The sequence below is a fragment of the Agrobacterium sp. AGB01 genome, from assembly GCF_014851585.1.
GTDB lineage: Bacteria > Pseudomonadota > Alphaproteobacteria > Rhizobiales > Rhizobiaceae > Agrobacterium.
Genome location: NZ_JACVAB010000002.1, coordinates 1034003 through 1091673, shown reverse-complemented (window position 1 = coordinate 1091673; position 57671 = coordinate 1034003). Strand labels below are relative to the sequence as shown.

Sequence of the window (57671 nt, the reverse complement as noted above, 5' to 3'; positions counted from 1 at the left end):
ATACCAGTTTTGGACGGTGGAATATTTGATTTCGGCATCATCAAGAGCCACAAGCTCGACCACGGCAGCATGAAGCTGGTTTTCGTCGCGCTGCGGGGCTGTACAGCCTTCAAGGTAGGACACGTAAGCGCCGTCCTCGGCAATGATCAGCGTGCGTTCGAACTGGCCCGTGTTCTTTTCATTGATACGGAAATAGGTCGAAAGCTCCATCGGGCAGCGAACGCCCTTTGGCACGAACACGAAGGAACCGTCGGTAAACACGGCCGCGTTCAGCGTCGCATAGAAGTTGTCGGTGGTTGGAACAACCGAACCGAGATACTTCTTGATCAAGTCAGGATGTTCGCGGATGGCTTCAGAAATCGACATGAAGATCACGCCGGCTTTCTTCAATTCTTCCTTGAAGGTGGTCACAACAGACACACTGTCGAACACCGCATCAACGGCAACTCTCGAGGTCTGCACGCCAGCCAGAATTTCCTGCTCACGCAGCGGAATACCCAGCTTCTCATAGGTCTTGATCAGTTCCGGGTCGACATCGTCAATCGACATCGGGCCGGTCACGTTCTTTGGTGCGGCATAATAATAGAGATCGTTGAAGTCGATCTTTGGATAGCTCACACGTGCCCAGGTAGGCTCTTCCATCGTCAACCAGCGACGATAGGCGTCAAGACGCCACTCGAGCATCCATTCCGGCTCCTGCTTCTTGGCAGAAATGAAACGGATCACCTCTTCAGAAAGTCCCTTCGGGGCCTTGTCTACTTCGATATGGGTTTCAAACCCGTATTTGTACTGGTCGACATCGATCTGGCGTACCTGATCGATTGTTTCCTGCACCGCAGCCATTGCGTTCTCCAATCTCGCCGGATCCAAGGTCCGGTGGCTTGTCAACGTTAAGACGGATTAGTCCGCCTTGATGTAGTCGTCCGGATGGCGTTTTTCACCAGTTCCGGCAAGCGAAAATTTGACTTTCCGCAAATTCAATTCACTTTAGGCCGCCTGCCCGGCAGGTTTCCTGCGGCTGGCGATCTTTTCAAATGCGGCAAGCGCCTGGTCAATCTCGGCCTCAGATGTCGAAACACCGAGAGAGATGCGCAAGCCACCCAGCTTCGGGTCTTTACCCATCGCCGTCAGCACATGGCTTTCGCCCACCTTGCCAGACGAACACGCCGACCCTGCAGACAGCGCGATGCCTTCAATATCAAAGGCAATCTGCCCTGTCTCCGCCTTGAGACTTGGCAGGGTGAAGAAAGTCGTATTCGCCACCCGTTCAACCTCCGCCCCATGGATAATGACATCCACTGCGGCCTTGCGCATGCCGGTTTCAAGACGCTCACGCAAGGTCGCAATCGCGGCATTGCGTTCGACAAGACCATCAAGCACAAAAGCGGCAGCGGCACCAAAGCCGATGATCGCCGTTGTGTTTTCCGTTCCCGAGCGATGACCCTTTTCCTGTCCGCCGCCATGAATAAGTGCCTTCGGCATCATGGCTTCACCGCGCGTAACCAGAGCGCCAACCCCTTTGGGGCCACCAATCTTGTGCGAGGAGACAAACAGGAAATCGGCATCCAGCGCCTGAATATCAATAGGCAGACGTCCCGCAGCCTGTACGGCGTCGACCACCATCAGGCCACCGGCGGCATGCACCAGTCTTGCGGCTTCTGCCACCGGCTGCACGATACCGGTCTCGTTATTGACCAGCATCACCGCAACCATGGGCAGACCGGTTGTCTTGTCATGGTCCTCCAGCAGCTTCTTCAGCGCATCGAGGTCCAGAACACCGTCTGACGTTACAGGAACTTCCGTAACGTTATCCTTGGAAAACCGTCCACCCTCGCGCACGGCGGGATGTTCGATTGCCGAAACATAAAGCTTTCCGATGCGAAGCGCCGAGCGACCCATCTTGTAATCGGGCGTCAGCACCAGATTGGCAGCCTCGGTGGCGCCGCTGGTAAACACCACATGCGATGCCTGCGCACCGACCAGATTTGCCACATTGCGGCGCGCCGATTCGACTGCCATACGGGCTGCACGCCCTTCCTTGTGGACCGACGACGGATTTCCCGAAAGATCGAAAGCATGCAGCAAGGCATCGCGAACGCACGGCAAAAGTGGTGCCGTTGCATTCCAATCCAGATATATGCGCGATGTATTTGCCATATCTGAGGAACCTGCTTCTCTACTTCCCGTTTACGCCGCAGCGCATTTTCCTTGAAATTTCAGCCACCATTGCCTTATGACACGTTCAAGTGTTCAAAACACGCAATAGTTTCGAATTGTTCTAAACTGGGTTCTAGAAAACCTGACACACCACGTCAAGTCTTGTTGCGCCCTGAAAATCATTTGGAACAGAAAACACGACCGGAGTATCAATGCCCGAAGTCATCTTCAACGGCCCAGCCGGCCGCCTCGAAGGCCGTTACCAGCCATCGAAAGAAAAAAGCGCCCCAATCGCCATTATCCTGCACCCGCATCCGCAGTTTGGCGGAACCATGAACAACCAGATTGTCTATCAGTTGTTCTACATGTTCCAGAAGCGCGGCTTTACCACGCTCCGGTTCAACTTCCGCTCCATCGGCCGCAGCCAGGGCGAATTCGACCACGGCGCTGGCGAATTGTCGGATGCCGCATCGGCACTGGACTGGGTACAGAGCCTGCATCCAGATTCCAAGAGCTGTTGGGTCGCCGGTTATTCCTTCGGCGCGTGGATTGGCATGCAGCTTCTGATGCGCCGTCCGGAAATTGAAGGTTTCATGTCGATTGCTCCGCAGCCGAACACCTACGACTTCTCGTTCCTGGCGCCCTGCCCGTCTTCGGGTCTGATCATCAATGGCGATTCGGACAAGGTTGCGCCTGAAAAGGACGTCAACAATCTGGTTGAGAAGCTGAAGACCCAGAAGGGTATTCTCATCACCCACCGCACAGTGCCGGGTGCCAACCACTTCTTCAACGCCAAGGTCGATACGCTGATGGCCGAGTGCGAGGATTACCTCGACCGCCGCCTGAACGGCGAACTGGTGCCAGAACCGGCTGCCAAGCGTATTCGCTAAGCGAAGCCGAAAGCTGATAAATTGCAGAGAGGCCGTAACATCGTTGCGGCCTTTTTGTTTGGGCGATGACGGGATTGAGAGTGCTGCGATGCCACACCAACATCTCCAACGTCATCCTCGCCCTTGAGGCGAGGATCTAAGCCGGTGCCAAATCCGCAACGTGGATAGATTCCCGTGACAAGCACGGGAATGAGGGTCGCGTGATACGCCCCTTTCAATCACACTGATACGTAATCCGGGCCCTATCAAAACGGCGTGCGGCAATGTCCTCATCGCGCATGATCACGTAATAGGCGCCGGGTGATGGAATACCAGCATGCTTGTCCACGCCAAGCTGCATCATCAACCGCCATTCGCCAGCGGATTTGATCAGCTCCTTTGCCTCATCGGTCTTCCACACCTCGCTTCTGCCGCAGTTCAGGCCATGTGTCACCAACTGGGCAGTGGCCTGCAGACCATTTTGCAAGGTCTGCGGAAAGCCGCCGAACTGATGGTTGTCGCGCCCTTCCATGTCAGGCGTTCCGAACTCGGATAACCACTCCTGATATTCATCGAGTGCCTCGTCATCTTCCAAGGAAAAGGCATCCCAACCCTTATCGTTCGGTGGAATGGGCGTCAGGATGCTACGCGTCGCAATGCGCGCTGCCTTGAACACACAAGACCACTGATCATCGGAAATGCCAGTCAGGGCTGATGGTATGTCTGTCCGCACCAACGCATCCTCAGGCGTTTCATCAAACAGCACCTGCCAGCCGACAGAGGCTTCCGGCGTAAAATCTTCTGGCTGTTCCCAGTAATCGTAAAACAGCAGCAAACGACCCTTGTTCGGAAATATTGGATCAAATCCGCTTTCAACAGACAGTTCGGCAAGATTGACCTGACCTAGAAACGCCAAAGGAAACTCTGTCTCTATCGCATCGGCCTTGGCCTTGTAGTCAGCACAGAAACGTTCGCCCTGCTCCGGCGTCATCCATGAACGTGGTTTTTTGGAATCTGCCAACAGTCGCTCGGCTTCCTTGCGATGGCCGACAGCTCTCGTCGCGGCATCAGGATAGGCTGGCCGTGTTGGCCATGCCATGCCACGTGGCAGGTCCGGCCGGCCGCCGATCTTGGATGCTCCAAGCGCAATGTCATCCTCATCGCTTTCACTCGTGGTCAGCAGAATTGCGGCACGCGCCTGAGCAACCAGATGCGAAATGACATCTGGTTCAAGACCGGTTTCCTCTAGGGAAAGCCGCAAGGCATCAGGATTATCAGGAAAAGCTTCTGTCTGCATGATCACCTTCCTTCAGAGCGTCGCGGTGAACGCTGGATCACCCCAACCGCTGCCGCTCTCAGTTTTTACACATTTCCGGACGCAGCACCGACCGGCACAGCAGCACCGCCGTCCTCAAGGCCGGCATTGCGCTTTTTGTAAAAGGCCATGAATTCATCGAAGGGCAGCGCCTTGGAATATAGCCAGCCCTGCCCGTATTGCACGCCCGACTGAACAAGGATTGCCTCCTGCTCCACGGTCTCAATGCCTTCCGCCACCATCTCCAGTTTCAGGCTGTGGGCCATTTCGATGATATGTGGGGTCACCAGACTGGTGGCGGCATTCTGGCCAATCGCATCGACAAAGGACTTGTCTATTTTCAGCACCGAGACCGGCAGGCTTTCCAGCAACGAAAGGCTGGAATATCCGGTACCGAAATCATCAATCGCAATCACATGACCGGCGTCGCGCGCCTTGGTCAGTGTCGCGCGGGCAATATCGGCGTGAATGAAACCACGTTCCGTTACCTCCAGCCAGATTTGCGAGGTCTCTACGCCGGTGTGCTTCAATGCGTCGGATACCACCGTCAGGAAATGACCGCTTTCCACGTCTTCAGGGGAAAGATTGATGGCAATATGCATGTCGCGATGCTCAACCAGCGCCGTCTTCATGTTGGCAATGACATTGCCGATCACAAGTTCCGTGATCTGGCCAATCATCCCATGATCTTCAGCAAACGGAATGAAATGGTCTGGCCTGACGGTCGAGCCATCGGGTCGTGGCCAGCGGATAAGCGCTTCGGCACCGACGCAACGTCCAGTCGATAATTCGATGATGGGCTGATAGTGAGCGACAAACTCCTTGCGGCGAATGCCCGTCATCAATTCACCGGCCAGTGACAGGCGTTGCCGTGATATCCACACCACCAGCGCAATCAGCGCCAAAGACACGCCAATGCCGATTGGAATCATCTTCCAGAGTTGTCCGTCCGTTCGCCAATCAACAACGCTGCGGCTGGAGATAGCAAAAGCGGCAAAGTCCTTGCCACGGCGCGATGAAAACACTTCACTTTCGTTGAAGCCGCTGACCTGCTGGCTGACCAACCGCGACACAAGCGCAGGGTCAGCGTCACCGGACACCATGATCGGCTGGCCAGACAGTGAGGCAATGCCAAGCAACATCGGTGTGTCATGCAACACATCCACCAACCGTTCACGTTTTAACAGCGCATGAAACTCTCCATGGCTGACCACCAGCATGCCCTGCGAGGGATCCGAAAGACCACCACCGTTCAGACGCAACATATAACCGTCTGAGAGCGGTATCGGCTCACCACTAACATGCTCCTCATCACGCATTGGTCCCCAACTATTGCAAATCACGCGACCACCGTTGGTGATGGCAATTTCCTCAACGGACAGGGTTGCTGTGGTGATTTCCTGAAGACGCGTAATATCGGCGGCCGAACAGGTCTCGCGTTGTTCTGACATCACAGTCTCTAGCGCAGTTCTGGCTCTGGAAATATTCAGATCGGCGCGCTGCAACGTCCACTCGGCATAATCGGCAAGGTGGCGACGTTCCAGCACGAATGCCCGTTCACGCGAAATATAATAGGCGGCGAGAAGCGGCAAAACGCCGGCGCAAATCGCCAGACCGAATGCAACTGCCAGAACACTGTTTCGCCGCATGTCTGTTTCCTTGAAAACATCGGGATCAACGCAACCTTGCTCTATTTATCCATTTCCGGTTGTTATAATCTTACCTTAGCTTCTCAGAATTGAATTTTGTTATTTTTCCTGCGGGTCGACTTTCAGCCCAGAACAGATTATCGCGCTGCCGTCACATAGGCGCGGCAGGCCAAGGGTAGTTCGCGTCGCAGGCGCATCAGGTTTTCTTCCGACGCCGCCGCATCCAGCACCGTGCGCACCGAACCGCCAATCATTGATGCCAGCATGAAGGCAACAGCATCGCAATCTTCAAAATTGGCATCCGGTGCGGCTGCCAGCAATTGAGACATCACCTCAGCCATATGGTTGAGTGCCCGCCCCATGCCTTCCGCCAGATCAAACTCGGCAGCGATGCTGTAGATAGCCCGGAAGGCCTGACTGTCGGAGGTCTTGACGTCAAGCCAGGCGGTGGCCAGACCTTCAGCAACGTCCCCGACATGCCGTCCCCGCAGCCGGTCGGCCGCCGCCAGCATGAAGGCTGTCACCGTTTCCAGCTGCTGTTCGACAATCGCAAACAACAGCGCCTGTTTGTGCGGATAATATTGATACATTGTGCCGATTGAGACACCGGCGCGTTCCGCCACCCGTGTCGTGGTCAGACGCGCCACCCCCTCGGCCAATAAAACCTGAATAGTGGCGGTGTGAATGGCCTCTATCGTGGCGGCAGAGCGCGTCTGTTTAGGCGCTTTTCTGGGCTTTAGCAGCGTTGGACCGAGCCTGTTCATGATGCGAATACCAAACCTGAGGAAACATTCATATATTGAAATGGTCCTTCCAAAGCAAAGGTATTATTTCATGAACACCGTTCTCATAACCGGTTGCTCGACCGGGTTTGGCCGCGAAACCGCACTGCACTTCCTCGACAAGGGCTGGCAGGTTTTTGCCACCATGCGCAACCCGGAGGCCAGCACGCTTCCAGCCTCCGATGCGCTGCATGTCCTGCCACTCGACGTCACCAAGCCAAATAGCATTACAGACGCCGTCGCACAGGCAGGCCAAGTCGACGTCCTCGTCAACAATGCCGGCATCGGCTGGCTGAACGCCATTGAAGGCACTCCGCTCGATACGGCACGAGAGATTTTCGAAGCCAATCTGTTTGGCACCATGGCCATGATGCAGGCAGTGTTGCCAGGCATGCGTGAGCGACGCTCCGGCGTCATCGTCAATGTCAGTTCAAGCACCATATACAAACCGGTGCCGCTTCTGTCCGTCTACCGCGCAAGCAAGGCGGCACTGACCGCCATGACCGAAGCTGCCGTGCCGGAACTTAGCCAATTCGGCATTCAGGCCCGCATTGTTGTTCCGGGTCTCGCTCCATCGACCAGCTTCGCCACGAATGCGCAGGAGATGATCGCAAAACGCGGCTGGTTTCCCCCTGCCTATCAGGACTTTGCGCAGCAGACGCTGGCGCAGATGCAAGCACATGACCCCAATGCCGTGACCACGGCGCAGGACGTGGCAGAAGCGGTTTTCCGTGCTGCAACTGACCCGGCCTGCCCAACTGTCCTGCCAGCCGGCGTGGACGCCCTTGCCTGGTCGAGAGGCGAGTAACCGCGTGGTTCTTTTGTAAACCGTCGGCAACAAAACAAAGGCCGCAACAGCATTGCGGCTTTATCGTTTCGTTGGAAAAACCCTTGTGACAGGAACTGAGTGTGCCCCGGATCCGCCGTCAAGCATGGCGCGTTTTGCACCACCTCATCCGCCTCAGATTATCCTGTGGACTCAGCATAAAGTCACACCCTGTTGATGTCGTTTGCCCAGATTTCGCCATGACGATCCGCCATCTCGGGCGCGACGCGGCAATCGTGTCGACCCCACCCAACCGGTGACATCAGACATTGCAAGACCTTGACCGATCTGGCCTCCACCGATGACACCATCAATGCCGAGAAAGAACAGTGACACTATGACGATGCGTTTTCGGGCTTCGTTTGTCCGTGATTTCCGCGACCCTACCAGCGCCGCTGCGAAAGTTCACTTCGTGAACTCGACGTGAGACATGCTGTGCGGCCGTAACGCCTCAGATCGTTCAGCCTCGCCGCAATGATGATCGCAATGACACATCACCGGTTTACCCGGTGACCTCGCCCGCGGCTGAATGGCCGCCGGCACGCCCGCAAATTCCCGCAAGTGAGAATGCAGTTGTTCAGACTTATCGGTTACTTCTTTTCCATTGCCTGTATGGGCCTGCTGCTTTGCGCCGCTGGCGTTGCCGTGCTGGTTGCCACCGTTCAGCAGGACCTGCCCGATTATACCAGCTTGCAGGATTATACCCCGCCGCTGAAGTCGCGGCTTTACGCATCAAATGGTGATGTGGTCGCCGAGTTCGCTTCTGAGCCACGGCTGTTCCTGCCCATCCAGTCGGTGCCGGACCGCGTCAAGGCGGCCTTCATTTCCGCAGAGGACAAGAATTTTTACCAGCATAACGGCCTGGACTTCATTGGTCTGGCGCGCGCCATCACAGTAAACTTGACGAATATGGGCAGCGACAAACGTATGGTTGGTGCGTCCACCATTACTCAGCAGGTCGCCAAGAACCTGCTGCTGACCTCCGACCAAACCATGACTCGCAAGATCAAGGAAGCCCTGTTGTCGATCCGGATGGAAGGCACCTTTTCCAAGGATCGTATTCTCGAGCTTTACCTGAACCAAATTTTCTTCGGCCAGCGCTCCTATGGCATTGCACAGGCGGCTTTGACCTATTTCGGCAAACCGGTCAGCGAAATCTCCATTGCCGAGGCAGCCTACCTCGCCGCCCTGCCCAAGGGTCCGTCCAACTACAACCCCTTCCTTTACGAGAAGGCGGCGGTGGAACGGCGCAACTGGGTGATCGACCGCATGGTGGAAAACGGTTACGTCGCCGCCGATCTTGCCTTGGCTGAAAAACAGAAACCGCTTGGCGTGGTGCGGCAACCGGCACCGACCAGATTTGCCGAGGCTGGTTATTTCATCGATGACGTCAGAAAAACCATGGTCGACGAACTGGGCGAACAGGCCCTCTATCAGGGCGGATATTCCATCCGCACCACGCTTGACCCGAAATTGCAGCGTGAGGCCCGCTCGGCATTGCAAACTGCCCTGCTCGCTTACGATGAACAGCGCGGTTATCGCGGCCCGCTCGACCATATCGATATCGTCAACAATTGGCAGGAGGCATTTGCCAAGATCAAGACCGATACTGATGTACCGGAATGGTCTGTGGCAATCGTAAATGCCATTGGCCCTGACGACGCTGAACTGACCCTGAAAGACGCCGATAACAGCCGCGTTCGCCTTGCTGCGGCTGGCATGAAATGGGCGCTCGGCAAAAAGAAACCCCGCGACCTGCTGAAAGCCGGTGACGTGGTGCTGGTCGAGAAACAGTCCTCCGGTGACTATCGTTTGCGGCAATTCCCGAAGGTGCAGGGCGCTCTCGTTTCCATGCAGCCACAGACCGGCCGCGTTGTGGCAATGGTCGGTGGCTTTTCCTACACCCAGTCGCAATTCAACCGTGCCACACAGGCACTGCGCCAACCAGGATCGGTGTTCAAGCCGATCGTTTATGCTGCTGCCCTCGACAATGGTTTTTCTCCCGCCACCGTTATCCGTGACGAACCGGTCGAATTCCGCCTCGGTGATCATGTATGGGCACCAAAGAATGACGGCGACAGCTATGCCGGTCCGCAGACACTGCGTTTCGGCATCGAACATTCCCGCAATGTCATGGCCGCAAAGCTTGCCAATGCCGTCGGCATGGACACCGTGATGGAATACGCGGATCGTCTGGGGATCTATGACCACCGCACGCCGGTTCTGTCGATGTCGCTCGGTTCAGGTGAAACCACGTTGATGAAAATGGTCGCCGCCTATTCGGTGATTGCCAATGGCGGTTTGCAGGTTACGCCAAGCCTGATTGACCGCACGCAGGATCGCACCGGCAAGACAGTGTTCCGTCAGGACCAGCGCCAGTGTGACAACTGCAACGTCGAAAAATGGGATGGACAGTCGGAACCGGAACTGACCGATACGCGCGAGCGGGTGCTTGACCCCATGACCGCTTACCAGACCGTATCGATGATGCAGGGCGTGGTTGAACGTGGTACAGCCTCGCGCCACGTCAAGCTTGGTCGCCCTGTCGCTGGCAAGACCGGCACGACAAATGCCAACCATGATGCATGGTTCGTCGGCTTTACGCCGGAACTGGTCACCGGCATCTATATCGGTTTTGACGAACCGAGCAGCCTTGGCCGTGCTGGCAGCGGCGGCGGACTGGCCGCGCCTGTGTTTAATGACTTCATGTCAGCGGCACTGGACAAGGTTCCCGTGTCGAACTTCCACGTTCCCGCTGGCATGACCGCCTATCTCATCAGCCGCACCACAGGCATGGCAACCACGCCGGATGATCCAGACGGCGTGCAGGAAATGTTCAAACCCGGCACCACACCGGCCACATATTTCACCACGCTGGAGGATGATGGTGAATCTTCACCGCTGGTTGCCAGCCCGCAGACTGAGAAAATCCTGCGTGAGGGTGCCGTCGGCTTGTTCTAGAAAAGAGATTGCGACAGGCGCGCAATCTCAACCACAACAGAGACCGGTGTCGAAACAAACATCGAAACCACACTCATAACGGCACTCACAGTGGCGGACGGATGAGGATACCGGCAAATTTGCCATCCGCCGCCAGTGTGAACCGCCATTCCAACTCACCCTCTTCAAACCTGACATCGTAGACATCCCAGCCCTCGGCTGAGACACCCTTGAAGCTGATGTCACGAAGAGGCCCCAGCCGTGCCAGATCAGCCTTTATGACATCGATCTGCTCGCTGGCTGCCTGGGCCAGAAGCGGGCTCATCTGCTCGTAATCCGGCTCACCACGCTGGTGTTGTTCAATCAGTTGGCGCAACAGCACTTCGCTGTTTTCAAATGGCTGGCGGTTTTTCACCCGCTCGGACAGGCCTTTTTCCAACTCGCTGACCACGACCTCCTGCACCCGTGGCGCTGCCTGCTCATAACCGTTCTGGTGCAACACCAGCCCGGTAACGGCACCGGTGTGATCGCGGGTAAAGGTCAATTGCGCCTGAACCGCCTTGTAGAAAAACCGGTCGACATCTTCAGCAAAGATTTCCAGCTCCGGCTGTCCTGTCATACGGGTAAAAAGCCTGCCGTCTTTCTGCGTGATGACATAACCCAGACCGTCCAGCACGTAATTTCCGGCATATTGGCCATAGAGCCACGGATCGATCTTTTTTTCACTGCGCGGCCGCGCCTGTTCGTAACGGCGCCATGCCACGGCATCGGGCGATATGTCAGCCATGTTTGCCTCCTTGGTCAGTTTCAACAGATCTTCAATCGATAGATCGCCACCAGCCGCGATCTTGCCGCGCAGCGTATTGATGGTGGCCAGACTGTTTTGTGTGCGCTCCAGCTGCACCTGCAGCGTCTCGCTTTGCATGCCAAGCAGGCCAGCGAGATCGGTGGTCTTGCCAACCAGAATGCCGCGAATTTCGTGCAAGCTGAGGCCAAGATGTTTCAGCGTCAGGATTTCATAGAGACGTGCGACTTCCCTCGCGCCATAGAGACGCCAGTTCTTATCGGTCCGGCGGGGTTTGATAATTCCGGCCTGTTCATAGTGCCGCAAGGCGCGGACCGAAATGCCGACACGCCGCGCACATTGCGCCGCCGTCAGTTCGAAATTTTCATCGCTTGCTGCCATATGCATGCACTCGTTCCCGCTCAATCATGCCCCTGATGTAAGGTATGACGTTGGGTACGGCGCAAGAGGTTTTTTACGGTTTTTTGCGTGCTGGCGCCAACGCGCCAATGCGTTTCCGTTACACCCGCCGCCGGAGAATATCGCCCAGCACCTCAAACACTCGTGGGTCGAGACTTTGCGACACATTAAAACGCATGAAACTGGTGGCCGACTGGCTAAGGCTGAAGGCGTTACCGGGCGCCATCACCACCTTGCGCTCAAGTGCTGCCCGGGCAACATCTGTTGCATCCGCCCCATCAGGCAGTTGGCACCACAGAAACATGCCAGCCGTCGGTCTGATCCACGGCGTCACGCCAAGCTTTTCCAGCCGGGACGACACATCATTCATCGCCTGGCCCAATCTCAGCCGCGTCGCATCCAGATGTTTGCGGTAGCTGCCGTCACTCAGCGCGTTAAAAACCAGCTCCGCCGTCATGCGGCCACCGCCAAAGGATGTGGCGATCTTCAGATCGGTCAGCCCTTCGATCCATTCCGGTTTTGCCGCAACAAATCCGCAGCGCGCCGAGGCCGAAAGCGTCTTGGAAAAACTGCCTATGTGGATCACCCGGTCCAGACCGTCAAAGGCCGCAAGTCGTGGTGCCGGCACCTGCTCCAGATCGGAGAAGATGTCATCCTCTATGATCGTCAGATCGAACTCATTGGCGATCTTCAGCACCCGGTGTGCGGTGACAGGAGAAAGTGCAGCACCGGTGGGATTATGTATGCCGGAATTGGTGATGTAGAGGCGCGGACGGTGCTCGCTGACCGTACTGGCAAAGGCGTCGATAGATGGCCCGTTCGGCGTATAGGGCACACTGACAATCTTGGCACGGTGCGCACGCAGCAGCGCATGGAAATTGAAATAACAGGGGTCATCCACCAGCACCGTATCCCCCGGCTCCAGCAGGAAACGGCACAAGAGATCAATGGCCTGCGTACCTGACTCCGTCAGCATGATCTGGTCGGGAGATGCCTCCATGCCCTTTTCGGCCATGCGCCGGGCCACCAGTTGGCGCAGGCCCGGAAGCCCAAGCGGCGAACCATAATCGGCAAGTGTTGCGCCGTCCGCCCGCGAAAGTGTACGCAACGCCCGCCGGATACTGTCTTCGGGAAGCCAGGATGGCGGCAGCCAGCCACAACCGGGCTTGAGATTATCATCATTGGCCTCCAGCGACTGGCGCGACACCCAGAACGGGTCAACCGCCCGGTCAACCTTTGGGCCTGCCTGCGTCAGCGTGAACGGCGCCACCTGACTGGCAACATAAAAGCCGGAACCGGGACGCGACAGGATGGCACCTTCCGCCACCAGCCGGTCATAGGCTTCCACCACGGTTGACGTCGAAACATCAAGGCTTGAGGCCAGCCGCCGCACCGAAGGCAGCTTTGCACCCGGCGTCAGTGTTCGCCCGGCAATCCGCTGGCGGATCGTCGACATGACGGTGGCTACCCGTGTCTGGCCCTTGGCATTCTCCACCATCTGTACTGCCTTTGTGTCCATAACAGTTTCGGCAGACTGTATCAGACTGTAACTGGTATCGCCAAGGCTTTGCTGGATAACAGCGAGACAATGAATGGAGTAAATTATGGAACGGACAAGTGCGGGCTGGATCAACGGCTTTATCGGCGTGGTCATTTTCAGCGGGTCGCTTCCGGCCACCCGTGTGGCCGTCATGCAGTTTGACCCGGTGTTTCTGACGGTAGCGCGTGGCGCAATCGCTGGCCTGCTGGCACTCGCCTTTTTGCTGGCGCTGAAACAGAAACCTCCGTCACCCCGCGAACTGGTGTCACTGGCCGTGGTGGCCGGTGGTGTTGTGGTCGGCTTTCCGCTTCTGACGGCGCTGGCGCTGCAACACGTGACCTCGGCACATTCCATCGTGTTCATTGGCCTGCTACCGCTGGCAACCGCGGTCTTTGGCGCAATCCGTGGCGGCGAGCGACCCAAACCAGCCTTCTGGGCCTTTTCCATTCTTGGCAGCGCAATGGTTGCCGGTTTTGCACTGTTTCAGGGCTTGAGTGTGTCGCCATTTGGTGACCTGATGATGGTGGCCGCCGTCATCGTCTGCGGTCTGGGTTATGCCGAAGGCGGCAGACTGTCACGCACGCTGGGCGGCTGGCAGGTGATCTGCTGGGCGCTGGTTCTGTCCCTGCCCTTGATGCTGCCTGCTGCCTTTCTCTACATGCCCACGACATTTTCAGACATTCACATGCCCGCCTTCATCGGACTTGCCTATGTCTCGCTGTTCAGCATGTTGATCGGTTTTGTATTCTGGTATCGCGGTCTGTCGCAGGGAGGCATTGCCGCCGTTGGCCAGTTGCAGTTGCTACAGCCTTTCCTTGGTCTTGCGCTGGCCGCAGCCCTGCTCAACGAACCGGTAACTTGGGGTATGCTTGCCGTAACGGTTGCCGTCATTGCCTGCGTGGCCGGCGCCAAACACTTCGCACGGTAAGTCATCAAGCCAGCCTCCACTCTCTTTTTTTGAATGGGGAGCTGGCGGCGTTCCCATCAGCGCGCCAAGGCGTCCTCGGGAAATTCTGCTGCCAGACTATCGATGAATTTGCGCACCGCCGGCGGCAGGCCACGCCGTGTGGTGAAGACAAGATGCACCAGCCCCTTCACGCCGCGCCACGCCGGAAGGACACGCACCAGCGTACCGTCATCAAGCGCCTGGCGGCAGGTATGGTCCGGCAACAAAGCCACGCCCAACCCGGCAATGGCCGCTGCTCGGACGGCGGTAAAATCAGCGCAACCCATGCGCGGTTCATGCCGCAGCGTGTGGCTACGTCCGTCATCGGTTTCCAGAAACCAGTTGACCTCGCCATGATCGTCGGTGGTCGACAGTGTTGCCTGCGCAGAGAGCTGGTCGATCTCGCCAATGCGCCCAGCCAGTTGTGGGCTCGCCACCAGAATACGCACAGAATTGCCAAGCGAGCGCATGGTCAGCGATGCATCACCGTCCAGTGATGTGCGCACTCGCAGTGCGATGTCGATGCGTTCCTCGATAAGATCAACCGGGCGGTCAATCGCCACCAGTTGCAGCCTTACCTTGGGATATTGCCCGAGAAACCGGGTTATCAGTGCCGAAATCGGTTCCACCAGACCGGTCGGGCAACTCATGCGGATTAGTCCATGGGGTTCGGACTGCGCTTCTGCGACCAGTGCCTCGGCGCGTGCCGCCTCCTCAAGCATCGCCTTGCACCTCTCATAGAAAGCTTGCCCGACATCGGTCACCCGAAAGCGTCGGCTGGATCTTTCGATCAGCCGTACACCGAGACGCGCTTCCAGCCCGGCAACCCGGCGGCTCAGCTTCGACTTCGGTTCCCGCAGTGCCCGGCCCGCTGCGGTAAATCCGCCATGGGTGACCACTTCGGCAAAATAAACGAGATCATTCAGATCAGATCGCATCATCGTTCTCCATATGGAACGATGAGTAACAGTTTTGCTGACTATTTGCATCATCGTTCTGCTGTCATGTTCATTCCAACGACAACGGGTCGTCAACAAGGAGCAAAGACAATGAGCAAGACATTTGAAAACAAGGTCGTAATCGTCACCGGCGGCACCAGCGGCATTGGCCTTGCCACCGCAAAAGCCTTCTCGCAGCAGGGTGCATTCGTGTTCATCACCGGCCGCCGCAAGGATGCACTGGATGCCGCCATCAAGGAAATTGGTGGCCGTGTTACTGGCGTTCAGGCCGACATGAGCAAGCTGGTCGATATCGACCGCCTTTATGATGCCGTACAGCAGAAACATGCCCAGATCGACGTGGTGTTTGCCAATGCTGGCGGCGGTGAGATGGCAGCCCTCGGTGCCATCACCGAAGAGCATTACCAGAAAACCTTCGACACCAACGTAAAGGGCACGCTGTTTACGGTGCAGAAAGCCCTGCCGCTGCTGCGTGACGGTGCCTCGATCATCCTGACATCATCGACAACGAGCATTTCTGGCACACCGGCCTTCAGCGTCTACTCTGCCACCAAGGCGGCAGTGCGCAACTTTGCCCGCAACTGGATCCTTGACCTGAAGGACCGCCACATCCGCGTCAACGCCGTCAGCCCCGGCCTGACCGACACCGCAGGCCTCAATGAACTGTTCGGCAACGGCGAAAATGCCGAAAACACCAAGAACTATCTGTCCAGCCTCATTCCCGCCGGTCGCATCGGCCAGCCGGAAGAAATCGCCAAGGCAGTGCTGTTCCTGGCCTCCGACGAAGCCTCCTTCGTCAACGGCATCGAATTGTTCGTTGATGGTGGTCAGGCGCAGATTTGACCACGCTGTTGGAGAGGGTGGCAACGCTCTCTCCACACGACGTTTCTTTTGTCGATAAAATCGAATTTTGGCGGCTGTGGAGCAACCGCCGTCCATAAAAACTCCCTCATTTCTGTGCTTGTCACAGAAATCCAGGCCAGCCCAAGTCATTGGGCTGAAAGGACTCTTTTATCGCGCCGACGCGCTCCACTGGATCTCTGTGACAAGCACAGAGATGAGGAGAGTATGTTGCGACGAACCACCAAACAAAAACGGCGCGGGTTGAGCACAGGGGTGAGGATCGAGACGACTGCATCTCCTTCGCAACAAATCACGCCTTTGCCAGAACCCCGCCGCTCACCGGTTCCTTGACACCGGTTGTGCCGGGATAGGTCAGAGGCAGACCGCTGAGTGAGCGCACGGCAAGATAGGCCCAGGCCTCAGCCTCCATCGCGCCGCCATCAAAACCGGCAGCCTCGGCCGACACCACCTTGGCACCTTTTTCAGCCGCAAGGGTGGCAAACTCCGCCATGATCACCGGGTTCAGGCGCCCGCCACCGCAAACAATGTAGGTCTTGGCGTGGTCGGGCAGATAGGTCGCGGATTTGAGAATGGCGGCTGCCGTAACATGAGACAACGTGCGCGCGCCATCTTCGAGCGAAACCTCGCCCTTTTGGGGTGGCAGAAAATCACCGCGGTCGAGCGACCGCCGCTGGTTGGCCGAAAAGAACGAGCTTGCCATGTATCGCTCACTCAGCGCTGCATTGACACTGCCCTTGGCCGCAACCTGCCCGCCCTTATCAAAGGTCTGGCCGGTATGCGCCTCCATCCACTGGTCGATCAGCATGTTGCCGGGACCACTGTCAAAGGCGGCAAGTGCGCCACCATTGCCGATAAAGGTCAGGTTGGAAATGCCACCAATATTGACGAATACCGCAGGTGTTTCAAAAGCCTCCGGCAGATTGGCCGAAAGGGCAGCGTGATAGGCCGGGATAAGCGGAGCGCCCTGCCCGCCATGCACCATGTCATTGGCGCGCATGTCATAGACCACATCGATACCGGTTTCACGCGCCAGAAGCGGACCGTCGCCAATCTGCACCGTCAGCGCGTCGTCAGGCCGGTGCAAAACCGTCTGCCCGTGAAAACCGATGACATCGACATGCGAGGGCACCAGACCATTCTGCTTGAGAAAGGATTGCACGACGGCGGCATGGCACAGCGTCAGTGCCGTCTCGGCCTCGGCCAGATCATCCGGCCGTTCGCGACGCTCATTGATCTTTTTCGCAGTGACCAGCGCCTGCTGCCATTTGGCCCGCAAGGTGGCGTCATAGGGGAAGTAACCGCTTGGTCCACGCTCGACAAATGAGTCGCCATCGGTGCGCAGCATGGCAATGTCGATGCCGTCCATCGACGTGCCGCTCATCAGGCCAATTGCCGTTTTTATAGTGCCCACACCGCTACTCCTGCCTGATCAAGGATTCGTTTTTAACATTCATGGCTGAAACTGGTGCACAATTCAAAAAACAATGCTAAAGCCCCGGCGTTTGCTGCTTGCCAGCACTTGAAAACATGACACCAGAGAGAACAAAAGGTTATGTCCAGGTTTAAGTCCGATTTCCTCCGCACGCTCGATGAGCGCGGCTTCATTCACCAGATCTCCGACGAGGCAGGTCTTGACGAATTGTTCGCCAAGGAAACCGTGACCGCCTATATAGGCTTCGACCCGACCGCACCTAGCCTGCACGCTGGCGGCCTGATCCAGATCATGATGCTGCACTGGATGCAGCAGACCGGCCACCAGCCGATCTCGCTGATGGGTGGCGGCACCGGCATGGTTGGCGATCCGTCCTTCAAGGATGATGCCCGCCAGCTGATGACCATCGACACCATTGAGAGCAACATCGCCTCCATCAAGCGCGTGTTTGCCAACTATCTCGATTACGACAAGGCGGGCAAGCCTGCGCTGATGATCAACAACGGCGACTGGCTGCGTGACATTAACTACCTGGAATTCCTGCGCGATGTCGGCCGTCACTTCTCGGTCAACCGCATGTTGTCTTTCGATAGCGTCAAGACACGCCTTGACCGCGAGCAGTCGCTGTCGTTCCTCGAATTCAACTACATGATCCTGCAGGCTTACGACTTCGTGGAGCTGAACAAGCGCTACGGTTGCCGCTTGCAGATGGGCGGTTCCGACCAGTGGGGCAATATCATCAACGGTATCGACCTTGGTCATCGCATGGGTACACCGCAGCTTTACGCGCTGACCTCGCCGCTTCTGACCACCGCCTCCGGTGCCAAGATGGGCAAGTCGCTGAACGGTGCTGTCTGGCTGAACCCGGACATGCTGTCGGCCTATGATTTCTGGCAGTACTGGCGCAACACTGAGGATGCGGATGTTTCCCGCTTCCTCAAGCTCTACACCACGCTGCCGATGGATGAGATTGCTCGCCTCTCGGCGCTGGCTGGTTCCGAGATCAACGAGGTCAAGAAAATCCTCGCGACTGAAATCACTGCCATGCTGCACGGCCGCACAGCTGCCGAAGAAGCCGCCGAAACCGCGCGCAAGACGTTCGAAGAAGGCGCGCTGGCCGACAATCTGCCATCGATCGAGGTTCCTGCTTCCGAGCTGGAAGCCGGTCTTGGCCTGCTGTCGCTGATCGTTCGCGCCGGCCTTGCCACATCGAATGGCGAAGCCCGCCGCCACGTTCAGGGTGGTGCAGTGCGCATCAACGACAACGCCGTGTCTGACGAACGTCAGATCATCGGCACGGGCGACGTGACGGCAGACAATGTCATCAAGCTGTCGCTGGGCAAGAAAAAGCACATTCTGGTTCGCCCGGCCTGATGGTCAGCACCCATGAATGATGGACGGAAAGGCCGCGCAAGCGGCCTTTTTGTTTGGGAAGCACAGTTTGAAAACAGGACCCCTCACCTGAAAAATCTATCACTTAGCAAGCTAAGGTGATGATTTTTCTTCCTCTCCCACAAGGGTAGAGGTAAAGGCGCCCGCGGCACGGTCCCAACCCATGAACGCTATCCTATGTCGTTCAGTGCAACCAACATACTCCCCCCTCCTCCCTGTGCTCGTCACAGGGATCCAGGCCAGCCCAAGTCATTGGGCTGAGTAGACCCTTTCCTCGCGCTGTCGCGAGGATCTAAGCCATCAACTGCAAATGCAACGTGATTAGGTTCCAAGGACAAGCCCTAGAGTGACGGTGGCATAGGGCAACCCTTCACTGAAACTCGAAAATCTGCCGGAAAACGCCAGGTGCAATCAGCGACAGCGGATTGACCGTCAGCCTTGGCGTGTCGGAACGGCCAGACAGTTTGAAGGTAATGCCCAACAGACCACGATCGCGGCCATTGCCCAGGATGACACCGATGAAGGGCAGTTCACCAAACAGCCGGTTGAGACCATAGGCAGGCATGAACGTGCCGGTCATGTCCATATTGCCATTGGCGTCCTTCAGCGTGCCCTGGAAGGTCGCACCCACCTGCTCGCCACGCACAACGCCATTTTCGACATTCAGCGCGCCACCGCCGTAAATGACGCGGGCAAAACCACGCTGGAACTTTTCCGAGCTGACGTCGATGTCCCGACGCACCGCCTTATTGAGACTGCGTCCGTCCTGGCCAACCGGTGTCGCAACAATGTCCTGCAGCTTCTGTTCGTTCGACACAGAGAAGTTGCGCATATCGACAGAGCCGAACCAGTCATCACCATTGACGGTGTTGAACACGATGTTCAGCAGGCCGCCATTGATGCGGGTGTAGATATTGGCGAAACGGATAATGGCACCGGCATCGCTGCTGGTCAGGTTGATGGTCTGGCGTCCGCCGCCGGCACTGGTCTGCGCGACAATCGCCTGACGGCTGTCGGTAACACCGTCCATTTGCAGGGAATTGAGTTTACCGTTGCGCAGGAAGACGTTGGATGTGACGTTGGACAGGGCTTCATTGTTGAACCCGATCACCCGGTCAAACCGCGCATTGATCTTTATGTCGCCAGCACTGTCGTCAGAACCGGATTTTTCCGAACTGCGAATACGAGCAATCAGCGGCCGAATATCAACCGACTTGCCCGATGCCGTCACGACATAATCACGTTTTGCGGCCTTGATCTGCACGGCGTAGTCATCAGACGCCGACAGTTTCATATGCGAGAAGTCAGCCGAAACCAGCCCGCCCTGCGCCAGTTCCAGATTGCCCTTGGCACCAAAACCATCGCCCTTCAGCTCAAAGTCGCGGATCGACACCCGCCCCTGATCCGACAGCATATGGAAGGTCGCATCCGCCTTGACGCCCGGCCCCTTGCTCCAGCCAATACCGGGAACGGTCAGCGACGATTTGGTCAGATCAAGCCGGATAGTCTGGTCAGTTTCACCCTTGCCATCCAATTGCAACGTCATCGGTCCGCTGACGACACTGCCAAGCCCCGGCGCAAATTTGGCAATCTGGTCATTGCCAATCACCGCCTTCAACGAAAATTCACGGGCAATCTTGCTGCTGTCCCTCAGGGGTTCGATCAGGTTGATGTCCATGGCCACATCATCGACCTTGCCGTTGCCCTGCAGGCGCAAAACATTGTTGTCGATATTCAGCGCACCGTTCAGATCGGCCACCTGACGGTTGGCAAACGGTTTTGCCAACGAGACATTGTCCAGCGTCAGGCTGGCCGCCCATGCGGGATGCGGCGGATTCTGGCTGCTAAGCAGACCGAAGGTCGCGTTGACCTGCGCCTTCACATTGCCCCTGAAATCCTCGGGTTTAAAGGTCGTATCCTTCAAGGCATTGATCGGTTTGAAATTGGCCATTTCGGCGATAGTATCGGCACTGCCGGACACGAACAGGTCAAGATCAGCCATCAGCGGTTTGGCATAGGTCGAGGGGATGGTGAAACGGCCACTTTCCACCGCCAGCGAACGGTTGGACGGGAAGTAGGACGTTGCCTTGGCAACCGTTACATCAACCTTCTCGCCCTTGAGGTTGAAATGCGCCACCGCGTCACGCAGCGGCGGAATATCACCTGTTATGTTGAGCCGGGTATTTTCGATATCGAATTGGATCTGGATTTCGTCGTCATGCAGTTCCAGCGGGCAACCGATGCCGCACATTCTGCCCTGCGGGATAAACACCGCAATCGAACCATTGGTAACGGTGCCACCAAAAATATTGCCAACCACCCACGGGCGCACCTTGCGTGCCATCCAGAACGGCCACAGCTGCTTGACTGCGGTTGCCTCCATCTTGGGAATCTGTCCGCCAAAGCTGATTTCCGGCGATCCCTTCTCGGCAAAGCGGATTTTCAGCGATCCGGCCATATCACCCATTGGCCCCGCCACATAAAGCGATGGCACATTCAGCTCTTTGGTCGCTTTGAGATATTGGCCATTTGCAGTCAGCCCGAAGGGCACTGGCGCTTCGCCAGACATAGCGGCCGCCGCAATACCGTCGGTAACGGACAGCGCCAGATCAAAACCCTGCTGCGCCTGATCGTCTGCCGTGTCCTTGATACTGCCTTCAAACGGAACGACGGTACGCTCCAGCTCCAGCCGCGACTTTGCAATTTCGATTTCGCGTTTCTCAAAATCATACTGCGCGGTCATCCGGCCGGTGGAAACCAACTGTTCTTCACCGCCAATATAAAGGCTGCCATTACCGACACCCAGCATCACGCTCAAAAGCGGTGCCACCTCGGGGCTCTGGCGTTTTGCGATAATGCGAACACCGGCCTTGAGGTCGGCCCCCTCATGCATGAAACCTTCCGGATCGCGCCGAATGGTCAGCGGATTGAGGTCAAGCCCGTCTAGGTTGGCTTCAAATGCCGTTATCTTGCCGCCCGCACTCTCAATCGACAAAGAGAAGGCGGCAAGTTCGCCATTGAAGGCCAATTCACCCTCCAGATTGTAGCCGCCCTGCGGATTGCGGGTCATCGCCATCTGTCGAACGTCAAAAAGCAGCGGTTTTCCGCCGTCCTTTTTCGGAATGGTGATCGAGATACCGTCAATGCTGATGCGGTCGGTGCCAGCCCGCTCGAAATTGGACAACATGCCATCCAGCGAGCCGAACGCCGTTTCCAGTACCTCCGGAATGGCATCCACCCGCCAGGTCGAGATATCGATCGGTTTGCCGGCCGGTAGCGACGCGACATCCAGCGAAAGCGAAGAGGCATCGATGCTCTCAAGCGAAATCTGGCCGGTCAGCAACGCCATCGGGTTCAGAGCCATACGAATGACGGCAGCGCGGCTCAGGTGTTTCTGGCCTTGCGTATCGACAATATCGACGTCACGCGCCTCAAGCGCCAACCGGAACCCTTTGACAAAACGAATGGCGGTAGAACCGATGCGCGCTTCGTAACGCGGGTCAATCGCCCGCTTCAGCGCCATTTCAGCCTGCGAGGACAAGATGCCGTCAACCGAGCCGGTTTCAATGGCGGCGACAAAGCCGCCCACCAGCAGAAACACCACAACAAAAATGCCGGTGACAAATTTCAGGCAAACGCGACTGACGGAGCGTGGCGGCGGGCAATGCACGATAAGGGGTTCTTCCGCTTTCGCAGAAGGCAGATCGTGCAGCGGAATAATATCCTGCTTGCGAAATTTTACTTTTTCGCCGCGAATCTCAGCCATTCGTCCGCGCTCGTCTCCTGAAACATCGTGTCCAGGCACTGGACGGTTTTCGTTGCAGTCTATAACGGTTGATAGGAATAATCCTCAACACCAAGGCGAAACATAAGGTTAAGCTCATGGCAGATTTGCTTGTCGGCGACAAGGCACCCGATTTCACGCTTTCTAAAAACGGGGCCGGAACCGTTACTTTATCGGCTCTTTCGGGAAAAAATGTGGCCCTGTACTTTTATCCCAAAGACGACACATCCGGCTGCACGGTCGAAGCGATCGATTTCAGCGCCCTTGCGACGCAGTTTGAGGCCGCCAATACCGTGGTTATCGGCATTTCGCCTGATTCGGTCAAAAGCCACGACAAATTCGCCGCCAAACACGCGCTCACCGTGATGCTGGCCTCCGATGAGGACAAAGCCACGCTTGAAGCCTATGGCGTGTGGAAAGAAAAAAGCATGTACGGCAAAAAGTACATGGGCGTGGAAAGAACCACATTCCTGATCGGGCCTGACGGCAAGATTACCCACGTCTGGAACAAGGTGAAAGTGGCTGGCCACGCCCAGCAAGTGCTTGAAGCAGCACAGGGCCTGAACGCCTAAAAGGTCCTTCAAATAAGCATTTCTGCCGGTGTTTAACCCATAAATACCGGCAGCATCAAAACTTCATTAACCATAACAAAATACCATCCTTCAGCATAACGAAACCGCTGAGGACGTGATTTTGGCTCATCCCGCAGAGCACCGTACATTCGGCAAACAAAAAAAGCAGCATGTGCTGATCCTTGCCAGTGGCGACCAGGTGCGCCACCTGACCATCCGCCCGTGGATGGCAGCAGTGACGCTGTGTTTCGTCTGCGTTCTCGGCATCGGTTATCTTGCTGCAACCGCTTATCTGATTTTCCGCGATGACCTGATTGGCGCAACCATTGCCCATCAGGCCCGTATGCAACACGACTATGAAGACCGCATTTCTGCACTGCGCGCGCAGATCGACCGCGTCACATCACGCCAGTTGCTGGACCAGCAAGTTGTTGAACAGAAAGTGGAAAAGCTTTTCGAGCAGCAGGCCGCCCTCACCTCGCGCCACGGCCGCCTTGGCGGATTGCTGGAACGCGCCGAAGAATCCGGCCTCAGCACGGAAGAACCATCTACAACAGCAACACCGGGCAAACAGGCCAGCCTGTCTGGCGGCGTAAACGCCATTGAAAACCTTCTCGGCACATCGAAAAAGGCAGCAACTCCCGCAGCAGTCACCGCCCTTGGTTATGCCCCGGTTGGCGAAAACTCGTCTGACCGAGCCGACCGGGTATTTTCCAAGGTCACGCTATCGCTCAAGACAATCGAACAGGACCAGCTGCACCGAATCACCCAACTGACCCGTGGCGCCGACAAGAAGACCGAGGAAATGGCGGCGATCATGACGCGCACCGGCATCAAGATCGATGACCTCAAGCCATCCGGCATCGGTGGTCCCTTCGTCGAACCCCAGGACGCCAATGGCAGCATCTTCGAAAACTCGATGAATGATCTTGATGTCGCCCTCAATCGGCTTGAGATCATGCGCAGTACTGCAGGTGAGCTGCCGTTTGGCAACCCTGCCCCCGGCCGCAACATCACCAGCCGCTTTGGCAACCGTATGGACCCGTTTCTTGGTCGCCCGGCCCTGCATGCAGGCATTGATTTTCAGGCAGAGACCGGTGCAAACGTGCGGTCGACCGGCGCTGGCACCGTGACGGTTGCCGCCAATTCCGGCGGTTACGGCAACATGGTCGAGGTCGACCACGGACAGGGCATCACCACCCGCTACGGACATATGTCAGCCATTCTCGTCAAGGTTGGCGATACTATTGAAGCCGGCGACATTGTTGGCCGGGCTGGCAGCACTGGCCGCTCCACCGGCCCGCACGTACATTACGAAGTACGTCGCAACGACAGCCCGGTCGACCCGATGCGTTTCCTGAGCGCGGGCGTGAAGTTGCAGTCCTACCTGAACTAACTATTTCGCCGGCTATGCTGGCGGTTTCCTGGCAAAATCTCTCCGCATGGTGACAGGCTGAAAAACGCCGTCAACGCACCAAAAGCGGTGATTGCAAATTGTTTTTCACAAATACGGTTGCGAAGCGTTAACATATGTGACCTTCAGTCCCGCCAATTGTGGCGAATTCCTTGACTTTCAGCCAATTTCGGCCTATGCCGCGCCCAATCGCCGTTAACGTTCCGGCGATGTGACGCAGCGTTCTGCCAATTCGAATGGAAACAATTTTCCTTTGACAACATTTTCTGATCTGGGCCTGAGCCCGAAAGTCCTCTCCGCCGTTACGGATGCCGGTTACACAATACCGACGCCGATTCAGGCTGGCGCAATTCCTCCGGCGCTTGAGCGCCGCGATATCTGTGGCATTGCGCAGACAGGAACAGGAAAGACAGCGTCTTTCGTGCTACCTATGTTGACACTGCTTGAAAAGGGCCGCGCCCGTGCAAGAATGCCGCGCACGCTCATTCTCGAGCCGACACGCGAACTGGCAGCACAGGTTGCCGAAAACTTCGAAAAATACGGCAAGAATCACAAGCTCAACATTGCGCTTCTGATTGGTGGCGTTTCATTTGAAGAGCAGGACCGCAAGCTGGAGCGCGGCGCAGACGTATTGATCTGCACCCCCGGCCGTCTGCTCGACCATTGTGAGCGCGGCAAGCTGCTGATGACCGGCGTTGAAATTCTGGTTATCGACGAAGCCGACCGCATGCTGGACATGGGCTTTATCCCTGATATCGAACGCATCGCCAAGATGATCCCGTTCACACGCCAGACGCTGTTCTTCTCGGCCACCATGCCGGCAGAAATCCAGAAGCTGGCCGACCGCTTCCTGCAGAACCCAGTCCGCATCGAAGTGGCAAAGCCCTCTTCGACCGCCACGACGGTGACGCAGCGTATCGTTGCGGCCAACGTCAAGGATTACGAGAAGCGCGCTGTGCTGCGCGATCTGATCAAGAGCGAAGAAGACGACCTGAAGAACGCGATCATTTTCTGCAACCGCAAAAAAGACGTTGCAGATCTGTTCCGTTCGCTGGACCGTCATGGTTTCTCCGTTGGTGCCCTGCACGGCGACATGGACCAGCGTTCGCGCACCAATATGCTGGCCAGCTTCAAGGAAGGCAATCTCAAGCTGCTCGTCGCATCCGACGTTGCTGCACGCGGTCTCGACATTCCTGATGTGAGCCACGTTTTCAATTTCGACCTGCCGATCCATTCTGAAGATTACGTACACCGTATCGGCAGAACCGGCCGCGCCGGTCGTTCCGGCAAGGCATTCAGCCTTGTGACAGCAAAAGACACCAAGTTCCTCGATGCAATCGAGAAGATGACCGGTCAAAAACTCGAATGGATGAGCGGTGACCTGACCGCTTTGCCCGAGCCGATGGAAAGCTACGACAACGACCGGCAGAAGCGCGGCCGTGGTGGCAAGGACCGTGATCGCAGCAAGAGCCGCGAGAAACCCCGCCGTCCGAGCGAAGCAGCACCAGCCGAACAACCGGCAGCAGCCGTTGTTACAACACCAGAACCTACGGGAGAGACAAGGGTGAAATCCGAGCAGAGAACTGACAGGGCACCCCGTCATTTTGACCGTCAGAATAATGGCGACAACGCCAATAATGACAACCGCGACCGCCGCCGCCACTATCGTGACAATGATGATGGCCCGACACCTGTCGGTTTCGGCGACGACATTCCTGCCTTCATGCTGATTGTGGCCAACGCCAAGGCCTGATTGGTCGCAATATCCTGTTGGCCTTAAGGCTGATTGGAAAACATGTAAGTGAGAATGGCATGAACGGTCTTCCCGGCATTGATTTTCCCGGCGTCGGCTGTGGGCTTGTTATAAGACGTGACGGCAAGGTTTTACTTTGCCGTCGCATGAAAGCGCCGGAAGCCGGCCACTGGAGTATTCCCGGTGGCAAGGTGGATCACCTCGAACCGGCCTTTGAAGCGGCACGGCGTGAAGCCAACGAAGAAACCGGCCTGCAAATCGGCGAAGTTTCTTTCCTCTGCGTGACCGAACAGATCATTCCCGACGAAAAACAGCACTGGGTCGCGTTTATCTACGTGACCGATGACACCTCTGGTGACGCCGTACTGGCGGAACCGGACAAGCTGTCCGAAATCGGCTGGTTTGATCTCGACAACTTGCCCAAACCCATGTCGGTCTTTGCCGCTCAGGCATTCGCGCATCTGCGTTGAGGTTTATTGCCTTGCAGGCCGTTGTACATCTGCGTTGACGTTTATCGCTTGGCAGGGTCATTTGCCGCGACAGTCACCTCAACCACCCTCTTCCCTGTGCCCGTCACAGGGATCCAGCAGACGCGCGTCTGCGCGTCAAAAGACATCTTTCCAGCCCCAAGACTAGGGCTGACTGGATGCCTGTGACGAGCACGAGGGATGAGGGATGAGGGATGAGGGATGAGAGTGCTGCACGCCACAACAACATCTCCAACGTCATCCTCGCCCTTGTGGCGAGTATCTAACCACGCCAACCGCATTCATTTCGTTTGACGAGATGGGGTTAGATACTTGGGACAAGCCCACGTATGACGGTAGTTTAGGGTGAGGCACAACAGAACCCCTCGCCTGAAAAATCTATGACTTGGCAAGCCCAAGACCATGATTTTTCTTCCTCTCCCACAAGGGTAGAGGTTAGGGGCGCAAGTTCCGCAGTCCCAGTCAGTGACGCTATCGTCTGTCACTCTGTAACTCGTTTGCAACGCCAACCTCCCTCTTCCCTGTGCCTGTCACAGGGATCCAGTCATCCCCAGTCTTGGGGATGGAAGAGACCTTCCCGCCGCGCAGACGCGCGTCGACTGGATGCCTGTGACAAGCACAAGGCATGAGAAAAACTTGTTGGGCCTGCTGGAGCCAAATAATCGGCGTCCATAGCCAGACCGTGAGCGTTGGTAAATAGCGGGTGGGCGCAGCGTAAGCTCAGCAATCCCAAACCGACGCCTCAACCTCTCCCTCGTCCAAAAAATCAGAAAAACAAAAAAACGCCGCCCGGCATATCTGTCGGGCGGCGTTTTAAACGGTGTTGTTATCTGCGAAAATCAGACCAGACGGCTACGCTCCAGCGCCGCTTCAACGAAGCTGGCAAACAGCGGATGCGGATCAAGCGGACGGCTCTTCAGTTCCGGATGGTACTGAACGCCGATGAACCAAGGATGGTCAGGATATTCCACGGTTTCCGGCAGAACACCGTCAGGCGACATGCCCGAGAATACCAGACCGCATTTCTCCAGGCGTTCCTTGTAGTCCACGTTCACTTCGTAACGGTGGCGGTGACGCTCAGAAATATCGGTAGACCCGTAAATATCGGCAATCTTGGTGTCTTTTTTCAGCGCAGCCTTGTATGCGCCAAGGCGCATAGTGCCACCAAGGTCACCCTGGGATGAACGCTTTTCAAGTTCGTTGCCCTTGACCCATTCGGTCATCAGGCCAACAACCGGCTCCTTGGTCGGGCCAAACTCGGTCGAGGATGCGTTCTCGATGCCAGCCAGGTGACGTGCAGCTTCCACAACCGCCATCTGCATGCCAAAGCAGATGCCGAAGTAAGGAACGTTACGCTCACGCGCAAACTGTGCCGCCTTGATCTTGCCTTCCGAACCACGCTCGCCAAAGCCGCCTGGAACCAGGATCGCATTGACCTTTTCCAGATATGGCGCCGGGTCTTCCTTTTCGAAGACTTCGGATTCGATCCATTCCAGCTTGACCTTGACGCGGTTGGCAATGCCACCGTGATGCAGGGCTTCGATCAAGGATTTATAGGCATCCTTGAGGCCGGTATATTTGCCGACGATGGCAATCGTAACTTCGCCTTCCGGCGTCTTGATACGGTTGCAAACCTCTTCCCACTGCTCAAGGCGTGGCTTCGGTGCAGGCTCGATGCCAAAGGCAGCCAGCACTTCATTGTCGAGACCTTCCTTGTGGTAGGCCATCGGCACGTCATAGATGTTTGCCACATCCAGCGCCTGAATGACGGCAGATTCGCGCACGTTGCAGAACAGGGAAAGCTTGCGACGTTCCGCTTCCGGAATTTCGCGGTCTGCACGCACTAGAAGAATGTCAGGATGAATACCGAGCGCCTGCAACTCCTTGACGGAGTGCTGGGTTGGCTTGGTCTTCAACTCGCCTGCTGCCGGAATATACGGCATCAATGTCAGGTGAACGTAAATGGCAGTGCCACGTGGCAAGTCGTTACCAAGCTGACGAATGGCTTCCATAAACGGCATGGCTTCGATGTCGCCCACCGTGCCGCCAATCTCACAGATGACGAAATCATATTCGTCATTGCCTTCGATCACGAAGTTCTTGATTTCATTGGTAACGTGCGGAATGACCTGCACTGTCGCGCCGAGGTAGTCACCACGACGTTCCTTGTCGATGATATTTTTATAAATGCGACCCGTGGTGATGTTGTCGGTCTTGGTGGCAGAACGTCCGGTAAAACGTTCATAGTGACCAAGATCAAGATCGGTCTCTGCGCCGTCGTCCGTCACAAACACTTCGCCGTGCTGTGTCGGGCTCATGGTGCCGGGATCGACATTGAGATAGGGGTCGAGTTTACGAAGCCGCACCCGATATCCACGGGATTGCAACAATGCTCCGAGTGCTGCGGCTGCAATGCCCTTACCAAGGGAAGAGACCACGCCGCCTGTGATGAATACATATCGCGCCATGGGATTCACCGGATACCTTCATTTTATTGATTCCGCCAGCCCAAATTTTTCGAACCCCGAAATCACACGTGGAAAACGAGGCAACCGGCCGGAATATGGACAAAAGAAAACCGGCAGGTTTTGGCCTGCCGGAGTGTTATGCGCTGACCGGGATTATTGACCGGTCGGAACTGCTGTCGGGTCGGCAGGTGCCGCAGGCGCTGGTGTCGATTGCGCCGGAGCTGCTGCCCCTTCAGAGCTGTTAGGAACGCCGTTACCAGCTGGTGCAGGTGCGGCAGGTGTCGTTGCCGGGCCGAGCGTATCGAGAATGCCGTTGCCCTGGCCCTGCGTTGCAGGAATACGATCGAGAATGTCGGTCGGACGCGCTTCATAACGGGTCAACAGGCCAAGGCCCAGAGACGTCAGGAAGAACAACGCGGCAAGAATGCCGGTTGTGCGCGTCAAGGCATTGGCCGTACCGCGGGCCGACATAAAGCCGGAACCGCCGCCAATACCAAGGCCGCCGCCTTCTGAACGCTGAATCAGCACCACGCCAACAAGCGCCAGCACGATCATGAGATGGATGACAATCAAAACGGTCTGCATGGTAATCCAGTCTTGCCCTTAACGGACACAGTCAAAAACATGTTGGCCGCTCTTTACATGAGCTAGGCGCGTATTCCAAGCCCCCAACACACGTTAAAGAACATCAGGCGGTCAATTGCTCATAAGCAGCGTAGATGGAGAGGAAGTCATCGGCTTTCAAGCTTGCACCACCAATCAATGCGCCATCGACGTTTTCAACGCCCATCAGCTGCAATGCATTGGATGGTTTTACCGAACCGCCATAGAGAATACGAACGCGTTTTCCTTCGTCACCAAAGCGCGCCACAAGTTCGTTGCGCATGAAGGCATGGGCATCACGCACATCATCCACAGTTGGCGTCAGGCCGGTACCGATGGCCCAGACAGGCTCATAGGCAATAACCGTGTTTTGTGCATTGGCATCGTCAGGAACAGAGCCCGACAGCTGGCGCTTCAAGATATCGAGCGTCTGGCCGCCCTTGCGCTCATCGGCGGTTTCACCGATGCAGACAATGGCCACCAGCTCGGCTGCATAGGCGGCTTGTGCCTTGGCGCGGACCAGATGGTCGGTTTCCGCGTGGTCGATGCGACGCTCGGAATGGCCAACGATGACATGCGTACCAAAGCAATCAGCAATCATCTCGGCAGAGATATCGCCGGTATGGGCACCCGATTCCTTTTCATGGCAGTCCTGCGCGCCAATCAGCAGCGGGCTGTCGTCGCAAAGAGCTGTCGCAACGTAAAGTAACGTAGAGGGAGGGCAAATCAGTGTTTCCACTTTTTCAGAAAGCGGACCTTTAACGCCCTGCGCCATCGCTTTGATCTGATCCAGCGAAGAACGAGTTCCATTCATTTTCCAGTTTCCCGCAACAAGCGGGCGAACATCAGGGGTCATGAGATTTCCATTCCTGCTCTTGTACGCCCTCAAGCAAAAATAGAGGGCAACCAAACGTCACATACGAACCAATTCAGAGGTGTAAAGCGCATGAAATCCAGTACCGCCTCCCCCTCATCTCTCCCATTAGCTGTATCGGTAAACAATTGGTACAGGAAATAAGGAATTTGGTTCAAAACATTGGTTAAAATTGCCTCTGGCGCGTTCAAATTAATGTCAAAAACGCCCTGCGGCGATTTATTGCACCAAAATCCAGTTTAGAATTGCCCGCCAGTCGCTCATGCGCACCGGTGTTCCGTGCGAACCCGTCTGGAACATGGTGAAACGGACCGGTTGTCCGGCCTTCAGCAATTGCCGGTAGATCGACACCTGGTCGCCGGATTTATAGACACTGTCATTGGCGCCGTGCGTAAACCAGATCGGCAGTTTTGCCTTGGCCGCAGCACTGGTCGGCAGTTCCGGGTCAGGCGCCCCACCCAACAGTGCCATGCCCTGCAGATTGGCCACCGCCTGCGCGTCACGGCTGATGCCGTAACAAATAAAGCTGCCCATCGATGCACAGGCCAGAATGACGGGACGCCCCGCCGATTGCTGGCGCGCATGGGAAATCAGCGCCGCCACATCGGCCACGCCCTGCGCGTCAAAGCTTTTGACACTGGGTGCGTAATAGGTGCCGCCATTGTCCAGCGCCAGGTTCTTCAGCCGGTTGAAGTTGCCGCCAAAACTGTAATCATTCATGCCCAGCCTGCGGTCACCGCCCCGGCCATGAATGAAGATCACCGTAAAGGCCTGTCCCGCCGCCTGCCCCGTGCGTCCCACCTCAATGGTGCGGCCGTCCGCCTTCACCGTTTCCAGCGCCTGCGCCTTGCGGGCAATCGGCGTGACATAGCTGCGCTTGACGCGGCGTTCGGGGATTTCATCGCGCTCGTTGATGTCGCGCAATTCCTGGTAATCGATCGTTTCGTAACGACCGCTATCGGCCTGTTCCAGCACGCTTTGGCGCGAAAACAGGTTGTCCTTATAGGGTTTCAGCGGACCATCAGAGCCTTGCGCCGAGGAGGTTGAAGCCCCAAATACCGTGACAAGAAACACGAAAAATGCGAAATGAACTGTGGACATGCAGCGAAAACCATTTTGATTGACAGCCACTCCCTTGCCATTGACGGTAAGGCAGCGCAATCCTCATCCGGAAAAACCCTGATAAATTGCGCGGAATCGCGCTCGATTGGCATTTGTGGCAAAATCGCGCTGATTCGGATGGCCATAAGATGGCGCACGACAACGATTAGGCAACATGGATAACGGTAACGATCTATTCTCAAGTATCCCGGTGGTGACAGAGCCATCCGATACGGGCACTACAGTCAATGAAACGCCTGCACCTGCTGCTAACACCAACAGCAAGCCAACAGCGGTGTCCGTTGCACCTCCGGCAACGTCCTCCGGCGATGACTATGGTGCGTCGTCGATCCGTGTTTTGGAAGGGCTTGAACCGGTCCGTATGCGTCCGGGCATGTATATTGGCGGCACCGACGAAAAGGCGCTGCATCACCTTTTTGCCGAAGTCATCGACAACTCGATGGACGAAGCGGTTGCAGGACATGCAAACTTCATTGAAGTGCATCTGGATACGCAGGGCAACTTGACTGTCAGCGATAACGGCCGTGGTATCCCGGTGGAAAACCACCCGCAGGTGCCGGGCAAGTCGACGCTTGAAGTCATCATGACCAAGCTGCATGCCGGTGGTAAATTCGACGGCAAGGCTTATGAAACATCGGGCGGTCTGCACGGCGTGGGTGTTTCCGTTGTGAACGCACTGTCCGACCTGCTTGAGGTCGAAGTTGCCCGTAACCGCAAACTGTACCGCCAGCGTTTTTCTCGCGGTGTGCCACAGGGCCCGCTGGAAGAGCTGGGCGATGTGCACAACCGTCGCGGCACACGCGTCAAGTTTCACCCCGACCCGCAGATCTTTGGTGATCACGCCAGGTTTGATCCGGCCCGCATATTCCGCATGGCCCGCTCGAAAGCCTATCTTTTCGGCGGCGTGGAAATTCGGTGGAGCTGCGATCCCGGCGTTGTACAGGCCGGTGGCGAGATCCCGGAAAAGGCTGTTTTCCACTTCCCTGGCGGTCTGAAGGATTATCTTTCGGCAACGCTTGGCAAGGACTTCACCGTTACGCGCGAAATCTTCTCCGGCAAGACGGAAAAGACCGGCGGCCACGGCGCCATGGAATGGGCGGTCACCTGGTATGGTGGCGATACGCAGATTCATTCCTATTGTAACACCATTCCGACCCCTGAGGGCGGCACACACGAAGCCGGTCTTCGTATTGCACTGACCAAGGGTCTGAAAGCCTATGCCGAACTGACGCAGAACAAGCGTGCAGCGCAGATCACCACCGATGACGTGATGATCTCGGCCGTCGGCATGTTGTCGGTGTTCATTCGCGAACCGGAATTTGTCGGCCAGACCAAAGACAAGCTCGCAACCGTCGAAGCACAGCGTATCGTTGAAAACGCCCTGCGTGACCCGTTTGACCATTATCTCGCTGGCAACCCCAACGAAGCAGCAAAACTGCTCGACTGGGTGATCGAGCGTGCGGAAGAGCGCCTGCGTCGTCGCAAGGAAAAGGAAGTCAACCGCAAGACGGCCGTGCGCAAGCTGCGCCTGCCGGGCAAGCTGGCAGACTGCTCGCAAAACACCGCCGAAGGCGCTGAACTGTTTATCGTGGAAGGTGATTCGGCTGGCGGTTCCGCCAAGCAGGCCCGTAACCGCGCCAATCAGGCCATTTTGCCGCTGCGTGGTAAAATCCTAAATGTCGGTAGCGCCAGCCGTGAAAAGCTGTCCGCCAACCAGCAGATTGCCGATCTCATTCAGGCACTCGGCTGCGGCACGCGCACCAAATATCGTGATGAAGACCTGCGTTACGAACGTATCGTCATCATGACCGATGCTGACGTTGACGGTGCGCATATCGCATCGCTGCTGATTACATTCTTCTATCAGGAAATGCCGGAACTGATCCGTGGCAACCACCTGTATCTCGCTGTGCCACCGCTTTACAAAATCACGCAGGGCTCAAAATCGGCCTATGCGCGTGATGATGCCCACCGTACCGAACTGATGGAAACAGAGTTCAAGGGCCGTGGCAAAGTGGAAATCAGCCGCTTTAAAGGTCTTGGTGAAATGCTGCCCGCGCAGCTGAAGGAAACCACCATGGATCCTTCCAAGCGTACCCTGCTGCGCGTCGTCATCGATGACGTCGACTTCGAAGGAACCAGGGAGGCCGTAGATAACCTGATGGGAACCAAGGCTGACGCCCGCTTCCGCTTCATTCAGGAACGCGCCGCTTTCGCCGAAAACCTCGACATCTAAGTCATATGCCCCGAAGCGCCAACGCTTCGGGGTTACCACTCTCTCGGCTTATCTCTGTAAAAACACTCCGCCGCTCCCTTTTTTTTTCGGGGGCGTATTCCCGTGCTTGCGCGAGTGCTAGCTTCAAGGCTCCCTCTTTCCTGTCCTCGGGTCAAGCCCGAGCAGGAAGCGTCAGGACCGGTTGGGGCAATCTCCGCGTCAGATCCGATGCTCATGAGGATGGGGTGAAGCTTTGTTCTTTACACAACCATCTCCTCGGCGTCATCCTCGCCCTTGTGGCGAGGATCTAACCACGCCAGCCATGTCAGTTTCGTTTGACGAGATGTGATTAGATATTAGGGACAAGCCCTAGGATGACGTGAAGACGAGACGTTATGATGGCAAGACGCAGCCACACACGCCCCTCACCCCTATCCTTTGGCTTGCCCGAGGGATGTCAGTAGTCCAGTGGAGCGCGTCTGCGCAGACGGAGGAAACCTTTTGACTTAACACCGTTGTCAAAGCTCTTTTAAGCTCCTCACACTCCGCGCGCCATGTTGCGGCCGAACCCATAACCGTAATAAACAGCAGAAAAAAGCCCGATAAAACTACCGGGCTTTTGTCATTAACGCAGTGTCATCGTCACGACTTTAAGCGCCAGCCAGACCGAACTGTGCCGCATGCAAACGGCTGTAAGGGCCTTTTGCCTCGATCAGCTGTTCGTGGTTGCCAGTTTCGGCAATGCCGGTTTCATCCACCACCACGATGCGCGAGGCATCACGGATGGTTGCCAGGCGGTGGGCGATAACCAGTGTCGTGCGGCCCTTGGAAAGCTCGGCCAGCGATTGCTGGATGGCCCGTTCAGTTTCCGTATCGAGCGCCGATGTCGCTTCGTCCAGAATAAGAATGGACGGGTTTTTCAGGAACATGCGGGCAATCGCCAGACGCTGCTTCTGACCGCCGGACAGTTTCACACCGCGCTCACCAATCACCGTATCCAGCCCGTTCGGCATGGCGGCAATGACGGTGTCGAGCTTGGCGCGCGCCGCCGCACTCTTGATCTCGGCCTCGGTCGCTCCAAGGCGTCCGTAAGCGATGTTTTCACGCACCGTACCGCCAAACAGGAACACATCCTGCTGCACGATACCGATCTGGCTGCGCAGCGACGACAGCTTCATCTTTCTGATGTCGATGCCATCGATCGAGATCGAACCTGACGTCACGTCATAAAAACGCGGCAGCAGCGAGCAAAGCGTTGTTTTACCGGCACCGGAGGGGCCAACAAAAGCAACCGTTTCCCCGGCCTTGATGTCAAGATTGATGCCGCGAAGAATGTCGCGCTTGTCGCTGTAGCTGAAACCGACATTGCTGTAGGAAATATTGCCACGCAGGGCCGGTGCATCAATGGCGTCGGGTGCATCTTCAATATCCGGTGCTGTTTCCATCAACTCCAGGAAGCGACGGAAACCGGCAATACCCTTGGGATAGGTTTCAATCACCGAGTTGATCTTTTCAACCGGACGGAAGAACACGCCAACCAGCAACAGGAAGCCAACGAAACCACCATTGGTCAGGTCGCCCTTCAGCACGAACCAGGCGCCGGCAATCATGACGATCATCTGCGTCAGACGCATGCTCATGTAGCTCAGCGACGTGCTGGCCGCCATGATGCGGTAAGCATTCAGCTTGGTGGTGCGGTAGTTCTGGTTGTCGGTCTCAAACAGCTTGCGCTCGTGGTCCTCATTGGCAAAAGCCTGCACAACGCGCATGCCGCCGACATTTTCCTCAATACGCGCATTGAAGTCGCCTACCCGGCCGTAAAGTGCGCGGAAGTTCTGCGTCATGCGCCCACCGTAACGGCTGGTCACCCAGGCGGTCACGGGCACCACAGCGGCAGTAATCAGCGCCAGATGCACATTGACCGACATCATCAGCAACAATGCGCCGATAAAGGTCATGATGGCAATGAACAGGTCTTCAGGGCCGTGATGGGCCACTTCGCCAATCTCTTCCAGATCTTTGGTCAGGCGGCCTACAAGATGGCCGGTCTTCTGATTGTCGAAAAAGCGGAAGGACAGTTTCTGCAAATGGTCAAAGGCCAGCCGGCGCATATCGGTTTCGATATTGATGCCGAGCATATGTCCCCAATAAGTGACAATGGCCATCAGGCCCGTATTGACCACGTAAACCGCCAGCAATCCGATCGACGCCAGCAAAATGACCGGCCAGTCACCCTGCGGCAAAAGAATATCCACGAACGCTTTGACGGCCATGGGAAAGCCGAGTTCCAGCACGCCAGACAGCACGGCGCAGGAAAAGTCGATTATGAACAAACCCCGGTAAGGGCGATAATAGGAAAAGAACCGCTTTAGCATCTCATCTACTTCCGGTAGTCGCTGCAATCACATCGCAGCATGCGAAAAGTGATGGGTAATTGTCATATTTATATATTTGAGCCAAGGGTGTTGCGTTATTTTTACCAAAATCCTTCACTATATTAAGTGAGGACAATAAAAACGATGGAATGACCCTTTAAGGTTTGCACAAAACAACGTCGCCGTGTGACACTGAAGGGAAACATTTCGAAATGCGAAAGAGACATTCGTTGTGAGCAGCGCAGACACCCATAGACCACAGAGCGAGCAGAAATGGCTCGGCCCTGTCACGCCGTCCCGTATGGCGCTCATACCTTCCATATCCGCTGCTCGCTGGCTTCTAATTCTGATCGTCGCTGCCGGTATCTACTTCTTTCACGGCTTTTTAGTGCCGGTGCTGGCCGCATTGGTTATCGGCTTTGCAAGCTGGCCGCTGTACAGAAAGCTGCTGAAGAATGTCGGTGGCAACACGACCGTTGGCGCCACCATCGCCATCATTCTCATCATCACCTTCCTGATTGTGCCAATCGTCATTGCCGCGTCCTATACGGCCAGTGAAATTCGCGAATGGTTTGGCTGGGCGGTTGAGGCAAACCGGTATGGTGCACCGGTACCGGAATGGATTTCCGGTATGCCGGGTGTTGGCGTATGGCTGACAGAACAATGGACAAAATATATCGGCACGCCAGGTGCGATTGGTGAGGTCATTCAACTGGTCAGTGGCGCAAACATCGGCAACATCTACCGCGCCGTTCTGGCTGCCGGTAACGGCGCCTTCCACCTTATCCTGACGCTGCTGTTTCTGCTGATTGCGCTGTTCTTCGTCTATCGCAATGGCGCTTCCTTCTCCAAACAGGTGGACCTGCTCGGCGAGCGTATTCTGCCAACCCGCTGGGAGCGGATTTCGCGCGTTGTACCGGCCACCATCAGCTCGACCGTCACAGGCATGACGCTGATCGCGATTGGTGAAGGTATCATTCTCGGCATCGCCTACTGGATTGCCGGTGTACCCTCGCCTGTCACGCTCGGTGTGCTGACCGGCGTCATGGCGCTTATTCCCGGTGGCGCACCGCTGTCCTTTACGCTGGTGTCGATCTATCTGGTGGCCAGCGGTTCGGTCGCAGCCGGTGTTGGCCTGTTCGTCTGGGGTTCGGTGGAACTGTTCATTGTTGACAAGACCATTCGTCCGCGTCTGGTCGGTGGCCCGATCAAGCTGCCATTTCTGCCAACCTTCTTCGGCCTGGTTGGCGGCGTGAAAACCATGGGTTTCCTCGGCCTGTTCATCGGTCCGGTGCTGATGGCGCTTCTGGTTGCCATTTGGCGTGAATGGGTGCGTGAGGTGGAACTGTCATCCACCCCGGCAGAGACCGTGGACATATCCGCATCGGCTGACGGCACGCAGGCACCACCGCCGCCACTCAGAAAAGCGGCCTCTTAAACGACCCAAAAGAAAACCCGCTAAACCTGGTTTAGCGGGTTTTGTCATTCAGAGGGTCTTTTGCATAAAAAGGCTGAGCGGATCAGGCTGGTAAGGCGCAAAGGCCGGCACATCCTCGAAACCCGCCTTGCGGTAAAGACCAATCGCTTCTGGCTGGCTGATGCCGGTTTCCAGACGAATGGCCCGCAGGCCAAGATCGCGACCGAGCGTTTCAATAGCGTCCATCAGCTTCTGCCCGATTTTCAGGCCGCGTGCGTTCGGATCGACAAACATCCGTTTGATCTCGGCAAAACCGTCACCCTGCGACACCAGCGCACAACAGCCGACAATCTGCTCGTCCTTGCGCGCCACCAGAAATGAAACCTCCGGCTTCATCAAGGTGGTAACATCAAGCAGGTGATTGCTTTCCGCGGGATAGAGCGACGCCATATAGGCATCCGACATTTCCAGCAGTGTGATGATATCTGGCTGATCGGCTTGTTCCAGCTGAATTGAGATCGTCATAAAATTATGCCACGTCTGTTTTGTGAGAATTCATCTGCCCTATTGTAACTGCAATTGGCGTGCAATTCCCAAAACACAGTTTCTACGGTGCGATTTTACCCTTCAAGGCAGCCAGAGATATGAAAACAGCCTTTGTCCTCATGACCATTCTTGGCTGCGACGACAGCGCCGTCGATTGCCATCACGTGGCGACCTTGCAGCAGCAATGGACCAGTATCGAGCTGTGTGATGCCGCTTCCGAAAAGGAACTGGGCAATTACGCCAATGCGCCCTACCCGGTTGTCGTTGCCGTGTGCCAGACACCGGATGCCCAGACAGCCAGCGCACCGACAACCGAGCCAAATGCGGCAGAAGCGCATGTCGAGGCTGACGGACAGGCGCCGATGACGGCTGAACACGAACAGTCACTGACTGCACAGGCCATTACCCGCGTCAGACGTATTCTTCCATCAACGGAAGGCGTCAAAAACCTGTTTGTCAAACCGGTGAGAATTGTCGAGGACAGTTATTCCTGGATGGCGAAACGCTTTACCAAATAAGGCATTTCACCAAAACGAGGATCAGAAGGCCGGATCAGGCAGCGTCAATCATCAGGCCGCTGGCATAAGAGCGCGCTCTCTGTCGCTGCTCGTTCATCTGCAGCTTTTCCAGCATATCGAGAAGCTCATCGACGACCGCTGGTAGCCCGTGACGCGCACGGAACTTAGCAACCAGATTGCCGCAAATATCCTCCAGCGCCACGCCGGAAATCGACTGCGCCGCATCACGCCACAACAGCGTTGCATCCACAAACACGGCGCAGATGTCTTTTGACAGCCCGGCAGAATGGAACAGCACCTGCACTGCCGGCACGCGACCGGTTGCCAGAATGGAGCGTACGCGCTTTTCATCCAGCTGTGACAGATTGGACATGGCTTCACTGAAGAAACTCAGGCGACCGGCACATAGCGCATAAATCAGCAATGCCGGGTTCAACTCACCGCTTTTGCGCAGATGGTCGACAAAGGCAGGCATATCGGCCTGTGGCACCGAAGCCAGAATTTCAACGGTTGCCGTGTCACCGGCGTCACGAATGACGTAATCGATGCGCGAGCGGTCGACAAAGGCATTGACCAAATCAGAACAGGCAAGCGCACTGCCGACATGGTTCAACAGCGCATGGCGGGCATCAGCCGGCAGGTCATCACGCTCCAGAAGTAGGTTGCGAATTTCGGCCTGTTCGCCAAAACGCTCGACAATACGGCGCAGCGAAATGCGCGAGATATCGATCAGTTCGTTTTCCAGCAGAATGAACAGTTCGCCGAGATCGGCGACTTCCGCCAGCGCGGCACACACGCCACGGGTCAGATAAGGACGTGCGGCGATAAAGGAACGGGTTGCCACATCACCACGGCCGACAAGATCAACCAGATCCATGTCGCGCAGAACCGGCGAGCGCATGATGACAGTGCCGGAAATCTCCGGCTGGTCTTCGGCCAGCGCAACAACAATGGCGCGTGGCGCAACGGGGGAATCACAAATGGCTTCCGCAAGCGAAAGACGCACGCGTGGCGACGGATCATCCAGCAGATAGGTCAACGCCATATAGGCGGCCTCATGCTGCTCCTTGTTCATGCCTTCGACGAGATAGGCGCGACCAAGAGCATTGGCTGCACTAGCTCTATCTGCAACTTTTGCCGTCTCAGACCAGCGAAGGAATGCCTTAACGATCACAGCAGCCTCTTGAATACATCACCACATTTCAGGCCGAACAGGAGAAGCGTACGAAAAACGGTCCCGCCTCATCTCTGCCCGTTGATGTACCCTAGGAGCAAATGGTTTACGTTTGGTTCACCATGCTTGTTAACGGCTGAAAAACCATAAGAATTTGCGCAGGAAAACAAAAACGCCGGCAATGCGGTAAAGCATTCCGGCGTCTTGATTTCATGGAAGGCGTCGAGCGCAACAGACTAAATCCCCACGGGTTTCAGGACATTGCGAACATCCTATGGTCTTTGCAGCTCGAAAACATCCGAACCGCCATCACAATAATCCATGTAACCCATGCGGCCGATCGGCCGGGCAAGGCCCATGTCGAGACGACCATCACGGATGATCGAATCGTCAATATGAATGGCAATCACCTGCCCAAACACCATCCAGCTATCCGCCGCCTCACCATCAAGACCAACCGGCTGCAGGATTTGTGTGACACGGCACTCCAGCGCCGCATGGGCTTCAGCGACAAAAGGCGCTTGCACCACATGGCCCATTTTAGAGGTCAGACCAGCAAGCTGAAACTCATCGACGCCGTAGTCGACCGCACGCGAGGAAAGATTGGTCTTTTCCACCAGGTCACGGCTAACGAGGCTTGCGGTAAACACACCCGTCTCCTCGGCATTGCGCAGGCTGTGCTTGCGACCGCTGGACGAGAACATCACGATTTTGGGATTGTCCGAGACAACGTTAAAAAAGGAATAGGGAGACAGGTTGAAAGACCCGTCATTACCCTTGGTACCAATCCAGCCAATCGGCCGTGGTGCGACAATCGCCTTGAATGGATCATGTCGCAGGCCGTGGGCATTCGCTGCTGTCTCGTAGAACATACCCTTAGCCCACCCAGGTCACAACGTCTGATACGTTGGGGCGCGGACGTTCGACCGGCGGGAATGTCGTAGAGCCAATATGGATAAAGCCCGCGACTTTTTCGCTGGCATCAATGCCGAGTGCTGGCCATGCCTTGGCGTCAAATGCCATCCATTCGGTCAACCAGTTGGCCGCATAACCATGGGCATTGGCCGCCATGATCAGGTTAAGGCACACCGCACCAGCCGACATGATCTGCTCCCATTCAGGGATTTTGACATGCGGACCGGCGGTGCTGATAACAGCAACAACAACCGGGGCGCGGGTAAAGCGTGTCAGTTCCACCTGCTTCTGTTCGTCGCTCATGTCCGGCTTGTCAGCCAGCGCCAGCGCCAGCATCTCACGTCCTAGTTTTTCACGCTGCTCGCCGCGGTAAACGATAAAACGCCAAGGGGCCAGCTTGCCATGGTCAGGCACACGCACCGAAAGGCGTAAGATTTCTTCGATCTCGGCCTTTTCGGGGCCGGGTTCTGAAAGCTGGAAAGCGGGAATTGAGCGACGGACATTGAGATAATCCAGAAGCGTGATGTCACTTTTCATGATAACGGTCTTCCATTGCTGTGGCATGTAAGGGTATGGGTCTTGAAATAGCCATGACCTTCGGTTTCAAGTGGTCCCCGGAAATACAGAAGTCAATTGGTAACAATCATGAAAGCCATCAAATTTGCGGCAAGTCTGGCAATCGCGGTCGGCGCTATTGTTATGCCGTCTCATGCCGTTTTTGCCAATGATGCGTTCCAGGGTTTCAAGCAGCTTGGCGGCACCGCCAAAATGCCAAAGCTCAATGCCTTCACGCCGCCCTCGGCCAGCGAACCGGCACAAACTGCATCTGATGTCATTCTCGAGGCAAAGCTGACCGGTGATGGTGAGGCCATGCAGCAAGGCCTTGCCTGGCGCGTGTTTAGCCCTATTCCCGGTGAAGATGGCAAGCTGCCGATGCTGGCCAGTTCCGAAGGCGGCACTGCCACCTTCCACCTGTTGCCCGGCGACTATTTCATTAATGTTACCTTCGGCCGCGCTGGCGTCACCAAGAAGCTGGTTGTCCCAATGTCCGGCAAGGTCGACAAGCAGGTTCTCATTCTGGATGCCGGCGGCTTCGTGCTGAATGCAACGGCTGGAACAGACCGCAAGATCCCCGGCAACCTGCTGAAATTTTCGGTCTACTCATCCGATGTCAGTGACGATGGCGAGCGCAAGCTGGTCATGAACGACGTCAAGCCAAACACCATCATCCGCCTGAATGCCGGCACCTATCATGTCGTGTCGGAATATGGCGGCATCAACGCCGTTGTCCGTGCCGATATTCAGGTTGAAGCGGGCAAATTGACCGAAGCCACCTTGCAGCACCACGCAGCACAGGCAACGCTGAAACTGGTGTCTGAAAAAGGCGGAGAAGCCATTGCCGATACCGCATGGTCGGTTCTGACCAGCGGCGGTGATATCGTCAGCGAAAGCGTTAGCGCCTTTTCCACAATGGTGCTGGCTGAAGGCGAATATACCGCCATCGCCCGTAACAAGGACAAGGTCTACCAGAGCAACTTCACCGTTGAGGCAAGCCACGATACCGACGTGGAAGTGCTGATGAAGGAGCCTGAAAACACTGACGACGGCAGCGGCGACTTCTGATCCTGACGTCACGTCAAGTCTCCCGTGGCATCACCGCCCAGAGACATCATCAAAATCAGACACTAACGGCAGATATAAAAACGGCGCCTTTCGGCGCCGTTTCTGTTTTATGCTACTTTGGTTACGCGGGCAGCCTTGGCTGCGCGCTTGCGCTTGACGTCTGGCGGTGTTGCCTCATCAACGAGGCTGGTGATTGCCTCTTCCAGCGACATGGATGTCTGCGCCTGGCTGCCAAGACGGCGAATGTTGACCGAGCGTTCCTCGGCTTCCTTTCGACCACAAACGATGATCACGGGAACTTTCGTGACCGAATGTTCGCGCACCTTGTAATTGATCTTCTCGTTGCGGAAGTCGGTTTCAACCGTCATGCCCGCATCGCGCAGCGCTTCGGCAACTTCGCGGCCGTAATCGTCAGCCTCGGAGGTAATCGTCGCAACAACAACCTGCAAAGGTGCAAACCACAGCGGCATGTGACCGGCGAAGTTTTCGATCAGAATGCCAAGGAAGCGTTCCATCGAACCGCAGATCGCGCGGTGGATCATCACAGGCTGGGTCTTTTCCGAGTTCTGGTCGATGTAGAAAGCGCCAAAACGTTCCGGCAGGTTGAAGTCCACCTGTGTCGTGCCGCACTGCCATTCACGGCCGATCGCATCGCGAAGGGTATATTCGAACTTCGGACCGTAGAACGCGCCCTCGCCTGGCAGAATGCCAGTCTTGATGCGGCCTTCCGACTGTTCCTCGATGGTCTTCAATACATCCGTCATCACGCTTTCAGCACGATCCCACAGGGCATCGTTACCAACGCGCTTTTCAGGGCGTGTCGACAGCTTCACCACCACTTCATCAAATCCGAAGTCCTTGTAGACCGACAGGATGAGTTCGTTGATGCGCAGGCATTCCGCTGCCATCTGCTCTTCCGTGCAGAACACGTGTGCGTCGTCCTGCGTAAAGCCGCGTACGCGCATCAGGCCGTGCAGAGCGCCAGAAGCCTCGTAACGGTGAACGGTACCAAACTCCGCCAGACGTACCGGCAGTTCGCGGTAGGACTTCAGGCCATGTTTGAAGATCTGCACGTGACCCGGGCAGTTCATTGGCTTCAGCGCAAAAACGCGGTTGTCCGCTTCCTTGTCGTCCGGGTGTGTGAAGGCATAGGCCGACTTCACCGCAAACATGTTTTCCTGGTACCAGCCCCAGTGACCGGAGGTTTCCCACAGCGACGCATCCAGCACCTGCGGTGCGTTGACTTCCTGATAGGTGCCTTCAAGGTTACGGCGCATATAGCTTGTCAGAGCCTGGAACATGCGCCAGCCCTTGCCATGCCAGAACACCACGCCCGGACCTTCTTCCTGGAAATGGAACAGATCCATCTCGCGGCCAAGACGACGGTGGTCGCGCTTTTCAGCCTCGGCCAGAATATGCATGTAACGGTCGAGCTCTTCCTGTGTTGCCCAGGCTGTGCCGTAGATACGTGTCAGCATCGGATTGTTGCTGTCACCACGCCAGTAAGCACCGGCAACCTTCATCAGCTTGAAAGCCGTGCCGATCTGGCCAGTGGAGGCCATGTGCGGGCCGCGGCAAAGGTCAAACCAGTCGCCCTGGTAATAGATCTTGAGATCCTGATCTTCCGGGATCGCGTCGATCAGCTCGACCTTGTAGCTTTCGCCCTTGGCAGCAAACACGTCCTTGGCCTTGTCGCGCGACCAGACCTGCTTGGTGAAGGCAGCATTGCGCGCAATGATTTCCTTCATCTTCGCTTCGATCTTCGGCAGATCTTCAGGCGTAAAAGGTTCGTTCTTGGCAAAGTCGTAATAGAAGCCGTTTTCAATAACCGGGCCAATCGTCACCTGCGTGCCGGGCCACAGCTGCTGCACAGCTTCAGCCATCACATGGGCTGCGTCGTGCCGGATAAGCTCCAGCGCACGCGGATCGGTGCGGGTCACAATCTCGATTTTGCCAGCAGTCACAACGTCAGACAGGTCGCGCAACTCACCGTCGATGGTGATGGCAACCGCTTTCTTGACCAGGGATTTGGAGATGGATTCTGCGACGTCACGGCCTGTGGTGCCAGGCGCAAACTCGCGAGCCGATCCATCGGGAAATGTAAGGGAAATAGCTGCTGACATAATATCAATGCTCCTTGATCCAGTCCCGCCAACCAATGCGGGTGGTTTTACGTGTGATAAGTAAGTCCTTACTTATCTGGCAGGCCTTTTAGCGCCGTTCATCCAAAGGGTAAAGATGCGATCAGTGGTGACGCGACCAATATCGCCAGGGTGCCCACCAGTGCTGGTTTGCCCCAAGCGTTTCGCGCACCGGATCAAGACCGCTGGTGCCACCCGGCCCGCAGCGCGCCACACGAAACAGCGTCAGCCATCCCCCGGCCCAAAAGCCGTGGCGGGCAATCGCCTCATAACCATATTCCGAACAGGTGGGGATATGGCGGCAGGAATTGCCGATGAAACCGGAAAAGGTCAGTTGGTAAAAGCGGATGAACGCCATGCCGAGCAGGCGTCCAGGCGTCTTGCGAAACGGTCCCTGCCAGTTGCGCGAGGCGGTCTTGCGTGGAGTTGGCTGCGGTTCGTGGTTGCAGCCGGGCGCGCCACACATGGCTTAGCCCGCAACAGTGGCGGCTGAAACAGCCTCGGGCTGATGAGCCGCGATCTGGTCGAGGCAATCCACCACCGCATCAAAAGTCAGCATGGTGGATGCGTGGCGGGCCTTGTAATCCTTGACTGGCTTTAGCACCCGCATGTCCTCAAATCGGCCGGTCGGGCCGTCACCGCCATTGGTCAGCATGGCCAGCATATCCAGCCGCGCCTGACGCAGTTCATCAACGCTGGCACCCACCACATGATGCGCCATGATGGAGGAAGATGCCTGCCCCAACGCACAGGCTTTCACTTCGTGCGAAAAGGCACTGACGGCACCATCTTCCACTTTCAGATACACTTTTACCCGGGAGCCACACAGTTTCGAATGTTTCTGCGCACTGGCATCCGCATCGGCCATCGGGCCGGTCAGCGGAATGTTTCCGGCAAAAGCCAGTATCTTGTTGTTGTAAATATCGTCCATCAACCAACCTGTATCAGCGCGCCCCAAGGTCAAACCGGTTATCTTTTTCAAACACAGCGTCACCCTTGGCACGGCTTTTCTGCCCAACCCAATACATTATATGTTATTTTGCCCCGTCATCATCAAGCCGTCGTGAAATTCCGCTGAATTGATCGAAAAACAGGGTTAGCGCTTGCCAAAACGGTGCAAAACAACCAGATAGCAGACAGTGCGTGGGAAATGGCCACGCACGTTGCATAGTTCAGGTGCGGCCTTTAACCGCATCGGGAGATAGAAGATGGATGCCATTGTGAAGAATTTTCCTGCTGCCGGCGCAACGTCTGACGTTGAAATCATGCGTCCGACACAGGCAGAAGCCGAAGAAGCAGTGAAGGTTCTCCTGCGCTGGGCCGGTGACAACCCGGACCGCGAAGGCCTGCTGGACACCCCACGCCGTGTCGCCAAAGCCTATGGCGAGCTTTTTTCCGGCTACGCACAGGAACCGGAAGAGGTTCTTGGTACGACTTTCGAAGAAGTCGGCGGTTATGACGACATCGTGCTGGTGCGCGACATTCCATTCTTCTCCCACTGTGAGCATCACATGGTGCCAATCGTCGGCAAGGCCCATATTGCCTATCTGCCCCACGGCCGTGTTCTTGGCCTGTCGAAGATTGCCCGCGTGGTCGAGATTTTTGGTCGTCGCCTGCAGACGCAGGAAAACATGACGGCACAGATCACCAGCGCGATTGATGGCATTCTGAAACCCCGCGGCGTGGCCGTGATGATTGATGCAGAGCATATGTGCATGTCCATGCGCGGTGTGCAGAAGCAGGGTTCTTCAACCCTGACCACCAGCTTCACCGGCACTTTCAAGACAGACCCTGCTGAGCAGGTTCGTTTCATGACAATGGTGCGCAGCCGCTAAACGCGGCTTTTCGCCACCTTCCTGACCAGTGGTATAAACATGACCGGCACACAATTTCCCCTGCCCGCAAGCGACAAAACCATTCTTGAAGGCGCAGGCAGCTTCACCCCGAAGTTTGATGCCCATGGTCTGGTGACCGCCGTTGTCACCGACGCGACCGATGGCGAATTGCTGATGGTTGCCCACATGAATGCGCAAGCCGTTGCCCTGACACTGGAAACCGGTGTCGCCCACTATTTCAGCCGCTCACGTGGCAATATCTGGAAAAAGGGTGAAACCTCCGGCAACCTGCAGACCGTGCGCGAAATCCGCACCGATTGCGATCAGGACGCCATCTGGCTCAAGGTTTCCGTGGCTGGTCATGACGCAACCTGCCATACAGGCCGCCGGTCGTGTTTTTATCGTACTGTCTCCCTTGAAAATGGCGAGGCTGTTACAAAAATTACCGATAATGAACGGCATTTCGATCCGGCAACCGTTTACAGCGACAAATAACACCTTACGTTATTTCTCCATTCTGCTGCCCGGTTTCGATGCGATAACCGTTTTGAAACCGCAGAAGCGTTTAATGACGCTTGTTCGCAATGTGCAGGAGGAGTGTCGTAGCGATGTTGGGGTGGGGTATCAATCGCGGCAACACCGGCACATTATCCACAATTGATGGTAATGAGCCGACATTTCCCGAAAACGAAGCCAAACTGCGGGGCGATATACGTATTGCACTGGCGCTGGGCGGCGGCGCTGCCCGCGGCTGGGCGCATATTGGCGTTCTGCGTGCGCTTGATGAGGCAGGCATCAAGATTGGCATGATTGCCGGCACGTCGATCGGCGCTCTGGTCGGCGGCTGTTATCTGGCAGGCAAACTGGATGAACTGGAAAGTTTTGCCCGCTCCCTGACCATGCGCCGCATTGCCGGCCTGCTGGACCTGACGATTGGCGGCGGCGGCCTGTTTGGCGGCATGCGCCTGACCAAACGTATGCAGGAACATCTTGAGGGACTGACGATTGAAGGCCTCGACCGTCCCTTCGTGGCGGTCGCCACCGAATTGACGACAGGCCACGAGGTGTGGATCCATCAGGGCGACCTGATCACCGCATTGCGCTCATCCTACGCACTGCCCGGCATTTTCGAACCGGTCTATTGTAATGGTCGCACATTGATTGATGGCGCGTTGGTCAACCCGGTGCCAGTGTCAGTCTGCCGCGCCCATGAGCAACCGCTGGTCATCGCCGTCAACCTCAACTACGACATTTTCGGGCGTTCCGCCGTGGTCAAACATGGTGCGGGCGCACCCGGTGCGACGCCACTGCCGGTGCCGGCCTCCGCGCAGCGCCCCGGCCTGCCTGGCGTAATGGTGCAGGCCTTCAACATCATTCAGGACCGTATTTCCCGCTCTCGTCTGGCAGGCGATCCGCCAGACCTGACACTGCATCCACGTATCAATGATATTGGCCTGTCGGAATTCCACCGGGCCGGCGAAGCCATCACCCGTGGTTACGAGGAAACACGAGCCCGAATTCCAGAACTGCAACGCATGCAGCAGGTTTTGATGCGTTGATTGGGTTCAGCGTCAGCCGTTATCCTCGGGCTTGTCCCGAGGACCTAACCCAATCCGCCACAAACCTTACACTTGCGCAGGTGTGACTAGATCCTCGGGACAAGCCCGAGGATGACCACGAGAGCATGTTTCGGCCCACTACTTACCCGGCTATATAAGCCTTGATCTGTTCAGCTTCAGCCTCGACTTCGCCAATGCGCGCCTTGACCACGTCACCAATCGAGATAATTCCGGCAATCTTGCCATTGTCTTCCACCGGCAGATGGCGGAAGCGGCCACCGGTCATGATTTCCATCAGCTGGTCGGTGGTCGATGTCTTCTGACAGCGAATCACGTTTTTGGTCATCGCGCCGGAAACCTTTTCTTCCAGTGACGCAGCACCTTTGCCGGCAATGGCGCGCACCATATCGCGCTCGGTGAAAATGCCTTTGATGCCACCTTTGGCATCCACAACCACGACAGCACCGATCTTGTGATGATTCAATGTTTTGGCTGCTTCAGCAATCGTCACATCAGGCGATACGGTTACAACGTCGCGACCTTTCGCATCCAGCAAATCCTTCACGAATATCGGCATATATTCCTCCTCAAAATCCACCGGTTCCGATATGGAAGCTCCCCTATTCCATACCCACGGCACAGCAATGCTGCGCTTGCATGCGGTGGAATGCAAGACACAACTTCCAACAATGCGTATGCAGTCTGTGATCTCAGAGGCGGTGTTTTTGCCGTGGCAGCGGATCGAAAAGGTCAAACAGCAGGAAGCCGAACGCGAAACCGAAAATATGCGCGTCCCACGCAATAGCGCCTGCAGCATCGCCGAAAATCGGCACGCCAACCGCCACCAGCACGTTACCCAGCAACCACATGACCGTAAAGATCACCACCGTGCGGTTTTTGAAGGCTGCGATAATGCTCTGGCGTGGATAGAGATGGCCAAGCGACGGATTAAAACCGCCACCATGCGGTGGAAATGCAAACCGGCAGGCAGCGCCCATCAGCGCAGAAACCACACCCGACGCACCAATCAGTACAGTCATGTCATGCCAGTTCAGCGCCGCGTGGCCGAAAGCCGACGCCGCAGCACTGAGGCACCACAAAAGAATGAAGCGAACAGCACCGATGCGGCGCATGACCGGGGTGCCGAAGGCGGCCAACCACAGACCGTTGAACACGATATGCATGGTGCTGCCATGCATCAGCGAATAGGTGATCGGTGTCCAAAGCCACTCCATGCCTTGCTGCGAAAATGGAACGACGTAGCGCATGGGAATGAAACCGAAGGTGAACAGGTACCAGGCATAACCATCGTCCGACAGCAGGTACTCACCAACCAGATAAACAACGGCCAGAAGCGCAAGGGTGATGACCAGCAAGCCCGGCAGATTGAAGACAGGTTCTGACGGTCTTTCAGCGGGCGCTTGGTCTGCAGAAGGAACATCGTCGCGATTATCTGTCATCACTTCACCCTTTTACCCGAACCGCCCAGTCAAAAACCGGTACGTCGGCAACAAAACTGTCGGTTCATCAACGGCATACAGGACCATTGAACGAAAAAAAAGCCGCCCTGACTGGCAGGACGGCTTCGGAGCCCCCGGTTTTAACCCGCCCCGTAAATCTGTGCTGAAAGAGTTTCCCCTTAAATGACAGGATCTCAATGCCACGTCGGTCAGTCGAACTCAATCTAAACCATTCATTAACCTTAATTTCCCCGTGGCACGAAACTGGCATCGCTATCCTTAAGACCACCAAAACCAGTGTCCCCTGTGCTGGAATGAGACATATGGAGGCGATCCATGAACATTGTAGCAAGCATGGAGCTATATTCGTACTGGAATGACCTGCGCGGTGACACACCCGCCCCGGTACGTCAAAACATTGAACCTGAAAAAATCCGCCATCTGTTGCCGGATCTTTTCATCCTGTCGGACGCGGATGAGACATCACCCGTTTTCCGACTTACTGGAACACGTCTGTATTCGATTTTCGGACGGGAACTGCACAAGACTGAATTTTCCAAACTCTGGCTGCCGCAAAACGCGCAAACCATGGTGACAATTGCCAAGACGGTGATGCACCGGGAAATACCTGCCATCCTCACGGTAAGAGGCGTTGAACAGCAGGATCCAACCGAGCTATCCGAAAGTCAGTCACCGGAGGATGACATCAGTTATGAAATGCTGCTGTTACCGCTCAGATCATCCCAGCCTTCCGAACCACGATTGATCGGTGGTCTGTTTCCGCAAAATCGCAAGCATGTCTATATCAGGCCAGTGGCGACGCTAATCCCGGAAACCTGTCGTATTTTGGAGAGCGTTTCGACGGAAACTGCCCTGAAAAACCACGCATGAAGCGAGAATTTTTGTTTTAATGCATAACAGTTGCATTCATGTCGAAAAGTAGAACGGTCTGTTAACTCGACAGCAGTAGAGATGCACTGTTCAATCACCATAGTGCGATATTGATGTTTTCAGTTAAATCCACCAGCTTTGCACATGCAGAACCCGCGCACCCGGTGCGCGAGGTACAGACTGTGTCCGTCAATCTGTCGGGCCGCATCATGCTGCCGGACTATGAGGAATATGACTGCACCATCACGGATATGACCTCGGAAATCGCGCACTTCACCTGCGCGGCGATGGGACATCAGGGCGATCGCGTTATCGCCTACCTGCAGCACATTGGTAGACTTGAAGGCAAGATTACTGCGATTTACGCGTCCGGTTTTACGATTTCGATTACCGCGACCGAACGCAAACGGGAAAAACTTTCTGCGCAGCTGGCATGGATTGCCAAGCGCCAGGAGCTCGGCCTGCCGGAAGATCGTCGCCACGATCGTCTGGCGCCGCGCAAATCACGCGCCGAACTGACTCTGGAAGATGGCAACGTCGTTTTATGCCGCATCATCGACCTTTCACTGTCCGGTGCCGCCATCGAAGTTGACGATCGCCCCGCAATGGGCACCATCGTCAGACTTGGCGCCATGAAGGGCCGCATCGTGCGCCACTTCATGGAAGGGGTCGCGATCGAATTCGACCGGGTACAGTCGCGCGATGCGCTGCTGGAGTTCCTTTAAGCGACCCGCTCTCACCAGATTTGACCACATCAAGGCCGCCGCAATGCGGCCTTTTCTTTTGCCGATTACCTAACGCGCGATGCCGAACTGTGGCCGCCTGTACCAGTCTGATGCAGTTTTGGCAGAAAACAGCCCGTTTTTACCCCACACATCCAATCAACGGCCTTTGATGTTTTTTTTCGAGAACATCAAAATATTTTTTGCGGTCAAAATTCACCTTGCCTGTGCCATGGGGTGTTTTTGCAAGTATATTTCCGCAAAAAATAAAAATGCACACCATCACATTGACCCATTTTGGCGCATTCTGGCCAGATCTCACCGCCCGCGCACCAAGGCCACAAAAAGGCAAATATCATTCGTTTTCAGAGAGATAATTAGAAAACAGCCGACAATGCGGCCTCTGAAATTCGCTAAAATTTTAGTCAAATACGCATAAAATAAAGCTCAAATACGCTTAAATATAAATTCAAATAAGTCGAAGAATTTCAGAAAAACAACATCAAATTTACGCGGCAATATTTGCGTGACCTAAAAATTTGCATGCGATTGTCTCCTCAACACGGGAGACAGGTAATGAACAACAAAAAACAACTTGGTTTCTTGGCCGCTACACTTTTTATGATGGCCTTCACATCTCAGGCACATGCTTCGCCAGCCGCCGCAATGCGTATTATCGGAAAAGCAAATCCGCCGATTGGCCACTACGAATTTTGCCAGACCTACAAAAGCGAATGCGTCGCCACATCGGCTGATCGCGGACCGCTCAAACTGAACAAAGACCTCTGGAAGATGATTCTGGACGTCAACTACACCGTCAACACCACCATTACCCCGATGACCGATATGGAGGTCTATGGTGTGGAAGAACGGTGGGCCTACCCTACGACTGTGGGCGACTGCGAAGACTTTGTTCTTCTGAAGCGCAAGATGCTGATGAACAAGGGCATCGAAGCCTCCAACCTGCTGATCACAGTCGTTCTGCAGCCGAATGGCGAAGGCCATGCCGTGCTGACCGTGCGGACAGACCATGGTGACTTCATTCTCGACAACATGCGCAACCGGGTCATGGACTGGTCGGAGACCGAATACACCTACCTGAAGCGCCAGTCGGCCGGCAATCCGGCCCGTTGGGAAAAGATCCAGGATGGCCGCGCAACAGCCGTTGGCGGCATCAACTAAACAATGTCATCCCGGACCGCAGGCCGGTTTGGGATGATACCTATACTTGAGAGGAATTGGCCCGGTCCGTCCCCCTACCCCGTCCCCTGACCGAGCCATGAGCCGGTTCCGTTGCCCCGGAACCGGCTCACTCTTTTTTGGGGCAGTAAACCGCCGAAATCACAGGACAATCTAGGCATGACGGCACGATCGCAGGCTGTTTCAGCCGCGTGTCGTCTTCTGGTGACAGGCTTTAAAGCAGGCCGAGTTCGGCCAGTTCGCGCTTCAGATCAGAGGGCAGATCATCCGCACCGCCATCCGAACCACCGAGATCACGCGGCGCATCTTCTGATGTCAGATAGCGCCAACCCTGAAACGGCCGCTTCGGTGCCGGCGATGTTTCAATGACCTCCGGTCCCAGCACCAGATCACATCTGGAAATGCCGTCATCGCCCTTGAAGGTCTTGATATCGAGAAAACGCTGGCGCGCAAGCACCTGCCCCTTGATCACCCAATAAAGAGAGCCGCCATCCAGCAGCTCTTCAACGCGCTTGGGAATCATGCGTGTGGTGTGAATGCTGTGCGGCTCAAGCCCGGCAGCAATGGCCAGCAACGACCGCTGAGAAACCCAATCCCGCAAATCCTGAAGCGAATCTGCGCCAACGCATAATTTGAGAAGATGAAGTGCCATGGTCTTCATCAATGCCTATTTGGCGCAGCCGTCAAGACATGTCGGTATCTTATTAACAAAGCCTTTGGCCGCACGCCCCATGGCGTGCGACAGGAAAGGTCGGCAGCGCCGTACCTTTAAACTCAGCACTCCACCACATTGACGGCGAGACCGCCGGTCGAGGTTTCCTTGTATTTCTCGCTCATGTCGTTGCCGGTCTGGCGCATGGTTTCAATGCAGGCATCCAGTGGCACGAAATGTTCGCCATTGCCCTTGAGCGCCAGCGATGCGGCAGTAACCGCCTTCACCGCACCGAGTGCATTGCGCTCGATGCACGGTATCTGCACAAGACCGGCAATTGGGTCGCAGGTCATGCCCAGATGGTGTTCCAGCGCGATCTCAGCGGCATTTTCCACCTGTTCAGGCGAACCACCCAGCACGGCAGCAAAACCGGCAGCCGCCATGGCCGATGCCGAACCAACCTCACCCTGGCAACCAACCTCGGCACCGGAGATGGAGGCATTGTGCTTGATGATGCCGCCAATCGCCGCTGCCGTCAGCAGGAAGTCCCTGACGTCATCAATCGACGCATCCTCGTGGAAATGACGGAAATAACGCACGGTCGCCGGCACCACACCGGCAGCGCCATTGGTGGGGGCTGTCACCACCCGGCCACCGGAAGCGTTTTCTTCGTTCACGGCCATGGCATAAACGCTCAGCCAGTCATTGGCGAGCAGCGGATTGGGCCGGTTGCTGCGCCATTCAACATTCAGCTTTTCATGAATGTCGTGGGCACGGCGTTTTACCTTGAGGCCGCCAGGCATGATGCCCTCATTGCGCAAACCACGGTCGATACAGCCATTCATCGCGTCCCAAATCTGGTCGAGACGGGCATTCAGCTCATCACGCGACACAATGATTTCTTCATTGGCACGTTTCATCTGGGCAATGGTGCGGCCGGAACTGCGTGCCATCTCCAGCATTTCGCGTGCCGAAGAGAAAGGATACGGCACGCGCACGCTTTTGGCAGAATCACTGCCGCCGTTGCGCAGCGCCTCAAGCTCGGTGTCGGTGACGACAAAACCGCCACCGATCGAATAATAGATCCGCTTCAACAGCACACGACCTTGCTTGTCGAGCGCCGAAAACGTCATGCCATTGGCATGGCCGGGCAACGGGTTCTTTTTGTCGAACACCAGGTCTTCGTCCGGCTTGAAGCCATAGGCCGGGTGACCGGGCGGACAGACCTGTGCGGTTTCCTCGACCTTGGCGATGATGCCGTCCATGGCGTCAGGATCAACCGTATCGGGCTTTTCACCCGCCAGTCCCAGAATGACCGCACGACCGGAGCCGTGTCCAATGCCGGTAAAGGCCAGTGAGCCGTGCAGGCTGACCTTGATGTGGCTGACAACTGCGGTTGCGGGTTTGGGCCAGTCATCCGTCAGTAGCAGCGCCAGAAAACGGTTTGCCGCCGACATCGGGCCCATGGTGTGAGAACTGGACGGACCGATACCGATCTTGAAGACGTCGAAGACCGAAAGAAACATTGCTACGCCTTATTCAATTGCATTGACGGCAATCATTTTAGCGCAAAGCGAAGACATTCGCCATCGATTAGCGTCAGACGCTGTGGTCGTGGCGACATATCAGCGCCAAAGCGGCGTGGCCGCAGACAACATGGCTCTGAAAACAAAAACAGCATGGCTTGGGGCCATGCTGCTTTTTAAAGAACTAAAATACGAGAGACTATTACGGGCTGCCAAAAATGTACGTCAATGCGAGAAAAGCGGCAAAACCTGCGAGTGCGCGAATAGTTACACCCCAGCAGGATTTCTGAGCGGTTTCTTCCATGATTACTCCAGCTTGTTTACTCTCCGGCCCGCATTCACTGCGGTCGCCGTTGGTGAAGCATTTATTAAAATCTCACGACAGATGCAATTGCAAAAGAAGGCGAAATGGAGGCAATTTTGAAAAGCAGCCATGCCCTTGGCGCATGGGTATAATAAAAATCAAGCCGTTACAGGGGCTTTTGCGCTCGCCTTATGAGAGTGGAAATGTCTCATTTTGGTCCAAAGTGTAACCAACCGACCCACTTTTGTGACAGGCGACCTGTTTTGCACAACCAGAGACTTTATAATGCATCGTTGTGATACACCTGTAGTCGTTGCCAACTCCCGCACTTGCCAGACTCTCCGGTATTTTCTAATTCGGATTCGTTGGCTTAAACATCAGAGGCATTCCCATGCAGGCTTCCCCTTCTTTTCCAGACCGCGACACCGTTGCAGCGAAATTGACCAGCCTGTCGGGCGAGGATCAGGCATGGCTGAAACTGCTGATGGAGAATGCCCAGCAGGACGAAAGCCTGCTTGGCGGTTTGCAGCTTTACCTTGAGCAGCAGTCGGCGGCGCGCTTCCTGAACTCGTTGAAACTGGAAACCGGTGGGGAGTGGCTTGGCACCAATGCACCCGCCCGTTTGCAGATCCGCCTGAACGAGGTTTCGCGCTCCAGCCAGCATCCGGCCTTTGCCGCCTTCAAGAAAGGTCTTGGCAAATCGGGCGGACTTGAAAAAGCCTACCCGAAATCGGCACTCTGATCCCAAACCTTAGGGCATCTTTTCGACCACCGCGATGATCGGCCCCAGCGGCGAATGGTCATCGCGCCGGTTGCGCTCGGGTATTTCGACACTGGAAATAGAACCGTCCAGGTACAGCGCGTTTTTCACATTCAGCCTGTCACGGAACAGCGTCGCAAAATCATAGAACCGAACCAGTGCGTCGACGATGACAAAATGCACCTTGCCATCGTCTGACACACCCACACCGTTACGCCGGTTCAGGCTATCGCTTTCCGGGAGAAAGCGCGGATGCACATTGCCGTCTATCAGCAACATCGGTCCGGACTGAGTGGCAAAATCAGGCTTTATGCCACTCTTCACATAGGCATCTGTTTCCAGCACGCCTGCCTTGTCGCCTTGCAGGTAAAACACGCCGTTTGGTTTCAGGTGGAAATTGCCCCAGCCGAAACCAGTGCTGATGCGTTTCAGCTCCCGCCCATACTCCACATATAAACCGACCGGTGACAGGTTGCGGTGGTACATGCCGCCATTCATGGCAAATCTGGTGAACAGTCCACGCCCCCAAAGGGAGGACGACAGATTGGCAAAGGAGCCAAAAAACTGGCCTGTTATCGGGTCGCGGTCAAAAATGCGGATAGAATCAGTGTGTGGGTCAAAGGTGCAGACGGTGTAATTTGCGCCTGCATGTTCAATATCTTCACATGCGGCCACCGTACTCACTCCACCCGCCAGCAAAAAACACCCTGCAACAACTGCCAGTCTCGACCAAACCAACGCGCCAAACCTCCCTTTTCATCTGTGTGATACCCGCCAAATCTGGCGGGTTGGCGGTAAGAATGCGTCAATAGTGGTTAACAAAAGCAAAATCCGCGGGTTTCGAGGCGTCAAAATTAACCAGCCGTTAACCATGATTAATGCTTACTCCGCGTCAGCACCATGAATGACCAAGGTGCCTTTAACGGGCGATGAGAAGGCTCGAACACATCTAGGGGTTCAGATATTATGCCAATCATTACTATTGCAAATACAAAGGGTGGCGCTGGAAAAACAACAGTTGCCGTTATTGTGGCCAGTGAACTTGCACGGCTTGGCCACCGTGTAACCCTAATGGACGCGGACCCTCAGCAGTGGGTATCGCGCTGGCATGCCCTCGCAAAAGCACCCAAGAATCTTTCCGTGGTATCCGGTATCACCGACGACAATATTGAAGATTGCATCAAGAGCGCCAAGAAACGCGGCGGCTATATCCTGATCGACCTGCCCGGTGGCCGCTCGCCACTGCTGGCCAAGGCAATCGGTTTTGCCAACCACGTGATGGTGCCGGTTCAGGGTTGCGCCATGGACGCCATTGGCGGCGCGCAAATTCTTGAACTGATGAAAGACCTGTCCGAAAAATGCGACATCCACATTCCGCATTCGGTTGTGTTGACGCGCATCAGCCCAATCATCACCACCCGCTCCATGCAGGCGGTCAAGGGCCTGCTGGCCGAGCGCCAGGTGCATGTTCTCGACACTCCGTTGATTGAACGTGCTGCCTACCGCGACATCTTTGTATCCGGCGGTTCGCTTGACAGCATGGACCCGGAGCGCGTCAGCAATCTGGACAAAGCCAAGGACAACGCATTTGCACTCGCCAGCGAAATCCTGGCCCTTGTACCAAAAGCCACCGCAAAGTCCGTGCCTGCTGTTTCCAGAACAACGAAAAAAGCCGCCTGATTTCTCAGACGGCCTGACCATGACTTCAAAAACGCCGCCGACGTTCCCTCGAAAGACGTCGGGCGGCGCTTTTGTTTGCCGCATCTCCTGGAGATTTTAGCGCGATGCTGCGCGGTCTACACTGCGACCGGCATCCTGCGTTGCATCAACAGCATTTGCTGTGTCTCTGCCAACGCCGCGAATTGTATTGCCGCAGGCGCTCAGC

Annotated in this window: 51 protein-coding genes (2 of these 51 running past the window's edge); 23 read left to right on the top strand and 28 right to left on the bottom strand. The window is 56.1% G+C overall.

Translation table 11 applies throughout. From position 1 onward, the window contains the following. Together sufB and IB237_RS11910 are read right to left on the bottom strand one after the other, a co-directional pair. Positions 1–843, bottom strand: partial view of a Fe-S cluster assembly protein SufB gene (gene sufB / locus IB237_RS11915; protein ID WP_192488813.1) — the 5' portion only. It extends 627 nt beyond the left edge of the window; only the first 843 of its 1470 coding nucleotides appear in the window; the start codon lies at positions 841–843; its stop codon lies off the left edge, out of view. A gap of 144 nt (positions 844–987) precedes the next feature. Continuing rightward, a complete protein-coding gene (locus IB237_RS11910; RefSeq protein ID WP_192488812.1) occupies positions 988–2157 on the bottom strand; it encodes a cysteine desulfurase family protein in 1170 nt (389 codons plus the stop codon). A 212-nt stretch (positions 2158–2369) separates the two neighbouring features. Between IB237_RS11910 and IB237_RS11905 the strand changes: the two genes are divergently transcribed. After that, a complete protein-coding gene (locus tag IB237_RS11905; protein WP_192488811.1) occupies positions 2370–3047 on the top strand; it encodes an alpha/beta hydrolase in 678 nt (225 codons plus the stop codon). Between the two features lie 214 nt (positions 3048–3261). Here the strand turns inward: IB237_RS11905 and IB237_RS11900 are convergent, their stop codons facing one another. From IB237_RS11900 to IB237_RS11890, 3 genes are all read right to left on the bottom strand, one after another. After that, entirely contained in the window at positions 3262–4323 is a 1062-nt protein-coding gene (locus IB237_RS11900) for a YwqG family protein (protein WP_192488810.1), read from the bottom strand. Between the two features lie 65 nt (positions 4324–4388). Beyond that, positions 4389–5990: an EAL domain-containing protein gene (locus IB237_RS11895; RefSeq protein WP_192488809.1), complete on the bottom strand. Its 1602-nt coding sequence runs from the start codon at positions 5988–5990 to the stop codon at positions 4389–4391. A 137-nt stretch (positions 5991–6127) separates the two neighbouring features. Then, positions 6128–6754 (bottom strand): TetR/AcrR family transcriptional regulator, encoded by a 627-nt coding sequence (locus IB237_RS11890; protein WP_192488808.1) that lies wholly within the window; start codon positions 6752–6754, stop codon positions 6128–6130. 70 nt (positions 6755–6824) lie between these two features. Here IB237_RS11890 and IB237_RS11885 point away from each other — a divergent pair, with 70 nt between their 5' ends. Both IB237_RS11885 and IB237_RS11880 read left to right on the top strand, forming a co-directional pair. After that, positions 6825–7580 carry an SDR family oxidoreductase gene (locus IB237_RS11885; protein WP_192488807.1) on the top strand — a complete coding sequence of 252 codons (756 nt, stop codon included), beginning with the start codon at positions 6825–6827 and terminating at the stop codon, positions 7578–7580. Positions 7581–8171: 591 nt separating this feature from the next. Beyond that, positions 8172–10559: a penicillin-binding protein 1A gene (locus tag IB237_RS11880; RefSeq protein WP_192488806.1), complete on the top strand. Its 2388-nt coding sequence runs from the start codon at positions 8172–8174 to the stop codon at positions 10557–10559. 85 nt (positions 10560–10644) lie between these two features. On the opposite strand, the gene IB237_RS11875 is transcribed toward IB237_RS11880, so the two are convergent. Then, positions 10645–11730: a MerR family transcriptional regulator gene (locus tag IB237_RS11875; RefSeq protein WP_246787806.1), complete on the bottom strand. Its 1086-nt coding sequence runs from the start codon at positions 11728–11730 to the stop codon at positions 10645–10647. 112 nt (positions 11731–11842) lie between these two features. After that, complete coding sequence (locus IB237_RS11870; protein ID WP_192488805.1) at positions 11843–13261, bottom strand: PLP-dependent aminotransferase family protein; 1419 nt, start codon at positions 13259–13261, stop codon at positions 11843–11845. A gap of 85 nt (positions 13262–13346) precedes the next feature. On the opposite strand from IB237_RS11870, the gene IB237_RS11865 reads away from it, so the two are divergent. Further along, entirely contained in the window at positions 13347–14210 is an 864-nt protein-coding gene (locus IB237_RS11865) for a DMT family transporter (protein WP_192488804.1), read from the top strand. 56 nt (positions 14211–14266) lie between these two features. On the opposite strand, the gene IB237_RS11860 is transcribed toward IB237_RS11865, so the two are convergent. Further along, entirely contained in the window at positions 14267–15169 is a 903-nt protein-coding gene (locus IB237_RS11860; RefSeq protein ID WP_210323884.1) for a LysR family transcriptional regulator, read from the bottom strand. Between the two features lie 108 nt (positions 15170–15277). On the opposite strand from IB237_RS11860, the gene IB237_RS11855 reads away from it, so the two are divergent. Further along, entirely contained in the window at positions 15278–16030 is a 753-nt protein-coding gene (locus tag IB237_RS11855) for an SDR family NAD(P)-dependent oxidoreductase (RefSeq protein ID WP_192488803.1), read from the top strand. Positions 16031–16340: 310 nt separating this feature from the next. Here the strand turns inward: IB237_RS11855 and IB237_RS11850 are convergent, their stop codons facing one another. Continuing rightward, positions 16341–17462, bottom strand: coding sequence for an anhydro-N-acetylmuramic acid kinase (locus tag IB237_RS11850; protein WP_192488802.1), 1122 nt, complete (start codon positions 17460–17462; stop codon positions 16341–16343). A 141-nt stretch (positions 17463–17603) separates the two neighbouring features. Between IB237_RS11850 and tyrS the strand changes: the two genes are divergently transcribed. Next, positions 17604–18857 (top strand): tyrosine--tRNA ligase, encoded by a 1254-nt coding sequence (gene tyrS, locus IB237_RS11845; protein WP_192488801.1) that lies wholly within the window; start codon positions 17604–17606, stop codon positions 18855–18857. A gap of 388 nt (positions 18858–19245) precedes the next feature. On the opposite strand, the gene IB237_RS11840 is transcribed toward tyrS, so the two are convergent. Next, positions 19246–22641, bottom strand: coding sequence for a DUF3971 domain-containing protein (locus IB237_RS11840; protein ID WP_192488800.1), 3396 nt, complete (start codon positions 22639–22641; stop codon positions 19246–19248). A 116-nt stretch (positions 22642–22757) separates the two neighbouring features. Between IB237_RS11840 and bcp the strand changes: the two genes are divergently transcribed. From bcp to IB237_RS11820, 4 genes are all read left to right on the top strand, one after another. Continuing rightward, on the top strand, positions 22758–23231 hold the full coding sequence (gene bcp, locus IB237_RS11835; protein WP_192488799.1) for a thioredoxin-dependent thiol peroxidase: 474 nt from the start codon (positions 22758–22760) through the stop codon (positions 23229–23231). A 121-nt stretch (positions 23232–23352) separates the two neighbouring features. Then, entirely contained in the window at positions 23353–24627 is a 1275-nt protein-coding gene (locus IB237_RS26490; RefSeq protein ID WP_246787804.1) for a M23 family metallopeptidase, read from the top strand. 271 nt (positions 24628–24898) lie between these two features. Then, complete coding sequence (locus IB237_RS11825) at positions 24899–26398, top strand: DEAD/DEAH box helicase (protein WP_192488798.1); 1500 nt, start codon at positions 24899–24901, stop codon at positions 26396–26398. A 59-nt stretch (positions 26399–26457) separates the two neighbouring features. Continuing rightward, positions 26458–26868: an NUDIX domain-containing protein gene (locus IB237_RS11820; protein ID WP_192488797.1), complete on the top strand. Its 411-nt coding sequence runs from the start codon at positions 26458–26460 to the stop codon at positions 26866–26868. Between the two features lie 857 nt (positions 26869–27725). On the opposite strand, the gene IB237_RS11815 is transcribed toward IB237_RS11820, so the two are convergent. The 4 genes from IB237_RS11815 to IB237_RS11800 form a co-directional block, all read right to left on the bottom strand. After that, positions 27726–29363: a CTP synthase gene (locus tag IB237_RS11815; RefSeq protein WP_371815295.1), complete on the bottom strand. Its 1638-nt coding sequence runs from the start codon at positions 29361–29363 to the stop codon at positions 27726–27728. A 144-nt stretch (positions 29364–29507) separates the two neighbouring features. Then, positions 29508–29939, bottom strand: a complete 432-nt coding sequence (gene secG, locus IB237_RS11810; protein ID WP_192488795.1) for a preprotein translocase subunit SecG — start codon at positions 29937–29939, stop codon at positions 29508–29510. A gap of 103 nt (positions 29940–30042) precedes the next feature. Further along, on the bottom strand, positions 30043–30813 hold the full coding sequence (gene tpiA / locus IB237_RS11805) for a triose-phosphate isomerase (RefSeq protein ID WP_192488794.1): 771 nt from the start codon (positions 30811–30813) through the stop codon (positions 30043–30045). Positions 30814–31050: 237 nt separating this feature from the next. Further along, positions 31051–31932 (bottom strand): alpha/beta fold hydrolase, encoded by an 882-nt coding sequence (locus IB237_RS11800; RefSeq protein WP_246787803.1) that lies wholly within the window; start codon positions 31930–31932, stop codon positions 31051–31053. Between the two features lie 175 nt (positions 31933–32107). Here IB237_RS11800 and parE point away from each other — a divergent pair, with 175 nt between their 5' ends. Continuing rightward, positions 32108–34189, top strand: a complete 2082-nt coding sequence (gene parE / locus IB237_RS11795; RefSeq protein ID WP_192488793.1) for a DNA topoisomerase IV subunit B — start codon at positions 32108–32110, stop codon at positions 34187–34189. 629 nt (positions 34190–34818) lie between these two features. Here the strand turns inward: parE and IB237_RS11790 are convergent. Then, complete coding sequence (locus tag IB237_RS11790) at positions 34819–36543, bottom strand: ABC transporter ATP-binding protein (protein WP_192488792.1); 1725 nt, start codon at positions 36541–36543, stop codon at positions 34819–34821. 232 nt (positions 36544–36775) lie between these two features. Here IB237_RS11790 and IB237_RS11785 point away from each other — a divergent pair, with 232 nt between their 5' ends. After that, positions 36776–37981: an AI-2E family transporter gene (locus tag IB237_RS11785; protein ID WP_371815294.1), complete on the top strand. Its 1206-nt coding sequence runs from the start codon at positions 36776–36778 to the stop codon at positions 37979–37981. A gap of 48 nt (positions 37982–38029) precedes the next feature. Here IB237_RS11785 and IB237_RS11780 read toward each other — a convergent pair whose 3' ends face one another. Next, a complete protein-coding gene (locus IB237_RS11780) occupies positions 38030–38485 on the bottom strand; it encodes a GNAT family N-acetyltransferase (protein WP_192488791.1) in 456 nt (151 codons plus the stop codon). Positions 38486–38604: 119 nt separating this feature from the next. Here IB237_RS11780 and IB237_RS11775 point away from each other — a divergent pair, with 119 nt between their 5' ends. Further along, positions 38605–39024: a hypothetical protein gene (locus IB237_RS11775; protein WP_192488790.1), complete on the top strand. Its 420-nt coding sequence runs from the start codon at positions 38605–38607 to the stop codon at positions 39022–39024. Positions 39025–39058: 34 nt separating this feature from the next. On the opposite strand, the gene IB237_RS11770 is transcribed toward IB237_RS11775, so the two are convergent. From IB237_RS11770 to IB237_RS11760, 3 genes are all read right to left on the bottom strand, one after another. Next, positions 39059–40198 carry a DUF2336 domain-containing protein gene (locus IB237_RS11770; RefSeq protein ID WP_192488789.1) on the bottom strand — a complete coding sequence of 380 codons (1140 nt, stop codon included), beginning with the start codon at positions 40196–40198 and terminating at the stop codon, positions 39059–39061. A 272-nt stretch (positions 40199–40470) separates the two neighbouring features. Beyond that, entirely contained in the window at positions 40471–41070 is a 600-nt protein-coding gene (locus IB237_RS11765) for a flavin reductase family protein (protein WP_192488788.1), read from the bottom strand. 4 nt (positions 41071–41074) lie between these two features. Beyond that, positions 41075–41650, bottom strand: a complete 576-nt coding sequence (locus IB237_RS11760; RefSeq protein WP_192488787.1) for a nitroreductase — start codon at positions 41648–41650, stop codon at positions 41075–41077. Between the two features lie 108 nt (positions 41651–41758). On the opposite strand from IB237_RS11760, the gene IB237_RS11755 reads away from it, so the two are divergent. Continuing rightward, a complete protein-coding gene (locus IB237_RS11755) occupies positions 41759–42736 on the top strand; it encodes a hypothetical protein (RefSeq protein ID WP_192488786.1) in 978 nt (325 codons plus the stop codon). Positions 42737–42843: 107 nt separating this feature from the next. Here the strand turns inward: IB237_RS11755 and thrS are convergent, their stop codons facing one another. The 3 genes from thrS to IB237_RS11740 all read right to left on the bottom strand — a co-directional run bounded on the left by thrS (position 42844) and on the right by IB237_RS11740 (position 45808). Next, positions 42844–44859 (bottom strand): threonine--tRNA ligase, encoded by a 2016-nt coding sequence (thrS, locus tag IB237_RS11750; RefSeq protein WP_192488785.1) that lies wholly within the window; start codon positions 44857–44859, stop codon positions 42844–42846. A gap of 121 nt (positions 44860–44980) precedes the next feature. Further along, positions 44981–45343: a membrane protein insertion efficiency factor YidD gene (yidD, locus tag IB237_RS11745; protein ID WP_192488784.1), complete on the bottom strand. Its 363-nt coding sequence runs from the start codon at positions 45341–45343 to the stop codon at positions 44981–44983. 3 nt (positions 45344–45346) lie between these two features. Next, positions 45347–45808, bottom strand: coding sequence for an iron-sulfur cluster assembly scaffold protein (locus tag IB237_RS11740; protein ID WP_192488783.1), 462 nt, complete (start codon positions 45806–45808; stop codon positions 45347–45349). A 277-nt stretch (positions 45809–46085) separates the two neighbouring features. Here IB237_RS11740 and folE point away from each other — a divergent pair, with 277 nt between their 5' ends. The 3 genes from folE to IB237_RS11725 all read left to right on the top strand — a co-directional run bounded on the left by folE (position 46086) and on the right by IB237_RS11725 (position 48271). Next, entirely contained in the window at positions 46086–46712 is a 627-nt protein-coding gene (folE, locus tag IB237_RS11735) for a GTP cyclohydrolase I FolE (RefSeq protein WP_192488782.1), read from the top strand. Between the two features lie 39 nt (positions 46713–46751). Continuing rightward, the gene (gene hisI, locus IB237_RS11730; protein WP_192488781.1) at positions 46752–47207 is read left to right on the top strand and encodes a phosphoribosyl-AMP cyclohydrolase; all 456 of its coding nucleotides are present in this window, start codon (positions 46752–46754) and stop codon (positions 47205–47207) included. A gap of 113 nt (positions 47208–47320) precedes the next feature. Continuing rightward, the gene (locus tag IB237_RS11725; protein WP_192488780.1) at positions 47321–48271 is read left to right on the top strand and encodes a patatin-like phospholipase family protein; all 951 of its coding nucleotides are present in this window, start codon (positions 47321–47323) and stop codon (positions 48269–48271) included. A 142-nt stretch (positions 48272–48413) separates the two neighbouring features. Here IB237_RS11725 and IB237_RS11720 read toward each other — a convergent pair whose 3' ends face one another. Together IB237_RS11720 and IB237_RS11715 are read right to left on the bottom strand one after the other, a co-directional pair. Then, positions 48414–48848, bottom strand: a complete 435-nt coding sequence (locus tag IB237_RS11720) for a CBS domain-containing protein (protein WP_192488779.1) — start codon at positions 48846–48848, stop codon at positions 48414–48416. A 133-nt stretch (positions 48849–48981) separates the two neighbouring features. After that, positions 48982–49731: a rhomboid family intramembrane serine protease gene (locus IB237_RS11715; RefSeq protein ID WP_192488778.1), complete on the bottom strand. Its 750-nt coding sequence runs from the start codon at positions 49729–49731 to the stop codon at positions 48982–48984. A gap of 336 nt (positions 49732–50067) precedes the next feature. Between IB237_RS11715 and IB237_RS11710 the strand changes: the two genes are divergently transcribed. The 3 genes from IB237_RS11710 (at position 50068) to IB237_RS11700 (ending at position 52526) form a co-directional block, all read left to right on the top strand. Further along, entirely contained in the window at positions 50068–50622 is a 555-nt protein-coding gene (locus IB237_RS11710) for a PAS domain-containing protein (protein ID WP_192488777.1), read from the top strand. Positions 50623–50735: 113 nt separating this feature from the next. Continuing rightward, positions 50736–51347 (top strand): PilZ domain-containing protein, encoded by a 612-nt coding sequence (locus IB237_RS11705; protein ID WP_192488776.1) that lies wholly within the window; start codon positions 50736–50738, stop codon positions 51345–51347. Positions 51348–51920: 573 nt separating this feature from the next. Then, positions 51921–52526 (top strand): transglutaminase-like cysteine peptidase, encoded by a 606-nt coding sequence (locus IB237_RS11700; RefSeq protein WP_192488775.1) that lies wholly within the window; start codon positions 51921–51923, stop codon positions 52524–52526. Positions 52527–52758: 232 nt separating this feature from the next. Here IB237_RS11700 and IB237_RS11695 read toward each other — a convergent pair whose 3' ends face one another. Both IB237_RS11695 and IB237_RS11690 read right to left on the bottom strand, forming a co-directional pair. Beyond that, positions 52759–53196: a DUF1489 family protein gene (locus IB237_RS11695; protein ID WP_192488774.1), complete on the bottom strand. Its 438-nt coding sequence runs from the start codon at positions 53194–53196 to the stop codon at positions 52759–52761. Between the two features lie 122 nt (positions 53197–53318). Continuing rightward, positions 53319–54722, bottom strand: coding sequence for an L-serine ammonia-lyase (locus IB237_RS11690; RefSeq protein WP_192488773.1), 1404 nt, complete (start codon positions 54720–54722; stop codon positions 53319–53321). On the opposite strand from IB237_RS11690, the gene IB237_RS11685 reads away from it, so the two are divergent. Further along, positions 54694–55146 carry a hypothetical protein gene (locus IB237_RS11685; RefSeq protein WP_192488772.1) on the top strand — a complete coding sequence of 151 codons (453 nt, stop codon included), beginning with the start codon at positions 54694–54696 and terminating at the stop codon, positions 55144–55146. The genes IB237_RS11690 and IB237_RS11685 overlap by 29 nt on opposite strands. Positions 55147–55417: 271 nt before the next feature. Continuing rightward, a complete protein-coding gene (locus tag IB237_RS11680; protein WP_192488771.1) occupies positions 55418–55768 on the top strand; it encodes a hypothetical protein in 351 nt (116 codons plus the stop codon). Between the two features lie 9 nt (positions 55769–55777). Here the strand turns inward: IB237_RS11680 and IB237_RS11675 are convergent, their stop codons facing one another. Then, a complete protein-coding gene (locus tag IB237_RS11675; protein WP_371815293.1) occupies positions 55778–56470 on the bottom strand; it encodes a phosphodiester glycosidase family protein in 693 nt (230 codons plus the stop codon). 282 nt (positions 56471–56752) lie between these two features. Here IB237_RS11675 and IB237_RS11670 point away from each other — a divergent pair, with 282 nt between their 5' ends. Further along, positions 56753–57466, top strand: a complete 714-nt coding sequence (locus IB237_RS11670) for a ParA family protein (RefSeq protein WP_192488770.1) — start codon at positions 56753–56755, stop codon at positions 57464–57466. 96 nt (positions 57467–57562) lie between these two features. Here IB237_RS11670 and IB237_RS11665 read toward each other — a convergent pair whose 3' ends face one another. Then, on the bottom strand, positions 57563–57671 hold the 3' portion of the coding sequence (locus tag IB237_RS11665; RefSeq protein WP_192488769.1) for an entericidin. The gene runs 53 nt beyond the window's last position; only the last 109 of its 162 coding nucleotides appear in the window; the start codon falls outside the window, past its right edge; the stop codon is at positions 57563–57565.

Coding starts and splice junctions, on each gene's coding strand:
- IB237_RS11885 (WP_192488807.1), top strand. CDS start 6,825: ATGAACACCGTTCTCATAACCGGTTGCTCGACCGGGTTTGGCCGCGAA.
- IB237_RS11710 (WP_192488777.1), top strand. CDS start 50,068: ATGAACATTGTAGCAAGCATGGAGCTATATTCGTACTGGAATGACCTG.
- IB237_RS11790 (WP_192488792.1), bottom strand. CDS start 36,543: ATGCTAAAGCGGTTCTTTTCCTATTATCGCCCTTACCGGGGTTTGTTC.
- folE (WP_192488782.1), top strand. CDS start 46,086: ATGGATGCCATTGTGAAGAATTTTCCTGCTGCCGGCGCAACGTCTGAC.
- IB237_RS11720 (WP_192488779.1), bottom strand. CDS start 48,848: ATGCCGATATTCGTGAAGGATTTGCTGGATGCGAAAGGTCGCGACGTT.
- thrS (WP_192488785.1), bottom strand. CDS start 44,859: ATGTCAGCAGCTATTTCCCTTACATTTCCCGATGGATCGGCTCGCGAG.
- IB237_RS11715 (WP_192488778.1), bottom strand. CDS start 49,731: ATGACAGATAATCGCGACGATGTTCCTTCTGCAGACCAAGCGCCCGCT.
- IB237_RS11875 (WP_246787806.1), bottom strand. CDS start 11,730: ATGCATATGGCAGCAAGCGATGAAAATTTCGAACTGACGGCGGCGCAA.
- IB237_RS11855 (WP_192488803.1), top strand. CDS start 15,278: ATGAGCAAGACATTTGAAAACAAGGTCGTAATCGTCACCGGCGGCACC.
- IB237_RS11695 (WP_192488774.1), bottom strand. CDS start 53,196: ATGGCACTTCATCTTCTCAAATTATGCGTTGGCGCAGATTCGCTTCAG.
- IB237_RS11840 (WP_192488800.1), bottom strand. CDS start 22,641: ATGGCTGAGATTCGCGGCGAAAAAGTAAAATTTCGCAAGCAGGATATT.
- IB237_RS11905 (WP_192488811.1), top strand. CDS start 2,370: ATGCCCGAAGTCATCTTCAACGGCCCAGCCGGCCGCCTCGAAGGCCGT.
- IB237_RS11865 (WP_192488804.1), top strand. CDS start 13,347: ATGGAACGGACAAGTGCGGGCTGGATCAACGGCTTTATCGGCGTGGTC.
- secG (WP_192488795.1), bottom strand. CDS start 29,939: ATGCAGACCGTTTTGATTGTCATCCATCTCATGATCGTGCTGGCGCTT.
- IB237_RS11820 (WP_192488797.1), top strand. CDS start 26,458: ATGAACGGTCTTCCCGGCATTGATTTTCCCGGCGTCGGCTGTGGGCTT.
- IB237_RS11755 (WP_192488786.1), top strand. CDS start 41,759: ATGAAAGCCATCAAATTTGCGGCAAGTCTGGCAATCGCGGTCGGCGCT.
- bcp (WP_192488799.1), top strand. CDS start 22,758: ATGGCAGATTTGCTTGTCGGCGACAAGGCACCCGATTTCACGCTTTCT.
- IB237_RS11670 (WP_192488770.1), top strand. CDS start 56,753: ATGCCAATCATTACTATTGCAAATACAAAGGGTGGCGCTGGAAAAACA.
- IB237_RS11780 (WP_192488791.1), bottom strand. CDS start 38,485: ATGACGATCTCAATTCAGCTGGAACAAGCCGATCAGCCAGATATCATC.
- IB237_RS11800 (WP_246787803.1), bottom strand. CDS start 31,932: ATGTCCACAGTTCATTTCGCATTTTTCGTGTTTCTTGTCACGGTATTT.
- IB237_RS11740 (WP_192488783.1), bottom strand. CDS start 45,808: ATGGACGATATTTACAACAACAAGATACTGGCTTTTGCCGGAAACATT.
- hisI (WP_192488781.1), top strand. CDS start 46,752: ATGACCGGCACACAATTTCCCCTGCCCGCAAGCGACAAAACCATTCTT.
- IB237_RS11895 (WP_192488809.1), bottom strand. CDS start 5,990: ATGCGGCGAAACAGTGTTCTGGCAGTTGCATTCGGTCTGGCGATTTGC.
- IB237_RS11705 (WP_192488776.1), top strand. CDS start 50,736: ATGTTTTCAGTTAAATCCACCAGCTTTGCACATGCAGAACCCGCGCAC.
- IB237_RS11890 (WP_192488808.1), bottom strand. CDS start 6,754: ATGAACAGGCTCGGTCCAACGCTGCTAAAGCCCAGAAAAGCGCCTAAA.
- tpiA (WP_192488794.1), bottom strand. CDS start 30,813: ATGACCCCTGATGTTCGCCCGCTTGTTGCGGGAAACTGGAAAATGAAT.
- IB237_RS11680 (WP_192488771.1), top strand. CDS start 55,418: ATGCAGGCTTCCCCTTCTTTTCCAGACCGCGACACCGTTGCAGCGAAA.
- IB237_RS11700 (WP_192488775.1), top strand. CDS start 51,921: ATGAACAACAAAAAACAACTTGGTTTCTTGGCCGCTACACTTTTTATG.
- parE (WP_192488793.1), top strand. CDS start 32,108: ATGGATAACGGTAACGATCTATTCTCAAGTATCCCGGTGGTGACAGAG.
- IB237_RS11690 (WP_192488773.1), bottom strand. CDS start 54,722: ATGTTTCTTTCGGTCTTCGACGTCTTCAAGATCGGTATCGGTCCGTCC.
- tyrS (WP_192488801.1), top strand. CDS start 17,604: ATGTCCAGGTTTAAGTCCGATTTCCTCCGCACGCTCGATGAGCGCGGC.
- IB237_RS11860 (WP_210323884.1), bottom strand. CDS start 15,169: ATGATGCGATCTGATCTGAATGATCTCGTTTATTTTGCCGAAGTGGTC.
- IB237_RS11900 (WP_192488810.1), bottom strand. CDS start 4,323: ATGCAGACAGAAGCTTTTCCTGATAATCCTGATGCCTTGCGGCTTTCC.
- IB237_RS11775 (WP_192488790.1), top strand. CDS start 38,605: ATGAAAACAGCCTTTGTCCTCATGACCATTCTTGGCTGCGACGACAGC.
- IB237_RS11725 (WP_192488780.1), top strand. CDS start 47,321: ATGTTGGGGTGGGGTATCAATCGCGGCAACACCGGCACATTATCCACA.
- IB237_RS11910 (WP_192488812.1), bottom strand. CDS start 2,157: ATGGCAAATACATCGCGCATATATCTGGATTGGAATGCAACGGCACCA.
- IB237_RS11765 (WP_192488788.1), bottom strand. CDS start 41,070: ATGTTCTACGAGACAGCAGCGAATGCCCACGGCCTGCGACATGATCCA.
- IB237_RS11870 (WP_192488805.1), bottom strand. CDS start 13,261: ATGGACACAAAGGCAGTACAGATGGTGGAGAATGCCAAGGGCCAGACA.
- yidD (WP_192488784.1), bottom strand. CDS start 45,343: ATGTGTGGCGCGCCCGGCTGCAACCACGAACCGCAGCCAACTCCACGC.
- IB237_RS11760 (WP_192488787.1), bottom strand. CDS start 41,650: ATGAAAAGTGACATCACGCTTCTGGATTATCTCAATGTCCGTCGCTCA.